The sequence below is a fragment of the Bradyrhizobium tropiciagri genome, assembly GCF_018130545.1.
In the GTDB taxonomy this organism is placed as follows: domain Bacteria; phylum Pseudomonadota; class Alphaproteobacteria; order Rhizobiales; family Xanthobacteraceae; genus Bradyrhizobium; species Bradyrhizobium tropiciagri_A.
On record NZ_JAFCKF010000001.1, the window covers coordinates 1121760 to 1177928 of the forward strand.

The 56169-nt window shown below is 64.9% G+C and carries 53 protein-coding genes and 1 tRNA gene (1 of these 54 cut by a window edge); 27 read left to right on the forward strand and 27 right to left on the reverse strand.

The genetic code is table 11. From position 1 onward, the window contains the following. Positions 1-208 precede the first annotated feature (208 nt). A complete protein-coding gene (locus tag JQ616_RS05460) occupies positions 209-436 on the forward strand; it encodes a hypothetical protein (protein WP_212012794.1) in 228 nt (75 codons plus the stop codon). Between the two features lie 27 nt (positions 437-463). Here the strand turns inward: JQ616_RS05460 and JQ616_RS05465 are convergent, their stop codons facing one another. From JQ616_RS05465 to JQ616_RS05475, 3 genes are all read right to left on the reverse strand, one after another. Continuing rightward, entirely contained in the window at positions 464-2872 is a 2409-nt protein-coding gene (locus JQ616_RS05465) for a bifunctional diguanylate cyclase/phosphodiesterase (RefSeq protein WP_212012796.1), read from the reverse strand. A gap of 317 nt (positions 2873-3189) precedes the next feature. Next, the gene (locus tag JQ616_RS05470; protein ID WP_212012798.1) at positions 3190-4146 is read right to left on the reverse strand and encodes an amino acid ABC transporter substrate-binding protein; all 957 of its coding nucleotides are present in this window, start codon (positions 4144-4146) and stop codon (positions 3190-3192) included. A gap of 12 nt (positions 4147-4158) precedes the next feature. Beyond that, complete coding sequence (locus JQ616_RS05475) at positions 4159-5448, reverse strand: dicarboxylate/amino acid:cation symporter (RefSeq protein ID WP_212012800.1); 1290 nt, start codon at positions 5446-5448, stop codon at positions 4159-4161. Positions 5449-5662: 214 nt separating this feature from the next. Here JQ616_RS05475 and JQ616_RS05480 point away from each other — a divergent pair, with 214 nt between their 5' ends. Beyond that, complete coding sequence (locus JQ616_RS05480) at positions 5663-6664, forward strand: NADP-dependent oxidoreductase (RefSeq protein WP_212012801.1); 1002 nt, start codon at positions 5663-5665, stop codon at positions 6662-6664. Positions 6665-6810: 146 nt separating this feature from the next. On the opposite strand, the gene JQ616_RS05485 is transcribed toward JQ616_RS05480, so the two are convergent. Continuing rightward, entirely contained in the window at positions 6811-9981 is a 3171-nt protein-coding gene (locus JQ616_RS05485; RefSeq protein WP_212012802.1) for an efflux RND transporter permease subunit, read from the reverse strand. Positions 9982-9991: 10 nt separating this feature from the next. Then, positions 9992-11149 carry an efflux RND transporter periplasmic adaptor subunit gene (locus JQ616_RS05490; RefSeq protein WP_349629966.1) on the reverse strand — a complete coding sequence of 386 codons (1158 nt, stop codon included), beginning with the start codon at positions 11147-11149 and terminating at the stop codon, positions 9992-9994. Positions 11150-11397: 248 nt separating this feature from the next. Here JQ616_RS05490 and JQ616_RS05495 point away from each other — a divergent pair, with 248 nt between their 5' ends. From JQ616_RS05495 to JQ616_RS05515, 5 genes are all read left to right on the forward strand, one after another. Further along, positions 11398-12177 (forward strand): cysteine rich repeat-containing protein, encoded by a 780-nt coding sequence (locus JQ616_RS05495; RefSeq protein WP_212012803.1) that lies wholly within the window; start codon positions 11398-11400, stop codon positions 12175-12177. A gap of 39 nt (positions 12178-12216) precedes the next feature. Further along, the gene (locus JQ616_RS05500; protein WP_212012804.1) at positions 12217-12438 is read left to right on the forward strand and encodes a cysteine rich repeat-containing protein; all 222 of its coding nucleotides are present in this window, start codon (positions 12217-12219) and stop codon (positions 12436-12438) included. Between the two features lie 109 nt (positions 12439-12547). Continuing rightward, positions 12548-12760 (forward strand): hypothetical protein, encoded by a 213-nt coding sequence (locus JQ616_RS05505; protein ID WP_212012805.1) that lies wholly within the window; start codon positions 12548-12550, stop codon positions 12758-12760. A gap of 113 nt (positions 12761-12873) precedes the next feature. Continuing rightward, the gene (locus tag JQ616_RS05510; protein WP_212012806.1) at positions 12874-14004 is read left to right on the forward strand and encodes an FAD-dependent monooxygenase; all 1131 of its coding nucleotides are present in this window, start codon (positions 12874-12876) and stop codon (positions 14002-14004) included. Next, entirely contained in the window at positions 14001-15611 is a 1611-nt protein-coding gene (locus JQ616_RS05515) for a benzoate-CoA ligase family protein (RefSeq protein ID WP_249136403.1), read from the forward strand. The genes JQ616_RS05510 and JQ616_RS05515 overlap by 4 nt, the downstream gene beginning before the upstream one ends. Positions 15612-15800: 189 nt before the next feature. Here the strand turns inward: JQ616_RS05515 and JQ616_RS05520 are convergent, their stop codons facing one another. The 3 genes from JQ616_RS05520 to maiA are packed head-to-tail and all read right to left on the reverse strand — an operon-like array spanning position 15801 to position 18119. Continuing rightward, positions 15801-16985: a 3-hydroxybenzoate 6-monooxygenase gene (locus tag JQ616_RS05520; protein ID WP_212012808.1), complete on the reverse strand. Its 1185-nt coding sequence runs from the start codon at positions 16983-16985 to the stop codon at positions 15801-15803. Further along, a complete protein-coding gene (locus JQ616_RS05525; RefSeq protein WP_212012810.1) occupies positions 16985-17497 on the reverse strand; it encodes a MarR family winged helix-turn-helix transcriptional regulator in 513 nt (170 codons plus the stop codon). The genes JQ616_RS05520 and JQ616_RS05525 overlap by 1 nt, the downstream gene beginning before the upstream one ends. After that, positions 17487-18119 (reverse strand): maleylacetoacetate isomerase, encoded by a 633-nt coding sequence (gene maiA / locus JQ616_RS05530; RefSeq protein WP_212012812.1) that lies wholly within the window; start codon positions 18117-18119, stop codon positions 17487-17489. The genes JQ616_RS05525 and maiA overlap by 11 nt, the downstream gene beginning before the upstream one ends. Before the next feature lie 114 nt (positions 18120-18233). Between maiA and gtdA the strand changes: the two genes are divergently transcribed. After that, on the forward strand, positions 18234-19274 hold the full coding sequence (gene gtdA / locus JQ616_RS05535) for a gentisate 1,2-dioxygenase (RefSeq protein WP_212012814.1): 1041 nt from the start codon (positions 18234-18236) through the stop codon (positions 19272-19274). Between the two features lie 147 nt (positions 19275-19421). On the opposite strand, the gene JQ616_RS05540 is transcribed toward gtdA, so the two are convergent. The 4 genes from JQ616_RS05540 to JQ616_RS05555 form a co-directional block, all read right to left on the reverse strand. Continuing rightward, positions 19422-20249, reverse strand: a complete 828-nt coding sequence (locus JQ616_RS05540) for an ABC transporter permease (RefSeq protein WP_212012816.1) — start codon at positions 20247-20249, stop codon at positions 19422-19424. Continuing rightward, positions 20242-21015, reverse strand: coding sequence for an ABC transporter ATP-binding protein (locus JQ616_RS05545; RefSeq protein WP_212012818.1), 774 nt, complete (start codon positions 21013-21015; stop codon positions 20242-20244). Before JQ616_RS05545 ends, JQ616_RS05540 begins: the two co-directional genes overlap by 8 nt. Positions 21016-21174: 159 nt before the next feature. After that, entirely contained in the window at positions 21175-22179 is a 1005-nt protein-coding gene (locus JQ616_RS05550; RefSeq protein WP_212012820.1) for an ABC transporter substrate-binding protein, read from the reverse strand. 12 nt (positions 22180-22191) lie between these two features. Next, positions 22192-23553, reverse strand: a complete 1362-nt coding sequence (locus JQ616_RS05555; RefSeq protein ID WP_212012822.1) for an FAD-dependent oxidoreductase — start codon at positions 23551-23553, stop codon at positions 22192-22194. Positions 23554-23662: 109 nt separating this feature from the next. Between JQ616_RS05555 and JQ616_RS05560 the strand changes: the two genes are divergently transcribed. The 3 genes from JQ616_RS05560 (at position 23663) to JQ616_RS05570 (ending at position 25334) form a co-directional block, all read left to right on the forward strand. Next, complete coding sequence (locus JQ616_RS05560) at positions 23663-24547, forward strand: LysR family transcriptional regulator (protein WP_212012824.1); 885 nt, start codon at positions 23663-23665, stop codon at positions 24545-24547. A 74-nt stretch (positions 24548-24621) separates the two neighbouring features. Then, positions 24622-24873, forward strand: coding sequence for a hypothetical protein (locus JQ616_RS05565; protein ID WP_212012826.1), 252 nt, complete (start codon positions 24622-24624; stop codon positions 24871-24873). Between the two features lie 122 nt (positions 24874-24995). Next, positions 24996-25334 (forward strand): hypothetical protein, encoded by a 339-nt coding sequence (locus JQ616_RS05570; RefSeq protein WP_212012827.1) that lies wholly within the window; start codon positions 24996-24998, stop codon positions 25332-25334. A gap of 35 nt (positions 25335-25369) precedes the next feature. On the opposite strand, the gene JQ616_RS05575 is transcribed toward JQ616_RS05570, so the two are convergent. After that, positions 25370-26170 carry an enoyl-CoA hydratase-related protein gene (locus tag JQ616_RS05575; protein WP_212012828.1) on the reverse strand — a complete coding sequence of 267 codons (801 nt, stop codon included), beginning with the start codon at positions 26168-26170 and terminating at the stop codon, positions 25370-25372. 167 nt (positions 26171-26337) lie between these two features. Between JQ616_RS05575 and JQ616_RS05580 the strand changes: the two genes are divergently transcribed. Both JQ616_RS05580 and JQ616_RS05585 read left to right on the forward strand, forming a co-directional pair. Next, positions 26338-27312, forward strand: coding sequence for a ketopantoate reductase family protein (locus JQ616_RS05580; RefSeq protein WP_212012829.1), 975 nt, complete (start codon positions 26338-26340; stop codon positions 27310-27312). A 40-nt stretch (positions 27313-27352) separates the two neighbouring features. Beyond that, positions 27353-28132, forward strand: coding sequence for an SDR family oxidoreductase (locus JQ616_RS05585; protein WP_212012830.1), 780 nt, complete (start codon positions 27353-27355; stop codon positions 28130-28132). 23 nt (positions 28133-28155) lie between these two features. On the opposite strand, the gene JQ616_RS05590 is transcribed toward JQ616_RS05585, so the two are convergent. Further along, positions 28156-28836, reverse strand: coding sequence for an alpha/beta hydrolase family protein (locus tag JQ616_RS05590; RefSeq protein WP_212012831.1), 681 nt, complete (start codon positions 28834-28836; stop codon positions 28156-28158). 260 nt (positions 28837-29096) lie between these two features. Here JQ616_RS05590 and JQ616_RS05595 point away from each other — a divergent pair, with 260 nt between their 5' ends. Beyond that, the gene (locus JQ616_RS05595; protein WP_212012832.1) at positions 29097-30935 is read left to right on the forward strand and encodes a di-heme-cytochrome C peroxidase; all 1839 of its coding nucleotides are present in this window, start codon (positions 29097-29099) and stop codon (positions 30933-30935) included. Between the two features lie 44 nt (positions 30936-30979). Here the strand turns inward: JQ616_RS05595 and JQ616_RS05600 are convergent, their stop codons facing one another. Beyond that, positions 30980-32530 (reverse strand): aspartate ammonia-lyase, encoded by a 1551-nt coding sequence (locus JQ616_RS05600; RefSeq protein WP_212012834.1) that lies wholly within the window; start codon positions 32528-32530, stop codon positions 30980-30982. Then, positions 32511-32699 carry a hypothetical protein gene (locus JQ616_RS05605; protein ID WP_212012836.1) on the reverse strand — a complete coding sequence of 63 codons (189 nt, stop codon included), beginning with the start codon at positions 32697-32699 and terminating at the stop codon, positions 32511-32513. Before JQ616_RS05605 ends, JQ616_RS05600 begins: the two co-directional genes overlap by 20 nt. 139 nt (positions 32700-32838) lie before the next feature. Here JQ616_RS05605 and JQ616_RS05610 point away from each other — a divergent pair, with 139 nt between their 5' ends. Then, on the forward strand, positions 32839-33552 hold the full coding sequence (locus JQ616_RS05610) for a hypothetical protein (RefSeq protein WP_349629961.1): 714 nt from the start codon (positions 32839-32841) through the stop codon (positions 33550-33552). 246 nt (positions 33553-33798) lie between these two features. Here the strand turns inward: JQ616_RS05610 and JQ616_RS05615 are convergent, their stop codons facing one another. From JQ616_RS05615 to JQ616_RS05625, 3 genes are all read right to left on the reverse strand, one after another. Further along, positions 33799-34635, reverse strand: a complete 837-nt coding sequence (locus JQ616_RS05615; RefSeq protein WP_212012841.1) for a tetratricopeptide repeat protein — start codon at positions 34633-34635, stop codon at positions 33799-33801. A 139-nt stretch (positions 34636-34774) separates the two neighbouring features. Continuing rightward, positions 34775-34851: transfer RNA gene (locus JQ616_RS05620), tRNA-Arg, on the reverse strand. A 116-nt stretch (positions 34852-34967) separates the two neighbouring features. After that, positions 34968-36473 carry a flavin-containing monooxygenase gene (locus tag JQ616_RS05625; RefSeq protein ID WP_212012842.1) on the reverse strand — a complete coding sequence of 502 codons (1506 nt, stop codon included), beginning with the start codon at positions 36471-36473 and terminating at the stop codon, positions 34968-34970. A gap of 85 nt (positions 36474-36558) precedes the next feature. On the opposite strand from JQ616_RS05625, the gene JQ616_RS05630 reads away from it, so the two are divergent. The 3 genes from JQ616_RS05630 (at position 36559) to JQ616_RS05640 (ending at position 39361) form a co-directional block, all read left to right on the forward strand. Then, positions 36559-37209, forward strand: a complete 651-nt coding sequence (locus tag JQ616_RS05630) for a TetR/AcrR family transcriptional regulator (protein WP_212012843.1) — start codon at positions 36559-36561, stop codon at positions 37207-37209. A gap of 230 nt (positions 37210-37439) precedes the next feature. Next, on the forward strand, positions 37440-38510 hold the full coding sequence (locus tag JQ616_RS05635) for a helix-turn-helix transcriptional regulator (RefSeq protein WP_212012844.1): 1071 nt from the start codon (positions 37440-37442) through the stop codon (positions 38508-38510). A 215-nt stretch (positions 38511-38725) separates the two neighbouring features. Beyond that, the gene (locus JQ616_RS05640; protein ID WP_249136530.1) at positions 38726-39361 is read left to right on the forward strand and encodes a hypothetical protein; all 636 of its coding nucleotides are present in this window, start codon (positions 38726-38728) and stop codon (positions 39359-39361) included. A gap of 21 nt (positions 39362-39382) precedes the next feature. Here the strand turns inward: JQ616_RS05640 and JQ616_RS05645 are convergent, their stop codons facing one another. Genes JQ616_RS05645 through JQ616_RS05655 form a run of 3 tightly spaced genes read right to left on the reverse strand, consistent with a single transcriptional unit; the run spans position 39383 to position 41093 of the window. Further along, complete coding sequence (locus JQ616_RS05645; RefSeq protein ID WP_212012846.1) at positions 39383-39805, reverse strand: CAP domain-containing protein; 423 nt, start codon at positions 39803-39805, stop codon at positions 39383-39385. A gap of 21 nt (positions 39806-39826) precedes the next feature. Then, positions 39827-40096 (reverse strand): hypothetical protein, encoded by a 270-nt coding sequence (locus JQ616_RS05650; protein WP_249136407.1) that lies wholly within the window; start codon positions 40094-40096, stop codon positions 39827-39829. Next, complete coding sequence (locus JQ616_RS05655) at positions 40071-41093, reverse strand: 2-dehydropantoate 2-reductase (RefSeq protein WP_212012848.1); 1023 nt, start codon at positions 41091-41093, stop codon at positions 40071-40073. The genes JQ616_RS05650 and JQ616_RS05655 overlap by 26 nt, the downstream gene beginning before the upstream one ends. A gap of 162 nt (positions 41094-41255) precedes the next feature. Here JQ616_RS05655 and JQ616_RS05660 point away from each other — a divergent pair, with 162 nt between their 5' ends. Together JQ616_RS05660 and JQ616_RS05665 are read left to right on the forward strand one after the other, a co-directional pair. Continuing rightward, complete coding sequence (locus JQ616_RS05660; RefSeq protein WP_212012850.1) at positions 41256-41858, forward strand: YidB family protein; 603 nt, start codon at positions 41256-41258, stop codon at positions 41856-41858. A 36-nt stretch (positions 41859-41894) separates the two neighbouring features. Beyond that, positions 41895-42164: a GlsB/YeaQ/YmgE family stress response membrane protein gene (locus JQ616_RS05665; protein WP_212012852.1), complete on the forward strand. Its 270-nt coding sequence runs from the start codon at positions 41895-41897 to the stop codon at positions 42162-42164. Positions 42165-42240: 76 nt separating this feature from the next. On the opposite strand, the gene JQ616_RS05670 is transcribed toward JQ616_RS05665, so the two are convergent. Together JQ616_RS05670 and JQ616_RS05675 are read right to left on the reverse strand one after the other, a co-directional pair. Beyond that, a complete protein-coding gene (locus tag JQ616_RS05670; protein WP_163159390.1) occupies positions 42241-43023 on the reverse strand; it encodes an SDR family NAD(P)-dependent oxidoreductase in 783 nt (260 codons plus the stop codon). An 84-nt stretch (positions 43024-43107) separates the two neighbouring features. Further along, on the reverse strand, positions 43108-43869 hold the full coding sequence (locus tag JQ616_RS05675; protein WP_212012854.1) for an N-acyl homoserine lactonase family protein: 762 nt from the start codon (positions 43867-43869) through the stop codon (positions 43108-43110). 193 nt (positions 43870-44062) lie between these two features. Between JQ616_RS05675 and JQ616_RS05680 the strand changes: the two genes are divergently transcribed. The 7 genes from JQ616_RS05680 (at position 44063) to JQ616_RS05710 (ending at position 52260) form a co-directional block, all read left to right on the forward strand. Beyond that, positions 44063-45691, forward strand: a complete 1629-nt coding sequence (locus JQ616_RS05680) for an AMP-binding protein (RefSeq protein ID WP_249136408.1) — start codon at positions 44063-44065, stop codon at positions 45689-45691. A 15-nt stretch (positions 45692-45706) separates the two neighbouring features. After that, a complete protein-coding gene (locus JQ616_RS05685) occupies positions 45707-46921 on the forward strand; it encodes an ABC transporter substrate-binding protein (protein ID WP_212012855.1) in 1215 nt (404 codons plus the stop codon). Between the two features lie 44 nt (positions 46922-46965). Further along, positions 46966-48099: an NADH:flavin oxidoreductase/NADH oxidase gene (locus tag JQ616_RS05690; RefSeq protein ID WP_212012856.1), complete on the forward strand. Its 1134-nt coding sequence runs from the start codon at positions 46966-46968 to the stop codon at positions 48097-48099. Positions 48100-48101: 2 nt separating this feature from the next. After that, a complete protein-coding gene (locus JQ616_RS05695; protein WP_212012857.1) occupies positions 48102-48953 on the forward strand; it encodes an IclR family transcriptional regulator in 852 nt (283 codons plus the stop codon). A 230-nt stretch (positions 48954-49183) separates the two neighbouring features. Continuing rightward, positions 49184-50251: an acyl-CoA dehydrogenase family protein gene (locus JQ616_RS05700; protein WP_212012858.1), complete on the forward strand. Its 1068-nt coding sequence runs from the start codon at positions 49184-49186 to the stop codon at positions 50249-50251. Between the two features lie 30 nt (positions 50252-50281). Continuing rightward, the gene (locus JQ616_RS05705) at positions 50282-51442 is read left to right on the forward strand and encodes an acyl-CoA dehydrogenase family protein (protein WP_018269158.1); all 1161 of its coding nucleotides are present in this window, start codon (positions 50282-50284) and stop codon (positions 51440-51442) included. Between the two features lie 17 nt (positions 51443-51459). Then, complete coding sequence (locus tag JQ616_RS05710; protein ID WP_024582673.1) at positions 51460-52260, forward strand: enoyl-CoA hydratase/isomerase family protein; 801 nt, start codon at positions 51460-51462, stop codon at positions 52258-52260. 161 nt (positions 52261-52421) lie between these two features. Here the strand turns inward: JQ616_RS05710 and JQ616_RS05715 are convergent, their stop codons facing one another. From JQ616_RS05715 to JQ616_RS05725, 3 genes are all read right to left on the reverse strand, one after another. Further along, positions 52422-54536 (reverse strand): acetate--CoA ligase family protein, encoded by a 2115-nt coding sequence (locus JQ616_RS05715; RefSeq protein ID WP_212012859.1) that lies wholly within the window; start codon positions 54534-54536, stop codon positions 52422-52424. Positions 54537-54764: 228 nt separating this feature from the next. Beyond that, a complete protein-coding gene (locus tag JQ616_RS05720; RefSeq protein WP_212013156.1) occupies positions 54765-55520 on the reverse strand; it encodes a VOC family protein in 756 nt (251 codons plus the stop codon). Between the two features lie 15 nt (positions 55521-55535). Next, positions 55536-56169, reverse strand: partial view of an enoyl-CoA hydratase gene (locus tag JQ616_RS05725; protein ID WP_212012860.1) — the 3' portion only. It continues 161 nt past the right edge of the window; 634 of the gene's 795 nt are visible here — the last part of the coding sequence; the start codon falls outside the window, past its right edge; its stop codon occupies positions 55536-55538.

Genomic DNA, 56169 nt, shown 5'->3' on the forward strand with positions numbered 1-56169 from the left:
GGGGCTGTTGTCGGGCGCGCGATCTTCCAGGTCATGGTTGTGCTCGCGGCGGTCGGCATCGTTGCCCTCGCCTGCATGGCGGTGCAAGGCAGCTAGCACCGACGCGACGCTGCGTGAGTGTTCCCCGTCATTTTGATCCATTGCGCGGCTTGCTCATCCCGCGCCCAAGGGAGTACGATCTACGCATTAATCGATCCGGATCCAGATTATGCGCAAAATTCTTTTGAGTGTCCTCGCCGCCGCGGCGTTCGCCGCCGCCTTCAATCCTCCGGCCGCCCACGCCGTGTTCTGGCGCGGCGTCACGGCCCCGACCAATATCGATATCCACGGCTACCCGATCATCAAGGAGCCGCCTCCGAGCACATGCCAATTGATCCATGTGAATGGATATTGGGTCCGGCAGTGCCTGGATGTGTCGCGTCGCTATTGGCGATGAACGACGCTGCGACCGCGTGCGCCGTCGTCAGGCGATCCGCGCCAGCGCCGGAGCGCTGTCCTGATCCGCCGCCGGCGCGACGTCGCCGCGATGGGTGAGCCCGCGGAAGGTCTCGATCCTGGCCGGCGCGCCAAGCAGGTAACCCTGCATTTCGTCGCAGAGTTCGTCGCGCAGGAACTGCAATTCTTCGTTCGACTCGACGCCTTCCGCGAGCACCGGCAGGCCGAGCCCCCGTCCGATGCCGAGCACGGCGCGCACGATCGTGGCGGCCTGCTCGTTGGTATCGACCGATTTGATGAACGAGCCGTCGATCTTGATCTTGTCGAACGGAAACGCACGCAGATTCGATAGCGACGAATAGCCGGTCCCGAAATCGTCCATGGCGATGCGCACGCCGAATCCCTTGACCCGCCGCAGCGTCGCCAGCGCGCGGTTGAAATCGCGAACCAGCGCCGTCTCGGTGATTTCAATTTCGAGCCGGCGTGGCGAAAGCCCGGTCTCCAGCAGTATCTTGTGCACGTCCTGCACGAAATTGCTGTTGTAGAGCTGCACGCCGGAGACGTTGACGGCAACCGTCAGCGGATGCGTCCAGTTCGCCGCCTCCCGGCACGCCGTCCTCATCACCCAGTCGCCGATCTCCAGGATGGAGCCGGACTCCTCGGCGATCGGGATGAAGACCGCCGGCGAGATGTCGCCGCGCGTCGGATGCTTCCAGCGCAGCAGCGCCTCGAAGCCGGTCACGGCGCCGGTGCGAATGTCCTTTTGCGGCTGGTAGACCAGCCGCAACTCATCACGACCGATCGCGTGGCGCAGATCGTGCTCGATCATGCGCCGCTCGCGGACATCGGAGCCCATCTTCGCCTCGAAGAAGCGATAGGTGGAGCGGCCTTCGGTCTTGGCGCGATAAAGCGCGGTGTCGGCGTGGACCAGCAAGGCCTCGCGTTCCGAGGCGTCATCGGGACAGATCGCGATGCCGATGCTGCTCGAAATGCTCTCCACTTCCGGCATGATATCCTTGCGGCGCAAGGCATCGAGGATGGCTTCGGCCAGATGGCTCACCGCGGAGGGACTGGCCTGCGGCACCAGGATGGCGAATTCGTCACCGCCCAGCCGGGCCATCATGTGCCGCTCGCCGAGCACCGCGGTCACGCGCGACGCCACCGCTTGCAGCACCTTGTCGCCCGCGGCATGACCGAACAGGTCGTTGACCTCCTTGAATCGGTCGAGGTCGAGGCAGAGCACCGCGAGCTTCTCGCTCTTGGCGAGCGCGATTCCGACTTCCTGATCCATCCGCGCGTTGAAGTGACTGCGATTTGGCAACGACGTCAGCGCATCATGGTGCGCCAGGTAACGAATATGCCGCTCCGCCTCGCGGCGCGCCCGCAGATCGCGAACGGCAATGACGTGATGCGGCCGCCCGGCAAAATCGAGCGATCGCATGATCAGCTCGACCGGGATCGTCGAACCGTCGGTGTGATGCAAATTGGTCTCGATCGGCTTGTGCGGATCGGCGACGATCCTGGCGAGCGCGATCCGGTCGGGAAAGCAGGTTGCGAGCCGGCAACCGACGAGTTGCTCGGAGGCGGCGCCCGCCAGATGCACGAAGCTGTCATTGACGGTCACGATCAGGTCGCCGTCACAGACCAGCAGCCCCTCGACGGCGCCGTTGGCAAGGCCGCGCATGCGATCGGCCTCGATCTCCATCCGACGCCGTTCGCGCAGATCGAGCGCGCTGCCGGTCAGCGCGAGCAGGATGATGACGAAGCTCGCGACGCCGACGGCACCGGCAAGCCATTCGGCCGGGAGCGCCGAGCGCGACACATGGATCGTCGGGTCGGGAATGATCGATACCGCGCCCATCGCCGTGAAGTGGTGGCTGCAGATCGCGAGCGTCAGCAGCAGGGCGCCCACAGCCTTCCACTTTTCAGACCGGTCATGGAGACCGGCGGGCAATGCGGCGGCGCCGATCACCGCACCGATCACAATCGAGGCGGCGACGAGCGTTCGATCCCAGAGGATGATTCCGGCGATCTCGAAGGCGGCCATGCCGGTGTAATGCATCGCTGCGATGCCACCGGCGACGATTGCGCCGCCCAGCGCCGGTCCGAACCGCCAACTCGGCCGCATCGCAACTGCCAGTCCCACGCCGGTGAGCACGATGGCCGCGACCAGCGAGAGGAAGGTCAGCTTGATGTTGTAGCCGCTCGGAATTCCGGGCGCGAAGGCCAGCATTGCGATGAAGTGCGTGGCCCAGATGCCAAAGCCGGTGGACACGGCCGACACCACCAGCCAGACGCCACGCATTTGACCGACCGAACTGCGCGCATGACGCAGCAGGTTGATGGCTGCATAGGACGCGAGGCTACAGACGACGGCGGCCAGCCCGACGAGCCACAGATCGTGCTCGGTCGCGATGCAATTGTAGACCTTGAACATCCGATCACTACCGCAATTTTATGGACCCATAACGGGCCGTTATGGCCCACGATAGGCGGCAGCGTGTTAGGAGTGGTAAATCCCCGTAAAAGACCGGGGTTTGGTGCTTAACATGGTAAATAATCGCCGACGGACCTGACGGTCGCAGCCCCGCGGCGGCGGCGTCCAGGGCGGCGGTCCGTTCGTCTCGAGCAAGGGCGTCGCCTGCGCCGGCACCCGAAAACCAGCGATCAACCAACCATCCATGTTCGGGGGCGGCGCCGCGGCCATCGTCCTGGCCGAGACCAGGACGGTGGCGATGAGGATTAGCGCCAAGGTTAGTTCGATCCGCCCGGCGAATCGTCGAGCGCCTTGAAGGCATCTTCGAGCTGCGGTGACAGCGCGACGTTGAGCTTCTCGCCGGTCGGCAGGCGGGCGACGAACCACTTGTTGTAGAGCGGGATGATGTCGCGGTTCGAGGCGAGCTTGCGGAAGGCGCGCTCGACCACGTCCTTCATCTGCGGCTCGCCCTTGCGGTACATGATGCCGTAGGGATCGTAGGACAGATAGTCGCCGATGACACGGAATTTGTCCTGCGACTTGTGCCGCGCGATCAGGCCATAGAGCAGGATGTCGTCGGTCGCGAACGCATCCGCCTTGCCGTCCACCAGCATCTGGTAGGACTGCTCATGGTCGCCTGCGGTGACGATGTTGAGGCCGAGCTGTTGCTTGGCGTCGACATTGTGCATCGCCTGCTCGTTGGTGGTGCCCTTGGTCACCACCACCGTCTTGCCCTTCAAATCGGCGACCTGGTTGACGCCTGAGGCTTTCGGCACCATCAGCTTGGTGCCGGCCACGAACATCAGCGGCGAGAACGCGACCTGCTTGCCGCGCTCCGCATTCGCCGTGGTCGACCCGCATTCGAGATCGATCTTCTTGTCGACGACCGCCGGGATGCGGTCGTCGGAGGTGACCTTGACGTAGTCGATCTTGAGATTGGCGTCGTCGACCTCGACCCCGATCTCATCGACGATCGCATCGCACAGCTCGAGGCTGTAGCCGATCGGCCGGTTGGAGTGATCGAGGAACGAGAACGGCGGCGAACTCTCGCGATAGCCGATCCGCACCGTGTGCGTGGCCTTGATGTTGGCGAGCGTGGGGCTGAGCCCCTCGCCCGCCGGCTGTGCGGACACCGCACCAGTGAGCAGGCTTGCCGCCAGCAGACATGCTGACAGCAGACATGTCGAGGCGTGGGGCCCCTCAGCCCGTATCAGCCTCCAGCGGGCGCGATGCATGCATCCCTCCCGTCAATGGCCGGCCATCACGGCACCGGGCACCGCATCCTGCGGCACCGCGTCGTCGGGCCCGAGCTCGTGCTCGGCCTTCAGCTCGCCCTCCCACTTCGCGACCACCGCGGTCGCCAGCGAGTTGCCGATCACGTTGGTGGCGCTGCGACCCATGTCGAGGAAGGTGTCGATCCCCATGATCATCAGCAGCCCGGCCTCGGGAATGCCGAACTGGCCGAGCGTCGAGGCGATCACGACGAGGGAGGCGCGCGGCACGCCGGCGACGCCCTTCGAGGTGATCATCAAGGTCGCCAGCATCGCGAACTGCGTGCCGAGCGACATCTCGATATGGTAGGTCTGCGCGATGAAGATGCTCGCGAAGGTGCAGTACATCATCGTGCCGTCGAGATTGAAGGAATAGCCGAGCGGCAGCACGAAGGCCGAGATCCGCGAGGAGGCGCCGAACCTGTTCAGCCCCTCCAGCGTCTTCGGGTAGGCCGCCTCCGAGGAGGCGGTCGAGAACGCGATCATCAAGGGCTCGCGGATCAGCCGCAGCAGATGACTGTAGCGCGGCCCGATCACGATGAAGCCGACCATCACCAGGATGCCCCACAGGATCAGCAGCGACAGGTAGAAGCCGCCCATGAACACGATCAGCTTCCAGAGCACGCCGAGGCCGTTCTTCGAGACGGTTGCCATGATGGCGGCCCACACCGCGATCGGCGCGAACAACATCACGTAACCGGTGACCTTGAGCATGATGTGCGCGAGGTCGTCGATCAGGCTCATGATCGGCTTGGCCCGCTCAGGCATCGCGCCGAGCGCCACCGCGAAGAACACCGCGAACACCACGATCTGCAGGATTTCGTTCTGCGCCATCGCATCCGCGATCGAGGTCGGGATCAGATGGGTCAGGAATTTCTCGATCGAGAAGGCCGAGACCGGCAGGCCGGTGGACTGCGCCTTGTCGGGGAGCGTGCCGGGGAAGTTGGCGCCGGGCTGCAGCAGATTGACCATCACGAGGCCGAGCAGCAGCGAGACGAAGGAGGCGGAGACGAACCAGCCCATGGTCTTGGCGAAGATGCGCCCGAGCTTGGCGCCCGAGCCCATATGGGCAATGCCGCCGACCAGGGTGGCGAACACCAGTGGCGCGATGATCATCTTGATCAGGCGCAGGAACAGCATCGCGATCAGGTTGACATCTGCTGCGATCTCGGCACGGCTATCAGGCAGATAGTTGAAGACCAGCGTCCCCATCGCGATGCCAAGGACCATCGCAATCAGGATGTACTGCGTAAACCTGTTCGACATTCTCTTACCCCCGTAAGTTCCCGGCGAAGGGTAAGTGTGGCAGATTTACGCAGCTACGCAACACGCTTCGCGTCCCGCGGGACTTTGCCGAAACGTTCCCGTTGTGGAATGCCAGCGCGCAGACTAGCGTTCATGCAGCGCACAATCTGTGCAATGAACTGCGCACGCGGCAGCCAACTGCATTCGAAACGACCAACGCGAGGGGGAGACTTCCATGAACGACACCGTCAATCGCCAGATCCTGCTTGTTGAAAAGCCGACCGGCAAGCTTGGCCCCGAGCATTTCCGCCTGACCAAGGGCACGGTGCCCGCGCCGAAGGACGGCGAGGCGCTGGTGCGGACGCGCTACATCTCGCTCGACGCGGCGAACCGCGCCTGGATGCACGGCGCCACCTACCGCGCTGCGGTGGAGGCCAACACCGTGATGGCCGGCGGCAGCATCGCAGAGGTGGTGTCGTCGAATGACCCCAGCCTGAAGCCGGGCGACATCGTGTTCGGCGACACCGGGTGGCAGGACTATGCCGCGGTTCCTGCCAAGCATCTGACCAAGATGCCGAAGCTCGAGCCGATGACGCATCTGCTCAGCGTCTACGGCATCGCGGGGCTGACCGCCTATTTCGGCCTGCTGCATGTCGGCAAGCCCAAAGAGGGTGAGACCGTGGTGGTGTCGGCCGCTGCCGGCTCGGTCGGCTCGATCGTCGGCCAGATCGCCAAGATCAAGGGCTGCCGCGTCGTCGGCATCGCCGGCGGCAAGGACAAGTGCCACTGGCTGACCTCAGAGCTCGGCTTCGATGCCGCGGTCGACTACAAGGATGGCGCCACCTACAAGGCGCTGCGCGCAGCGGCACCGAAGGGCATCGACGTCTATTTCGACAATGTCGGCGGCGACATCCTGGAAGCCTGCCTGGCGCAGATGAACAACCGCGGCCGCATCGCCTGCTGCGGCGCCATCTCGCAATATGACGGCGTGCCCTCCGCGCACGGCCCGCGCGGCGTGCCCGGCCTGATCGTGGTGAAGCGGCTCGTCATGCAGGGCTTCATCGTGATGGACTATATGGACCAGAGCCAGGCGGCCCTCGCCGACCTGCAATCCTGGGTCTCCTCCGGCAAGCTCAAGGTGCAGGAGGACGTCATCGCCGGTATCGAGAACACGCCACAGGCGCTGATCGGCCTGCTCGCCGGCGAGAACCGCGGCAAGCGCATGGTGAAGGTGTAGCGGCAAGCACGGCGCCATCCCCGTCATCCTGAGGAGCGCGTAGCGCGTCTCGAAGGATGCACGGCCCGGCTGGTGGCCGTCGACCCTTCGAGACGGCCGCTTCGCGGCCTCCTCAGGGTGACGGGGATAGATATTGGTGCGCGGACTTAATGCACCGTGCCCGGCGCCTCCGCTGCCGGCTGCGGCGCCGCGGTCTTGCCCTTCTTCGCCTTGCGCCAGTTCTCGAAGCTTTGCACCACGACGAAGAACGCCGGCACGAACAGCACCGCGAGGCAGGTCGAGGCGATCATGCCTGAAAACACGGTGATGCCGATCGACTTGCGGGCGTTGGCGCCGGCGCCGGTCGCCAGCACCAGCGGCAGCACGCCGAGGATGAAGGCAAAGGACGTCATCAGGATCGGCCGGAATCTCGCACGCGCGGCGTCGATCGCCGACTCCAGCACCGGCTTGCCGTCGCGGACGTGATGCTCCAGCGCGACCTCGACGATCAGGATCGCGTTCTTGGCCGACAGCGCGATCAGCAGGATGGTGCCGATCTGGGTGTAGAGGTTGTTCTCGATGCGCAGACTCAGTAGCACCAGCGTCGGACCGAGCAACGATAGCGGCACCGCCAGGATCACCGAGATCGGCGCGTACCAGCTCTCATATTGCCCGGCGAGCACGAGGTAGACCAGGAGCAGCGCCAGCGCGAACACATAGTAGATCTGGCCGCCGACTTCCTTCTCCTGGTACGACATCGCCGTCCACTCGAAGCCCGAGCCCGGCGGCAGCGTCTTGGCCGCGGTCTCCTCCATCAGTGTCATCGACTGACCGGACGAGTAGCCCTGCGCCGGCAGGCCGATGACGGAAGCGGACGGATAGAGGTTGTACAGGCTGATCAGCGACGGGCCGACCGACGGCGTGATTTTGGCCACGGTGCCGAGCGGGATCATGTCTCCGTTGCTGTTGCGCACCATCATGTTTTCGATGTCGCGCAGCGACAAGCGATACTGTGCCTCAGCCTGGGTGTAGACCTGGAAGGTGCGGCCGAACTTGGTGAACTGGTTGACGTAGCTCGCGCCAACATAGGACGACAGCGCGGCGAAGATCTGGTCGGGGGTGACGTGCAGGGTCTGCGTCTTGATCCGATCGACCTCGACATCGAATTGCGGCACCGTCGAGCGGAACGACGACTGCACCCGCTGCAGCGCGCTCTGGGTCTGGGCGTTGGCCACGATCGCCCCGGTAATCGCCTGCAGCTTACCGTAGTCGGCATTGCCGTCGCGCAGCTCGACCTGCATGGCAAAGCCGGCGGCATTGCCGATGCCCTGGATCGGCGGCGGCGGGATCACCAGGATGCGCGCCTCCGGGATCACGGCGAGCTTGTCGTTGAGCCCGTAGACCAGCGAACGTAGATCCTCGCCCGGCCCGCGCGCGCTCCAGTCCTTCAGGATCAGGTAGGCCACACCGGCATTGGCGAGGCTCGAGGAGTTGTCGAGCGCCGAGATGCCGGCGATCGAGACCACCTGGTCGACACCCGGCGTCTTGCCGGCGATCTTGGTGACCTCGTCGAGCACGTGCTGGGTGCGATCAAGCGCTGCGCCATCGGGCAGCTGCACCGCGGCGAGCAGATAGCCCTGGTCCTCGATCGGGATGAAGCCGGTCGGCACCCGCGACAGGCCGTAGCCGGCGAGCCCAATGATGACGAGCGCAATGGCGACCGAGGTCTTGGCGTGCCCGGCGATGCCGCCGACCACGCGCGTATAGCCGCGCTCCAGCCGGTCATAGACCGCGTTGAAGCCGCGATAGAAGAAGTTGCGTTGTTCGGGCGGCGCCGGGGGACGCAGCCACAGCGCGCATTGCGTCGGCTTCAGGGTCGCGGCATTGACCGCGCTGAGCAGCGCGGTCGCGGCGATCACTAGCGCGAATTGGGCGTACATCCGCCCGGTGAGTCCAGGCAGGAAGGCCGCCGGCAGAAACACCGAGATCAGCACCAGCGTGATGCCGACGATCGGCGCGAACAATTCGTCCATCGCCTTGATCGCGGCATCGTGACCGTTCATGCCGCGCTCGATATTATGCGCCGCGCCCTCGACCACCACGATGGCGTCGTCGACCACGATGCCGATCGCGAGCACGATCGCAAACAGCGTCGAGAGGTTGATGGTGAAGCCGAGGGCCGCCATGCCGGCGAACGCGCCGATGATCGTGACCGGCACCGTGGTCGCCGGTACCAGCATCGCCCGCCAGTCCTGCAGGAACACCAGGATCACGACCAGCACCAGCAGGCCGGCCTCGATCAGCGTCTTGTAGACCTCCTCGATCGAGGCATTGACGAATTTGGTGGTGTCGAACGGCGTGTCGTATCTGATGTCCTGCGGAAACTGCTTGGCCAGCTCCGTCATCTTCTTCTCGACGGCCTTCTCGACCTGCAGCGCGTTGGCGCCCGGCGACTGGAACACGCCGATGCCGGTTGCCGGCTTCTGGTTCAGCGAGAAGATTTGGCTGTAGGTCTGGGCGCCGAGCTCGACCCAGCCGACGTCGCGGACCCGGGTGACATCGCCGACAGTGCCTGATTTGACGACGATGTCCTCGAACTGGCTCTTGTCGTCGAGTCGGCCGTTGACGTTCAGCGTGTACTGGAACGCCTGCCCGGCCGGCGTCGGCGGCGCGCCGACCTGGCCGGCGGTGACCTGCTGGCTCTGCTGCTGGATCGCCTGGATGACGTCTTGCGGCACCAGCCCGCGCGCCTGCAGCTTGTTCGGATCGAGCCAGACCCGCATCGAATACTGCCCGGCGCCGAACACCGTGACGTTGCCGACGCCTGGCAGGCGCGACAGCTCGTCGCGGATGTTGATGGTGGCGTAGTTCGACAGGAACAGGCTGTCATAGGTCTTGTTCGGCGAGGTCAGCGTCACGAACAGCAGGATCGAGGTCGATTTCTTCTGCACCGTGACGCCCTGGTTCTGCACCGCGGACGGCAGTTGCGCCAGCGCAGAGGAGACCCGGTTCTGCACCAGCACCTGCGCGAAGTTGAGATCGGTGCCGATCTTGAAGGTCACCGTCAGCGTATAGGTGCCGTCGGCGCCGCTGTAGGACTGCATGTACAGCATGTCCTCGACGCCGTTGACCTGCTGCTCGATCGGCAGCGCCACGGTGTCGACCACCGTCTTGGCCGAGGCGCCGGGATAGCGCGTCGTTACCTGCACCGTCGGAGGTACCACGTCGGGATACTGCGCGACCGCGAGATTATACAGCGCCACGCCGCCGATCAGGATCATCAGGATCGCGATGACGTTGGAAAGGACCGGGCGCTCGATGAAGAATTTCGAGATCATGGCGCGCCCCTCATTTGGCCGGTGCCGGCGTCGCGTCGCCCTTCTGCATCTGCGGATCGACCTTCTGCCCGGGGATCGCACGCAACAATCCGGCAGTCACGACGCGGTCATCGGCCTTCAGTCCGCTCTCGATGACGCGCAGCCCCTCGTCGAGCTGACCGGTCGTCACCTTGCGCTGCTCGACCACATTGTCGGCATTGACGACCAGGACGTAGCGGCCGCTCTGGTCACTGCCGATCGCAACGTCGGGCACCAACAGCGCGTTGTCCTGCTTGGTGAAGGGCACACGAACGCGAACGTAGAAGCCGGGCAGCAGCACGCGATCGGGATTGGGTATCAAGCCACGAACCGCCAGTGTTCCGGTCGACTGGTTGAGCGTCGGAGACGCGTAATCGAGATTGCCTTTGTGCGGATAGCCGGTCTCGGTCTGCAGGCCGACCTCGACTGGCAATGACTTGAGATCGTTCGCGGTCATGCCGCGCCTGCGGGCCTCGTCCCGCACCCGCTGCACGTCCGCTTCGTTGACGTTGAAGTTCACGTAGATCGGGTCGAGCTGCACGATGGTGGCAAGCTGGGTGGGCGACGCCACGCCGACCAGTTCGCCGATCGAGACCAGATGGTTGCTGACGATGCCATCGAACGGCGCCGCCACGTTGGTGTAGCCGTAATTAACCACGGCAATCTTGGTGTTAACCTGGGCCTGCTGCAGATTGGATTGGGCGTTGTCCCGCGTCGAGGTCGAGGTTTCCAGCGTCGCTTGCGAGACCGCCTGGCGCTGCACCAGATCCTGCTGCCGCTTGAAATCGGACTCGGCCTGCTTCACCGTCGCCTGCGCGCCGACCTCGGCGGCCTGCGCCTGTTCGAGCTTCAGCTTGTAGGTCTCCGGCTCGATCGTGAACAGGGTGGTCCCCTGCTTCACGAAGGAGCCATCCTGATAATTGATCGACTGCAGGAAGCCCTGCACGCGCGCGACCAGATCAACGGTCTTGATCGGTGCGGTGTTGCCAGTGGCATCCAGATAACGTGTGATGGCGCGCTGCACCGGCGGCGCAACTTCGACCTTGGGCGGCGGCGGTGCAACAAAACTATTTTGCTCGCAGGCACTTAAACTGACAAAGGCGGATATGATGAACGCGATGCGCGTGAGCGGCGCATTTCGCAGCCGCACAAAATTGCTCTGACTGAAATGTGCCGATGCGCGCGCATGCCTCATTTCCGAGCCTCGATTCAAATGGCTTAATTCAAAGACGTCGTGGCGAGCAAAAAATCCGCCTGCGTGATCCATAGCAACAATCTGCTTGCAGCGGAACTCGAAAGCGAAAATGATGTCGCTCGCGAAGGTTGTTAGAGCAAGATTTTTCAGAACGTCGTTCAGTTGAGCCGGAAAGCTTCGGCGCAACGAGAGGATTTATTCAGATGAACAATGCGTTGACACGAGCAACGAAGCTTTCCGCATGGCTTGGGCTTGCGGCATTCATCAGCACTGCGCCGGCACTGTCGCAGGCGCCGAGCCAGGCGCAACGCGACGCCATCAAGTCGCAATGCCGCAACGACTACATCGCACATTGCTCCAGCGTTCCGCCGGGCGGCGAAGCCTCACTGCAATGCCTGCAGAAGAACATGGCAAGCCTTGCGCCGGGCTGCGCCAGCGCGGTGAAGGCGGTGGAAGCACCGGCCGCCGCGCCTGCGGCAGCCAAGACCGACGCGGCACCCGCCGCAACGGCGGCCAAGCCCGCCGCAGAGGCCGCGGCACCAAAGGCCGCTGGGGCGCCGTCCAGCGCGCAGGTCTCAGCGATCCGCAGCGCATGCCGCTCCGACTATCCCAAGGTCTGTGCGGGCGTGCCGACCGGCGGCGCACCGGCGCTGCAATGCCTGGAGAAGAACAAGGGCAAGCTGTCGCCGGCCTGCGAGAAGGCCGTGGCGGCTGCCGGCGGCGGCGCCGCGCCGGAGGCAGGCGCTGCGGCGACCGCTGCACCGGCCGCCGCGCCAGCGGCTGCGCCCGCCGCGATCATGCTGCGGCCGCTGCGCCCCCGCGAAGAGCTGTTCGTGCTGCGCTCGGCCTGCGGCGCGGACGTCCGCTCGATCTGCGGCGGCGTCCAGCCCGGCGGCGGGCGGATCGTGCAATGCCTGGCAACGAATGCCGGCTCGCTCTCGCCGGCGTGCCGCGAGGTACTGGCGCCGTTCGCGGCGCGGTAATGCCGTTGTCACGCGACTGACCAAAAAAGGAAGCAAAAAATGCTGCGTATCGTCCTGACCGCCGCGCTGCTGTGCGGCTCGACTGCCGTCTACGCCCAGGAGCTGACCAACGCACAGCGCGACGCCTGCATGGGCGACTACCAGAAGTTCTGCAAGAGCGTGACGCCCGGCGGCGGGCGCATCATCGCCTGTCTCGCCAAGGAGAGCGACAAGCTGACGCCGGCCTGCAAGAAGGTGCTGGCGGAAGCGGAAAAGAAATAGCCGCGCTGACGGCGAGACGACATGTGCCCGGCCGATGGCCGGGCGCGGAGCCCCAGCACCTTGTTGTCACCCACAGGCCAACCAACCTCACTCCGGGAGAGGGAATAACATGCGTTCATTATTGCTGATCGCTGCGGCCCTGCTGTCCTTTGCCGCGACCATGACCTTTGAGTCCTCCGACGCCAACGCCGTCGTCTGCGGGCGCGGCCCCTATCGCGCCGGATGCGCCGGCTATCGCGGCGCAGTCGTCGTCCGCAGGCCGCCCGTCGTCGCCTGCCGCTGGATATGGGTCGACGGCGTCAAGGTCCGCCGCTGCTACTGAGCTTTTCGGCCCCGCGCGGATAATCGCCGCGCATTTTCCCTCTGGCGTTCCCGCCAGAGGGAGACTAGTCTGGACCCAAATTGTAAGTACACTGTCAATCTGGGAGGCAGACGTTGCGGATCGCCGTGATTGGCGGAGGGCCCGGCGGGCTCTATTTCGCCTATCTCTGGAAGAAGCGTCATCCTGACGCCGAGATCGACCTGTTCGAGCAGAACGCGGCCGGAGCCACATGGGGCTTCGGCGTGGTGTTCTCCGAGCAGGCGTTGGACTTCCTGCGCGCCGACGACCCCGAGACGGTCGACGCCATCACCCCGAAGATGGAGAGCTGGAAGAACATTACCCTCAACCTGCGCGGCGAGAGCGTCGAGATCGACGGCGTCGGGTTCTCCTCGATCGGCCGGCTCAAGCTGCTGACGATCCTGCAGGAGCGCGTGCGCAGCACGGGCATCACGCCGCGCTTCGACACCGTCGTGCAATCCGTCGACGAACTCAAGGGCTACGACCTGATCGTCGCAGCCGACGGGCTGAACTCGATGGTCCGCCGCGGCTTCGAGACCGCATTCGGCGCGTCGGTCTCACATTCTTCCAACAAATTTGCCTGGTACGGCACCACAAAGCCCTTCGCAACGCTGTCGCAGACCTTTGTGGCGACCGAGCGCGGCAGCTTCAATGCCCATCACTATCGCTATGCGAAGGACATGAGCACCTTCCTGGTCGAGTGCGACGCGGTGACTTGGGACGCTTACGGCTTCGCCGACAAGACGATCGAGCAATCGCAGGCGATCTGCGAAGACGTCTTCGCTGCGACGCTGGACGGCCACCGGCTGATCTCGAACAAATCGGTGTGGCGCAATTTTCCGTGGATCTGGAACGAGCGCTGGTCGCACGGCAACATGGTGCTGATCGGCGACGCGCTGCATTCGGCGCATTTCTCGATCGGCTCGGGCACGCGGCTCGCGATCGAGGATGCGATCGCACTGACCAAGGCGCTGGAGAGCGAGAACGGCATCGCCCCTGCCCTTGCCCGCTACGAGAGCGAGCGCAAGCCGATCGTGAAGAAGCTCGTCACCGCGGCGCGCACCAGCGCCGACTGGTACGAGCATTTCCCCGCGCATATGCAGCGCGACCTGATGGATTTCGCCTACAGCTACATCACCCGCTCCGGCCGGATCGACGACGCGCGGCTGCGCGCGATGTCGCCGGCCTTCATGGCCCGTTACGAAGCCGCAAAGGGACAATCATGACCGGGATCGCCGACCAGGTTCCGCAGGACAATCCCGGTGCGCGCGAGATCGGCTTTACGATCCCCGAGCGTTACAATGCGAGCCGGATCCTGTTCGACAATCTCGGCAACGGTAATGCCGAACGCCTGGCGCTGACCGGCCCGGCCGGTACGCGGACCTACCGCAAGCTCTGCGCTGACGCGGCGCGCTGGGGCCATGCCTTGCTGTCGCTCGGACTGAAACGCGGCGACCGCGTGCTGCTGTTCCTCGACGACACGCCGGCCTATCCGGCGGCGTTCTTCGGCGCGGTGCGGGCCGGTTTCGTGCCGCTGCTCATCAACACCCTGACCACGCCGGAGCTGCTGCAATTCTACCTGTCCGATGCCGGCGCGCAGGTCGCGGTCACCGATGCGGAGTTCTGCTCGCGCTTCAATACGGAAGCCTGCAAGGATACGCCGCTGCGCACGCTGGTCGTGGTCAACGGCGCCACAGGTGATCACGCGGTGGCCGAGACGCGCAATGCCGGCGAATGGCTGCGGGGCTTCCCAACTGAGCTCGACGCGGCCGACACAAACCGCAACGAGATGGCGTTCTGGATGTATTCGTCAGGCTCGACCGGGCGTCCCAAGGGCATCGTGCATCTGCAGCACGACATGGCCTATAGCGAGCAGGCCTTTGCCCGTAGCGTGCTGCAGCTCAAGCCCGGCGACATCTGCTTCTCGGTGCCGAAAATCTTCTTCGCATACGGCTTCGGCAATTCGATCACGTTTCCGTTCTCGGTCGGCGCCGCGACGCTGCTGCTGCCGGGCCAGCCGAAGCCGGCCGCGATCTTTGCGGCGATCGGGCAGTATCGCCCGACCGTTTTCTTCGGCCTGCCGACGCTCTACATCTCACTGACCAAGGCCGAAGGCGCGGACGCCGCCGATTTCTCCTCGCTGCGGATGGCGGTCTCGGCCGCCGAGGTGCTGTCGGCCGAGGTCTTCAATGGCTGGAAGCAGCTGACCGGGCTCGAGATCATCGAAGGCCTCGGCTCGACCGAGGTGCTGCACGTTTATCTCAGCAACCGCGCGGAGCGGAAGAAGCTCGGCGCCGCGGGCCTGCGCGTGCCCGGCTATGAGGTCATGCTGCGCGACAGCGACGGCCGCGAGGTCGGCGACAATGAGGAAGGCATTTTGTGGGTGCGCGGCGATTCCGCGACGCCGCTATACTGGAATCGGCCGGACAAGACCGCCGAGACCGTGCGCGAGGACGGCTGGATCTACACCGGCGACCGCTTCATGCGCGACAGCGACGGCTTCCACTTCTTCCGCGGCCGCGCCGACGACCTGATCAAGATCTCCGGCCAGTGGGTCTACCCGCTGGAGGTCGAACTCTGCCTCGCCGATCACCCCGATGTCCGCGAATGCGCCGTCTACGCCGCCGAGCTGCCGGACCGACGCATGACGCTGCGGGCGGTGGTGGTGATGAACAAGGCCGGCTTCGACAGCGATGAGGCGACGCGGCGGCTACAGGATTACGTCAAGACGAAGCTGCTGCCGTACAAATATCCGCGCGAGGTAAAATTCATCGACGAGCTGCCGAAGACCGGCACGGGGAAGATCGACCGGCAGGCGGTGATGCGGATGTGAGTGGTGCATGCGCCTGCGCGACGCAGTCGCCTCACATTCAGTGTCGTCCCTGCGAAAGCAGGGACCCATAACCACAAATGTTTGTGACGCGAAGGCTGGGACCCCAGCTCGCCTTAACAACAACCATTCGTGGTTATGGGTCCCGGATCGCGCTTCGCTTGTCCGGGACGACGAGCAGTTTTGCGGCAGCTAACCGCCCAGCCCCGTTCCACCATACAGCCACGCAATGTCATCGCACCACTCGGTCTGCGACTTCGCGCTCATGATCGCGTTGCGGATGCGGGCATGATCGCCGGCCGGATGGTAAACGTGCTCGCCGATCGCGCGGGACATCAGCTGCACCCGCGCGGTACGCGGAAAGCGTTGCGCGCGATAGGCGTCGAGCGCCGCCACATGATCATCATGATTGGCCAGCATGTGCGACAGGCAGACCGCATCCTCCATCGCCTGGCAGGCACCTTGCGCAAAATACTGCAACATCGGATGCGCGGCGTCGCCGAGCAGCACGACGCGGCCGTCGATCCAGCGCTCGGTCGGATCGCGGTCGCACAACACCCAGAGCTTCCAGTTGGTGCCGTGGCGAATGATGTTCTGCGCCCGCTCATGGACGTGGGTAAAGCCCTTCATCACCTCGGCTTCGGAGACCGGCTTGCCGGCGACCGGCTCCGGCGCGTCGTTGTGATAGGTGACGACGAGGTTGAACACCTTCCAGCCCGACAGCGGATAATGCACGATGTGGCATTTCGGGCCGGCCCATAGCGTGGCTGCGTTCCAGCGCAGATCCTCCGGCATCTGCTCGGTCGGGATGACAGAGCGATAGGTGGTGTGGCCGGAGACGCGCGGCGGGCCGTCTGCCGTCACCTGCTTGCGGATATTCGACCACAACCCGTCCGCGCCGATCAGGAGGCGCCCGGTGATGCGCTCGCCACTGGCGAGTTTTGCAGTGACGGACGAGCCATCCTGCTCGTAGCCGGCCACCTCGCTGCTCACGCGCAGCTCGATCAGTTCATGACTCTGGCAGGCGCGCAGGAACACGCCGTGCAGGTCACCGCGATGCACCACCGCATAGGGATTGCCGAACCGGGCGCGGAAGGCGTCGCCGAGGTCGATATGGGTGATTTCGTCGGCGGTCAGCGCATCCATCAGCCGCAGCTGATCGATATAGACGGCCATGTTGCGCGCGGCCTCGCCGACGCCGAGATAGTCGAAGGCATGAAACGCGTTCGGCCCGAGCTGGATGCCGGCGCCGATCTCGCCGAGCGCGGACGCCTTCTCCAGCAGGATGGAGCGGATGCCTTTCTGCGCGAGGCCCAACGCAACGGCGAGACCGCCGATGCCGCCGCCCGCGATGAGGACCGGTCTCGTCTCCGCCATCAGCCCGACCTCCCGAGATGTTCGAGCGCATCCTCGGCGCGCAGCGGCACGCGCGACGCTTCGTTGTTGAGGTCGACAAGTTGGGTCAAGAGCGAGAGCAGCGTCTTGCGATCGGCCGGCTTCAGCGGTTGCAGCATCCGCGCCTGCGCCTTGTCGACCGCGGGCATGATCTCGTTCAGCACACTGGCTCCTGCCTTGGTGAGGTAGAGCAGCTTGACGCGCTTGTCCTCCGGCGACGGCTTGCGGGCGATGAACTCCTTGGCCTGCAACCGCTCGATCACGTTGCCGAGCGTGGAACGGTCGAACGCGATCACCGCCGAGAGCCTCGTGGCATCGATGCCGGGATGGGTCGAGATCGTGACCAGCGCGGCGTATTGCACCGGCGTCAGGTCGAACGCCCTGCACTCCTCGATGAACAGCGCGACCGCGATCTGCTGCATCCGCCGGAACAGGTAGCCGGGCGCGGTGTAGACCGCGTCCATGGTGACGGGCGTTGGCTTGCTACTCGGCATCGGGCTGCTTGTCCGGGGCGGCATCGGCGAACGCCTTGACTTGCTTTGCCGCGGCCTCCGCCTTGATCAGGCGCGGATAGGCCGACACATCGACACCGAAGCGCCGCGCATTGGCGAGCTGCGGCACCAGGCAGAGATCGGCCAGCGTCGGCTGGTCGCCGAAGCAGAACGGCCCCGCCTCATCGGCAATCAGCGTCTCGCAGGCGGACAGGCCTTCGCGATTGGCCCAGGCCGCCCATTCCGTCACCTGCGCCTCGGGCAGGCCGAGCTGGCGCAGCCGCGCCAGCACCTTTAGATTCTGCACCGGGTGGGTGTCGCAGGCGATCGCCTGCGCGAAAGCACGCACCTTGGCGCGGCGCAGCGGGTCCTTCGGCAACAGCGGCGGATTGGGATTGGTCTCGTCAAGCCATTCGATGATCGCGAGCGACTGGGTGAGGATCGCGCCGGCGTCGCTCTCCAGCGTCGGCACCAGCCCCTGCGGATTGATCGCCAGATAGGCCGGCGCGCATTGCTCGCCCTTGCGCAGATGATGCGGCAGGTGCTCGGAGGTGAGCCCCTTCAGATTGAGGGCGATCCGGACCCGGTAGGACGCGCTGCTCCGGAAATAGCCATGCAGCTTCATCGGAACCTCCCTTGCATTCTTGCATTTCGTTATCGGCTTGGTTCATTGACGCTAGCCATATTGTCAGTATACTGTCAATTAAATTGAACCGACAAGAATGATGGGAGGCTTGCCATGGAAGCCGTGCAGAAGACCCCGGAGCGCGAGGCGTTCTACAAAAAGATCGACGGTCAAAATCTCTCCGCGCTGTGGAACGTGTTGGGAGACCTGGTCACGCCGGAGCCGCGCAGCGCCTGCCGTCCGCATCTGTGGAAGTTCGACCAGATCCGCGACTACATGAACGAGGCCGGCAAGCTGATCACGGCCAAGGAAGCCGAACGCCGCGTGCTGGTGCTGGAAAATCCCGGCCTGCGCGGGCAGTCCAGGATCACGACCTCGCTGTTTGCCGGCGTGCAGATGGTGGTGCCCGGCGACGTCGCGCCCGCCCATCGCCACACCCAGTCGGCGCTACGCTTCGTGCTCGAGGGCAAGGGCGCCTATACCGCCGTCGACGGCGAGCGCACCGCGATGGCGCCGGGTGATTTCGTCATCACACCATCGATGACCTGGCACGATCATTCCAACGAGACCAGCGAGCCGATGTTCTGGCTCGACGGGCTCGACATCCCGATGGTGCAGTTCTTCGACTGCTCGTTCGCGGAAGGCGCCAAGGAAGACCAGCAGAAGATCTCGAGGCCCGCCGGCGACAGCTTTGCGCGCTACGGCCGCAACCTGTTGCCGATCGACCAGAAGCGGTCGTCCAAAACCTCGCCGATCTTCAACTACCCCTATGAGCACACCCGCGAGACGCTGGAAAAAGCCCGGGCCCGTGACGAGTGGGACGCCTGCCACGGCCTCAAGCTGAAATTCTCCAATCCCGAGACCGGCGACTTTGCGATGCCGACCATCGGCACCTTCATCCAGTTGCTGCCGAAAGGCTTCAAGACCGCGCGCTATCGCGCAACCGACGCCACCGTGTTCGCCGCGATCGAGGGCAAGGGCCGCACCCGGGTCGGCGACCAGACCTTCGAGTGGGGACCGCGCGATCTGTTCGTGGTGCCGAGCTGGCACTGGGTCACCCACGAGGCCGACACCGACTCCGTGCTGTTCTCGTTCTCTGACCGTCCGGTGCAGCAGAAGCTGGATCTGTTCCGCGAGGATCGCGGCAACGCGTAGCCCCGTCGTCCCGGCGAAGGCCGGGACCCATACGCCGCGGCCTCAGGAAAGGGCACGCGGCGAGGCATTCATCCTACTAGCACCAGCGGTGGTTATGGGTCCCGGCCTTCGCCGGGACGACAGCGGAAGTCGCTAACAGCGCGGCCCTCACCGCCAGTGCAGCAACCGCACTTCCAGCAAATTGATCAGCTTCCCGACCACAAGCCCAAACAGCGACAGGATCACGACGCCGGCGAGCAGCTGATCGGTTTGCATCAGATTGCCGGCCTGCAGCACGAAGGCGCCGATGCCGTATTGCGCGCCGATCATCTCGGCGCTGACGACGAGCAACAGCGCAACTGATGCAGTGATGCGGAAGCCGGCGAGGATCGAGGGCAGCGCGCCCGGCCAGATCACGCGGCGCACGATGGCGTGGAACGGCACGTTGAAGCTCTGCGCCATCCGGATCAGGTTGCGGGGCACCGCATCGACGCCGCTATAGACCGAGATCGCGGTCGAGAAGAACACGCCGAGCGCAATGGTCGCGATCTTCGGCTCTTCGCCGATCCCGAGCCACAGGATGAGCAGCGGCAGCAGCGCGATCTTCGGAATCGGGAACAGCGCCGAGATGAAGGTGATGCCGACGCCGCGCGCCATGGTCGACAGCCCGATCGCGAAGCCGACAACGACGCCGGCGGCGGTGCCGATGATCCAGCCGGTGCCGATCCGCATGATCGACCACGAAAGGTGCTGCCATATTGCGCCCGACATCGCGAGCTTGGTGATCGCGACCGCGATCGCCGACGGAGCCGGCAGGAACAGCGGATTGACCCATCCTGCGCTGCCGGCCAGCTGCCAGACCGCGATGACCAGCGCGAGCGCGATCCAGCCGGCGGAGCGGCTGTCGCCCGGCGTGAAGCCGGCGCCGCGAAACGCGACCGGCCGGGTCGCTTCCGTGGATCGGTCCTTGGTTTCCGGCGGCGCGCGATCAAGCATGCTGGACCTCACGCTCGGCATCGATCGCCTCTTTGCGGATCAGCGACCACAGCTCACCTTGTAGTGCGGCCATCGGCCCGCGTGCTTCCACGGTACCGCGCTCGGCGCGGGTCATCGGAATGGTCACGATTTCCCTGATGCGGCCGGGGCGGCGCGACAGCACCACCACGCGATCGGCGAGCCGCACGGCTTCCTCGAGATTATGCGTGACATAGACCGCGCCCATCGTGCCGTCGGCCAGCAGGCCGACGAAATCCTCCATCAGGAGTTCGCGGGTCTGCGAATCCAGCGCCGACAGCGGCTCGTCCATCAGCAGGATCGCCGGGCGAACCGCGAGCGCGCGCGCGATGCCGACACGCTGGCGCATGCCGCCGGACAGCTGCTTGGGATAGGCGGTGCGAAAATCCGTCAAGCCGGTGCGGCGCAGCGCATCATCGATCACGGCGCGGCGCTCGCCGGCGCCAAGCGCCGTGTGGAGCAACGGAAACGCCACGTTCTCCTCGACCGTATTCCACGGCAGCAAGGCAAAATCCTGGAACACGAAGGTCAGCGGATTAAGACTGCCGGCCGGCTGTGCGCCGCGCAGCTCGGCGGCGCCCTTGCTCGGCCGCAGCAAGCCACCGAGGATCGACAGCAGCGTGCTCTTGCCGCAACCGGACGGCCCGACGATCGCGACGATCTCGCCGGCGCGGACCGTGAAGGAGACACCGTCGAGCACGTCGAGGGCGCCGAAGCGATGGCTGATATGGTCGGCGATCAGGTCCATCTAAGACTTACTCCGTACCTAACCGGTCATCCTGAGGAGCGCGAAGCGCGTCTCGAAGGATGCACGGCCGGGATGCAGCGCGGCCGTCGACCCTTCGAGACGCGCGCAAGAGCGCGCTCCTCAGGGTGACGGTGATAGAGTTGTGCGCGCGGCTCATCATCAATCCGCCTTCACATAATCCTTGGCGATGATCGCATCGGCATCAAAACCCTTGTCGACAAAACCCTGCCCCTGCAGCCATTTGATCTGGTTGTCGAGGTTCTTCACGTCGAGCTTGCCGTCGGGATCGATATAGGCGCAATTGCCGACCACCTTCTCGACCGGAAGATTGGTGTATTTGGCGATGATCTCGAGCAGCGGTTTTGTCTTGTCGTTGATCGGCGCCACGCCGTCCTTGATCGCGGTGAGGATCACGTCGTGATATTCGTGGTCGGCGCGACTGAGCGCGGTAAGCAGCCGCTTCACCAGCTCTGCGTTGGTCAGCGTCTTCGGCGACGCGAAGATGGCCCCTAACTGCCACGGCGTCTCGTCACCGACCCAGCCCAAAAGTTTCGCACCGTTGGCGTCCATCAGCGTCCGCGCGGTCGAGACCGGCAGCAGCGCGGCGTCGACGGTCTCGCCCTTCAGCGCCGCGGCGGCGTTCGACAGCGACTGCAGCGGCACCACCTTCACATCGGACAGCTTGAAGCCGTATTTGTCGGCGAGCAGGCCGAGCGAATAATGAAAGCTGGAGCCGATTTGGGTCACCGCGACGCGCTTGCCGGCGAGATCCTTCGGCGTCTTGAGGCCGGCAGCATAGGCGTTGTTGCTGGCGAAATAGCCGATCAGGGGATAGCCGGCCTTCTCGCGGCTCATGCCTCCGATTACCTTCAGCGTGCCCTTGCCGGCGAGATTGTAGAGCCCCGCGGTGACCGCGGTGACGCCGAAATCGACGTCGCCGGATGCGGTCGCGACCGCGATCGGCTGTGCCGCATCGAAGAACTTCAGCTCGACATCGAGGCCGGCGTCGCGGAAGTAGCCCTTGTCCTGCGCGATGAAGACCGGCGCCGAGGACGACAGCCGCAACACGCCGATCTTCGCCTTCAGCAGATCATCGGCCCGCGCGATGCCGCTCGCGGCCCACACCAGCAAACCCGCGAGTGCGAGCCGCGCCCAACTCTTCATTGCCGTCTCCACCTACAACCCCTCGGGCACGGCCTGATCGCGGCCGATGAACGCGCCCTGCTTGCCAAGCTGTTGTTGCAACTTTTCGACGGAAATGTCGCGCGGAATCGTATTGCCCGAAAGTGCCAGCGCCGCCGCGGTTCCCGCCGCCTCGCCCATCACAAAACAGGCGCCGGAGACGCGCGCCGCCGATTGTCCCTCATGGGTCATCGAGGCACAGCGCCCGGCGACCAGCAGATTGTCGACGCCCTCAGGCACCAGCATGCGATACGGCAATTCGTTATATCCGCGGCTTTCCGGGATCGGCGGAAATTCGAAGGTGACATCGCCCGGCACGTGCTTTTCCATCGGCCAGCCATTGACGCCGATCGAATCCTCGAACGAGGCGCAGCCCAGCACGTCCTCGCCTGACAGCAAGTAGCCGCCGATCACGCGCCGCGTCTCGCGGATGCCGAGCTGCGGCGGCAGGTCGACGATGTAGGAATTTTCAAAGCCCGGCACCGTGCGCAGGAACTTGAACGCCTCGACCGCCTGGCGACGGCCCTCGATCTCGCCGCGCGTCATGTCGTCGGGATCGATGCCGGAAATCGCGCCGCCATCGCTCCGCGTCACCTGGGTGAAATTCACCCGCCATTCGATCTGCGATTTCTGCGGCCGCACGATCGCGGACTTGCGAGGGAATTTATAGGTGCCGGCGGCCTCGGCCTGCGCCATCCGCTCCGGAATCGTCCGCCACGCGTCGCCGGCCTTCGCCGGATCGATGCCGTTGAGGCGGAACATCATCGAGGGGTAGAGCATGCCGCCGGCGTTATCGCCGACTTCATGGGGCGCGCCGGCCCACACCGCGAGGTCGCCGTCGCCTGAGCAATCGATGAAGATGCCACCGCGCACGGCCTGACGCCCGGCCTTGGTTTCCACCATCAGCGCCCGGATGTGTGCGCCGTCCATCACGACGCCGGCGCCGAGCGCGTGGAACAGGATGTCGACCTTGTGATGCGCCAGCAGATCGTCCGCCGCGATCTTGTAGGCCGCGGTGTCGTAGGCCTGCGCGAGGATTTTGCCGAGGATCAGATGCGGCGCATTCAGCCCGCCGAGCCGGTCGATCCGCGCCAGCAGGTCGGAGGCGATGCCCTGCACCACGCGGTGCATCTCGCCGAAGATATTGGCGTGCAGGCCGCAAAAATTCGTCACCCCCGCCGCGGTGCCCATGCCGCCGAGAAATCCGTAACGCTCGATCAAGAGGGTTCGCCGTCCGGCACGTGCCGCGCCGACGGCTGCCGCGATGCCGGCAGGTCCGCCGCCGAGCACCACCACATCATATTCGCCATAGAGGGGGACCTGCCGCGCAGGTTCTTCGATCGTGCTCGCTCGCATCATTTCCGCCCTGAACAAGTTGATTGGGCCAACTATGAATTGATGCGGATTGCAGTACAATCCACCAAATTATGTGATCAGCTTTCACGAATCGAGAAAGGTCCCGGAGATGGATACGCTGGTCAATCTCGAAGCCTTCCTCGCCACCGCCGACGCCGGCGGCTTCTCCGCCGCGGCCCGCAAGCTCAACGTCGCGACCTCGGTCGTCGCCAAGCGCGTCACCCAGCTCGAGGAGCGGATCGGCACCGCGCTGTTTCACCGCTCGACGCGCCAGTTGCGGCTGACCGAGGCCGGGCAGCAATATGTGCATCGCGCCCGCGGCGTCGTTGCCGATGTCGGCGACCTCCTGTCGCGGATGGGGGAGAAGCAGCGCGACCTCTCCGATCATCTGCGCGTCAAGGCGCCGACCTCGCTGACGGTGGCGCGGCTCGCCGATGCCTTCACGATCTTCCAGAAGCAGAACTCGAGCGTGAAGCTCGAGATCGTGATGATCGACCGCCCGGTCGATCCGGTGACCGAAGGCTTCGACATCGCGATCGGCGCCTTCCCGCATTCGTTCGGCGGCGTCGTCGACGAGCCGCTGTGCCGGTTGCCGCGGCTGTTGTGCGCCTCGCCGGCTTACCTGAAGAAGCACGGCACACCGAAGCATCCACGCGACCTGGTCGATCATCGTTGCCTCAGTTTTCTGCCGACCGGACCGGAATGGCCGTTCGAGGGACCGCGCGGCCGCATCAACATCCAGGTCCGCCCGATCCTCTCGTCGAACGAGGGCCGCGTGCTGACGCAAAGCGCAATCGCCGGCAACGGCATCGCACTGCTGTCGCATTATCTGGTCGCGGACGCGCTGCGCAAGGGCACGCTGCAGCCGGTGCTATCAGAGTTTCCGATCCCGGAACTGTGGGTGAAGGCCGCCGTTCCCGAACGCCGCATCGACGCCGCCGCAGTGCAGGCCTTGCTGAAGACGTTGAAAAAGTCGCTTTCGCAATCGCTGTGACATGCCGGCAGTCTTGCCTCGCAGGGGCGGACCTGAGACAAGGGCGCGAAAGGATCACCCGCTTGAAACTCCTGATGTCCGCGTCGATTGGCCTCATCATCGTTGCGACGCCCGCGGCGGCGATCGAGACCTGCCGCTTCATCGAGGCCAAGCCGGAGCGCGAGGCCTGCTACCATCGTCAAGAGCAGGAGCTGGCGGCCAAGCGCAAGCCGGAGCCGCCGATCACACAGTCGAGCGAATCGAGGACCTTCGACTCGCTGCAGCAGATGCGCCGCGACGACGAGGAGGTCTATCGCAGCATGCGCGGCATCTGCCGCGGCTGCTGAGTGAACGGTGCCTTGGCGGCGAAGACGTCAGCGACCGACCGGATCGCGAGAATTGCACCGCCTTCATTAACGCTTTCTGGTGGCGATCTTGGATATGACTTCGCAATCGCTCGATTTGACCCATGAAGATCGTATCGCTTCTCCATAGCCTCGCCGCTATCTGGTACGGCCTAGCCTTGCTATCGGCCGTTCCGGCAATCATTGTTGGAGCAGTGATCGGTTGGACCTTACAACGCTGGTACATCTGCCTGATCGTGAGCGCACTCGCCGCCTTTGGCTTTATGTATGCCTTCGACGCTTCCCGTCCGATTCGTCCTAATCATCCGTTGAGCCTGATCGAATTGGCCGGATTGTCCGCGGCGACAGCGTTCCCCATCATGCTGATCGCAACATCGGTCGGCTATTTTGTCGTCCGACGGCTGTCACAGTGGCGCAGGAAGCGTCGGGCGCCCTCAACCTAGCATGCAGAGCGAATGAGCGGCTTGTCCGCCGCAGCCTACGCCATGCCGCCACCCCATCGCCCTGCGCGCTTCTCGGCAAAGGACGCAAGCCCTTCGGCCGCTTCCGCGGTCTGCCGCTTGGCCGAGTGGAGATGGACGAGGCGCTTGTAGGCTGCATCGTCGACAGCCATGCCGCCGAACGAGCTCTCCATCGCCAGCTTCTTGGTCTCGGCCATCGCATCCGGCGCATTGCCGAGCAGCTGCTCGACGACCTTGGCACCGGCGCTGTCGAGAGCGGCCAGCGGCACCACTTCATGCACGAGACCGATCCGGCGGGCATCCTCGGCGCCGAACCGTTCGCCGGTCAGCGCGTAGCGGCGCACCTGGCGCACGCCAATCGCGTCGCAGAGCTGCGGGATGATGATCGCGGCCGTCAGGCCCCAGCGCACCTCGGTGATCGAGAACAGCGCATTGTCGGCCGCGATCACGATATCGCAGGCCGCAATCACGCCGGTGCCGCCGCCGAAGCAGCCGCCCTGCACCAGCGCGACCGTCGGCACCGGCAGCGTGTTGAGGCGCTGCACCGCTTCGAAGGTGGCGCGCGACGCCACTTCGTTCTCGTCGGATGATTTCGGCCGCACGCCGTTGATCCATTTCAGGTCGGCGCCGGCCTGGAAATGCTTGCCGTTGCCGTTGAGCACGACGACACGCACCGGCTTGGTCGAGAGATCGTCGATCGCGGCCAGCACGCCCGCGATCAGCGCACCGTCATAGGCATTGTTGACCTCGGGCCTGTTCAGCGTGACCGTCGCGACCCCGCGCGCATCGAGGCTCCACAGGACTGGGCTGGCCGACATGACGTTCTCCCTCGTTCGGCATTGATCTTGTCCGGCACTATGGCGACAGGCGATGGCTTGATCCATCACTTTCAAGCGCGCGCGGCCGCGCCGCATGCATGGCGGGTTGCGCAATGACCCGCGCTTGTGGAAACTGATGCGGAACGTTGCAAGGACCAGTTCCACTGATGCGCATTTGTATTTTCGGCGCGGGCGCCGTCGGCAGCCACTTCGCGGTCCGGCTGGCGCGCGCCGGCCACGATGTCTCCTGCGTGATGCGCGGGCCGCATCTCGACGCGGTCGAGGCCAACGGGCTGACGCTGAGGGTCGGCGACAGCAGCGTCACCGTCAGCGTGAAGGCTTCGGCCGATCCCGCCGGGCTGGGGCCGCAGGACGTCGTCATCAGCACGCTGAAGGCGACCGGCATTGGCGCACTCGCGACCGGGCTGCCGCCGCTGCTTCAGCGCGACACGATGGTCGTGTTCGCGCAAAACGGCATTCCCTGGTGGTACGGTCTCGGCCTGCCGCCGCAGCATCCCGCGATCCCCGATCTCGGCTTCCTCGATCCCGGCGGACGGCTGCGCGGCGCTGTCCCGCAGGAGCGGATCATCGGCGGCGTGATCTTTTCCTCCAATGAGGTGATCGCGCCCGGCGTGGTGGCGAACCTGTCGCCGGACCGCAACCGCCTCTTGATCGGCGAATGCGACGATCGTCAGAGCGAGTGCATCGCCAGGCTGCGCGCGGCGCTCAACGACGCCGCGATCGAATCGCCTGAGGTCAAACAGATCCGCGAGACGATCTGGTCGAAACTGCTGACTAACATGTCGATGTCGGTGCTCTGCCTGTTGACCGGGCTGACCGCACGCGGCGTCCGCGACGATCCTGACATGCAGGACGTGATCCCGCGCCTGCTCGAGGAGGCCAATGCGGTGGCGACGCACTACATTCCCGAGGTCAAGCGCGTCAGTCGAAGCGGGCCGGCACCGGACCACAAGCCGTCGATCCTGCAAGATTACGAACTTGGCCGCGCGATGGAGATCGACGTCCTGGTGCGCGCACCGGCGGCGTTTGCGCGCGCAGCCGGCCTTCCGACCCCGATGCTCGACCTGATGGCCGCGCTCGCGATCCAGAAGGCGCGTGACAAGGGACTGTACCAGGGCTGACAATCCGCCCCGCCACGATAACAAGCAGGGATATCGAACCATGCACGTCAAGGACAAGGTCTGCGTCGTCACCGGCGGCGCCAGCGGAATCGGTGAAGCGGTCGCACGGGCCTATGCGGAGGCCGGCGCGCGCGGCGTCGTGGTCGCCGATCTCAAGACCTCGCGCGACCGGCTCGCCAGCGTCGCCGGCGACATCGACGGCCTCGCGGTCACCGCCGATGTCGGGCTCGAAGAGGACATCAAGGCGCTGATCGCTGCGGCCGAGGACAAATACGGCCCGGTCGACGTGTTCTTCTCCAACGCCGGGCTGTCGCGCAAGGGACAGGAAGCGGCCTCCGATGCCGATTGGGATGTGAGCTGGCGCGTGCATGTGATGAGCCACGTGTTCGCGGCGCGCGCGCTCGTGCCCGGCATGCTGGCGCGCGGCTCCGGCTATCTCATCAACACCGCGTCGGCCGCGGGGCTGTTGGCCTCGCTGAACTCGATGCCTTACGGCGTCACCAAGAACGCTGCGATCGCGCTCGCCGAACATCTCGCCATCCAATATGGCGATCGCGGCATCCGCGTTTCCGTGCTCTGTCCGCAGTCGGTGCAGACCGGCATGACGACGCCGGGCCCGAGCGCGGCGCGGGTCGACGGCGTGCTGCAGCCGGGCGAGGTCGCGCGCATGGTGATCGAGGCGATGGCCGAGGAACGCTTCCTGATTCTCTCGCATCCGCAGGTGCAGGACTACATGCAGCGCAAGGCCGCCAATCGCGACCGCTGGCTGTCCGGCATGCGCCGCCTGCGCGATCGCATCTATGGCGGTGCTCCAACTTGACCTAACGCATCCGGGCTACAGCCTCACGAATGCTCCGCGACCCAGCTCGCGAAGGCATCGAGCACCTCGGCCATCACCTCGCGGTCGGTGCGGCCGGAGCGCTTGAGGACGTGGAAGGAGTGATCTGCCTCCTTGACCAGATGCAGTGTCGCACGGCTACCCAGCCCCTTCACCACGGGCTGGAGCAGGTCGAGCTCGGCCAGCGCGTCGCGGGTGCCTTGCAGGAACAGCAAGGGAATCTTGACCTCGGCAAGATGCTTGGCTCGCTCGTTCGACGGCTTGCCGGCGGGATGCAGCGGGAAGCCGAGGAACACCAGCCCGCGCACGCCTTCGAGCGGCGCTTTGGCCTGCGCCTGCGAGGTCATGCGTCCACCGAACGACTTGCCGCCGGCGAACAGCGGCAGTTCGCCGCAACGCCGCCCGGCTTCGGCCACCGCAGCCCGCACCGTCGCCTGCGCGACGGCGGGCGGATCGGGCCGCTTGCTGGCCTTCTCCATGTAGGGAAACTGATAGCGCAGCGTCGCGATGCCGCGCTCCGCCAGGCCCTCCGCGATCATGGCCATCGACGCATGCGTCATGCCGGCCCCGGCGCCATGCGCAAACACGTAGGCCGCGCGTGCCTGCGCCGGGCGCAGCAGCAGCGCGGACACCGTGCTGTCGTCCGCGACGGCGATCGAGAGCGGCTGTGCACCTGACGCGTTCAAGATGACATCTCGAAGAATTGTTGCTCCGGGCATTTCTAGCCGCAGGCCTCGATGCGCGCAAATGTCGCCACCGTCGCGACGCCGCAAGTGAACTGGCTCACAGCCGATCAACATTTCTTTGGCAACATTTCCGTTGGTAGACCAAGCGTCGCTACTGTAGGATGGTACGCAGCGCACTACACGCTTAGCGCGAACCTGTTTCGGCGAATTTTAATATCTCATCCATATCACGCGCGGGTACCGCGAATCGGGGGACGGGCATGCCTCGCAAGACGATCTTTTTCATCGGACTGTTGATTGTCGCCGGCCTCCTCTACTTCAAGGATGATATCGAGACGGCGGCGAGCGGCTTCCACGTCAAGGTCGTCGACTACCAGCCGCCGGCAAAGACGGTGTGGCTCGACCAGAATGTCACCGCCGCACGGCTGCGCTGGTTCTATCACGCCGACCAGGGCACGCGGACCTTCGGTATCCCCCTGAAATGGTTCACGGCGCTGGAGCAGCCGACGGTATGGCCGCCGTTCAGCGCGGCACCGCGGCTCAGCGAGACCAATTATCTCGGCCGCTTCGGCTTCATTGCCGACACCGTGATTCCAGGCAACCCGGATGCGCTGCCGATCGGCTTCGCGCCGAGCTCTCCGATGGCCGATGCCAACGGCGCACCCTGGCGCAACCCGCACACAAAGGAAGATATGCTCGGGGTCGGGCTGACCTGCGCCGCCTGCCACACCGGAAGTTTCAGCTATCGCGGCACCGAGATCGTGATCGACGGCGGACCGGCCAACACCAATCTGTTCGAATTCCAGAAGAGCGTCGGCCTGTCGTTGCTGCTGACCCGGTTCTGGCCGGGCCGCTTTGCGCGCTTTGCCGACGAGATCCTCGGCAAGGAGGCCAGCGTCGACGAACGCATGGCGTTGCGTGGCCAGCTCGATCTCGTACTGAAGCAATATGCCAACATCAACGCCCTGGAGACCAAGGTCGCCGCCAACAGCGTCGAGGAAGGCTACGCACGGCTCGACGCGCTGAACCGGATCGGCAACCAGGTGTTCTCGATCGACCTGAACAATCCGAACAACTATGCCTCGCATTCGGCACCGGTGCATTTCCCGCGGATCTGGAACGCGCCGTGGTTCAGCTGGGTGCAATATGACGGCTCGATCATGCAGCCGATGGTCCGCAATGCCGGCGAGGCGCTCGGCGTCAGCGCCGAGCTCAATCTGCTCGATGAGTCCAAGGGCCTGTTCAAATCGAGCGCGCAGATCGAGACGCTGTACGAGATGGAGCAGATGATCGCCGGCAAGGACGAGCCGAGCAAGACGAAGGGCTTTGACGGCCTGGCATCGCCGAAATGGCCGGAGAACATCCTGGGGCAGATCAACATGCCTCTCGCGATAGAGGGCGGCAAACTCTACAAGAAGCATTGTGAGGGCTGTCACGGCCCGGCGATCAACAGCAAGGCGCTGCCGCAGGACGAAGCCTACGCATTGTTCGAGGACGACAAACGCTGGATCAAGAACGACGCCGGCAAGCGGATTCTGAACGTCGAGTTGATTCCGATCAGCCATATCGGCACCGACAGTGCACAGGCCGAAGGCCTCAGGAGCCGCACGGTCGAGACCCCCGCCAATCTGAAGATCAAGAGCGGCAGCTTCGGGCCGGCGCTCGGCGAACTGGTCGAGAAGACGGTCGACTACTGGTACGACCAGAACAACACCCCGCCGGAAGATCGCAAGCGCATCAACGGCTACCGGCCGAACGAGATCCAGGCGCCGCTCGCCTACAAGGTCCGGCCGCTCAACGGCATCTGGGCGACCCCGCCCTATCTGCACAACGGATCGGTCCCGACCATCTACGCGCTGCTGTCGCCGGTGAAGGAGCGTCCCCCGATCGTCTATCTCGGCAGCCGAGAGTATGACCCGAAGAACCTCGGCTACGTCTCGGACGGCAAGATCAAGAACGTCTTCGCGCTCGACACCTCAAAGCGCGGCAACAGCAATACCGGACACGAATTCTCGAACGAGAAGGGCACCGGTGTAATCGGACCGAAGCTCGAGGAAGACGAGCGCCGCGCCCTGATCGAATTCATCAAGACGCTCTGACATCGGTTGGCAGCCAGACCTCCCCGCTTGCGGTGGAGGTCCGGTTATTCCTTCGGCGTGCTCAGCTTCGGCACCGGCTGCCGGCGTGCAGGGCGGGTCATCGCTTCCAGCTCGAGCAGCTGGTTGAGCTGCTCCTCGGTCAGAAGCTTCTCCTCCAGCACGATGTCGGCCACCGAGCGGTTCTCCTTCAGCGCGCGGCGCGCCACGCGCGATGAGGCCTCATAGCCGAGCGCCGGCGCCAGCGCCGTGATCAGGCCGATCGAGCCCTGCACCAGGCTGCGGCAACGCTCGCGATCGGCCTCGATGCCGTCGACGCAGCGCTTGGTCAGCGTATCGATCGCCGCCGTCAGCATGCGCAGCGAACTCAACACGCAATAGCCGATGGTCGGCTCGAACGCATTGAGCTGCAATTGGCCGCCTTCGGCGCACATCGTCACTGTGAGGTCGTGCCCGATCACCAGGAAGGCGACCTGGTTGACCACCTCGGGAATCACAGGATTGACCTTGCCGGGCATGATCGACGAGCCGGCCTGCACCGCCGGCAGGCGGATTTCGCCGATGCCGGTGCGCGGCCCCGACGACAGCAGCCGCAGGTCGTTGCAGATCTTCGACACCTTCACCGCGACGCGCTTCAGCACGCCCGAGAACAGCACGAAGGCTCCGAGGTCGGAGGTCGCCTCGATCAGGTTCGAGGCCAGCACCATTGGCTGACCCGACAGCCGCGACAATTCCTCGACCGCAAGCGCGGCATAGCGCGGATCGGCATTGATGCCGGTGCCGATCGCAGTCGCCCCGAGATTGACCTCGCGGAACAGGCTGGATATCTCGTTCAGCCGCGCGACGTCTTCCTTCACGGTGGCGTGGAAGGCGTCGAACTCCTGGCCGAGGGTCATCGGAACCGCATCCTGCAGCTGGGTGCGGCCCATCTTCAGGACGTCGGCAAACTCCACCGCCTTGCCCTTGAAGGCATAGGCGAGATCGTCGAGCGCGCGCACCAGCGGCTGGGTGGCGAAGATCACCGCGAGCCGCAATGCGGTCGGATAGGCATCGTTGGTCGACTGCGCCATGTTGACGTCGTCGTTCGGATGCAGCGTGTGATAATCGCCGGGCTTCTTGCCCATCAGCTTGAGCGCGACGTTGGCGATCACCTCGTTGGCATTCATGTTGGTCGAAGTGCCGGCGCCGCCCTGGATCGCGTCGACGACGAAGGACTCGGCATAGACCTTGTCGGTCGCGACCCGGGTGCATGCCTTGTCGATCGCATCGGCCTTTTCCGGCGCGAGATAGCCGAGGCGCTTGTTGGCGCGCGCGGCCGCCTGCTTCACCAGCGCCAGCGCGCGGACGAATTCCGGGAAGTGGCCGACCGGTACGCCCGTGATCGGAAAATTCATAACCGCGCGCTTGGTGTGGATGCCCCACAGCGCGTTGGCCGGCACATCGTCCTCGCCGAGCAGATCGTGCTCGGTGCGCGACTGCGCCTGCTCGATCGGCACGGTACGGACGGTCGCGATCGCAAGCTCGCTGACGCCGCCGCTGTCGCCGGAAGGTGGCGCAGTGCCTGCGGTGGTGGCGGTTTCAACCTTCGATTCGGCCATCGATCCCTCCGTTACCTGCTGCAACCATGTCGTCAGCGACGCCAGCCATGATGCGCCCGACCGGCATCGAAAGCCAATGCCTGTCGGCAAAGTCTTGCACACCGGCGAACCGAACGAGGCGAAAAAGCAGCGCCGAGCCGGCGGTCGAGCGCCTTGCCTTATCTGTCATGATAACAACAGCTTATAGCTCGATGCCGCGGTTCACCCGGCGACGGCTGCGGCTGCTTTCTCCACCCCGTCATCGCGTGCTAGATCAACATCAACTGGCGCACATGCGCTGCGACATCGAACGAACCAAGGGCCAAGCCGTGTCCAACAACAACGAAGCGATAGCCATCAAATTCCGTTGCCCGGCGGAGCTCGAGGGCAAGATTCCGCCGCCGGTGCCGGCGTCATTGGGTCTTCCCGGATGGCTCAAGGCGATGCCGACGCAGGCCTTCAACACGATGAGCAATCGCGAAGAGGATACCGTCAAGCGCTGCCCGCCATTCGTCGATGCGATGACATCAGGTTTCCTGATGCCGCTGGTCTGCGACCTCAAGGTCGAGAACGGCGAGATCACTTGGGACAACGATCTTCCGTCCGGAGGCGCACTGGAATTCCCGCGCTCGCCGGTCGGATTCCACGACGAAAGCCAGGTGATCGGCTCGCCGCTGTTCGAGGCTGACCGCCTCCTCATCAAGTTCGTCAACCTGTGGACCATCGAGGCGCCGCCGGGCTACTCGCTGTACTTCACCCATCCGGTCAATCGGTTCGACCTGCCGTTCACCACGCTGACCGGCATGGTCGACTGCGACCTGTTTCACGACAGCTGGGTTCATTTCCCGGCGCACTGGCACGACACCAAGTTCAGCGGCGTCCTGCCCAAGGGCACGCCGGTTGCGCAATGCTTCCCGGTGAAGCGCGAAAACTGGGTCGCGCAGACCTCGGCGATGACGCCGGATGAAACGTCGCGTGCCCAGGAACTGTCCAACAGGATGGCCCGCGAGCCCGGCGTCTATCGCCGCCAGTTTCGGAGCTAGGCGCGCGCGAGACGGCGTTGCGAGGCGATGGCGGGTGTTGGTGGAGACCAGACTCTATCCACTCGTCGTCCCGGCGAAAGCCGGGACCCATACGCCGCAGCGGACCTTGTTGAAGGGACTCGTCGTCCCAGCGTCGCAAGACAACTGGCAGTCGTGGTTATGGGTCCCGGCCTTCGCCGGGACGACGGCGAGTTTTGGGGCGCGGCCGGTGATCATGAACTAGCGTTCTCGCGCAGTTCGACCCGCCTAGCTCAGAAACTTCGCAAACCCGCTGCGACGGAAGAAGAAGCGGCCATGCGATGACATGATCAGCGCGGCCGTGGTGCGGCCGATCATTTGCGGCCGGCCGCGCATCGCCAGACGCAGATTGGCTTCGCCGGCGTCGCGGTCGCCCATTTCCAGAAGACTGGCGGAAAAGCTGAGACGCGTCAGCGGGTCGTCAGGGCGCTGCGCCACCACCTGACGGTAGAGATCCGCCGCCGCGGCATATTCGCCGTCGAGCAGCAACACACGCGCGAGCGCGGCCAGAACGTCGGGATGTCCCGGCGCCGCCGCGCGCAACTTCTCCAGCATCGCGCGCGCGCGGCCGCGCTCATTGCGCTGAGGCAAGAGTTGCGCGAGCAAGAGCTGGAATTCGAGGCTCCCGGGCGCCAGAGCCAGCGCGCTCTCAAGCACGGCAACCGCCTCGTCGATGCGGCCGGCTGCGTGCAATTGCCCGGCCAGCGCCTGAAATGCGGGCAGATACGGTGGCCGCCGCGCGGTGGTTCGCCGCAACAGATCGATCGCCTCGCTCTGGCGACCGACGCCGCCGAGCGCCGCGCCGAGCAGGGTTTCGAGGCCGGGATCCTCGACGCGGCGCGTGGCGCGCTCGAGTGGCGCGATCGCCTCCTCGTTGCGGTTCTGGATCATCAGCGCCCGGGCCAGGATCGAGGCCGCGCCGACGTCGTTGCGGTTTGCCTTCAAGACCTCCGCCGCCAGCCGCTCGGCTTCGACGATCTGTCCCATCTGCAATGCGACGATGGCGCGTTGCAGGACCGGGGACGGGCTGGGCCCGCGATGGGAAGGAGGCGGAGGTTTCGGCATGCGGTCCGTCACGAGAACATTGTCTCAGCCGTTATCACCGCCGCCGACCGAGCGTCCAGCGAAACTCGCCAACGCACCCGCCGGAACCTGGCCTCGTGGGAAATGGCGGTATTCGCAGGGCCTATTGCGATCAGCAGATTGGCGATCCCGGGAAGACTCGAACTTCCGACCTACGGTTTAGGAAACCGTCGCTCTATCCGGCTGAGCTACGGGACCGCGAACCCGCGACGAAGCATGCGGGGTGCCATCCCATAGCAGAGGCGACGCCTGATCGCCAGCCCGCGCCACATTGGGCGCACGCCATGTTGCTCGGAGTTTCGGTGCTTCGCGCGCTACGCCACCTGCCGGGCCGTGTTCGAGGCAGTCTTCGCCGCACTCGCCCGCTGCGCCGGCAGAAACTCGATCGCCTCGTCCTTCAGTGAGCCGAAGCGCAGCGTCATGATGTCGAGCGCATAGTTCTGGTAGAGCCGCCACGGCCGGCGCGAGCCCTGTTTGGGGAACCTGGCCGCCGCACGCTGGATATAGCCCGACGAGAAATCCACCCAGGGCAGTTCGGTGACATCAGGAGCGTTCCGCCGCGGCGTGACTTGGGCGTAGCCGTTCGTCTTCATGTGGTTGAGCACGCGGCAGACATATTCGCAGGTCAGGTCGCATTTCAGCGTCCAGGACGCATTGGTATAGCCGAAGGCGGCGGCGAGGTTCGGCACGCCGGAATACATCAGCCCCTTGTAGTTCATGGTCTGCGACAGATCGACCGGCGCGCCGTCGACCTTGATCTCGAGCCCGCCGAGCACCTGCAGATCGAGGCCGGTCGCGGTCACCACGACGTCGGCGTCGAGCACATTGCCGCTCTTGAGCTTGATGCCCCCACGCGTGAAGGTCTCGATCTGGTCGGTAACGACAGACGAGGCGCCACTGCGCAAGGATTGAAAGAGATCCCCGTTCGGCACCAGACAGAGCCGCTGGTCCCATGGATTGTAGCGCGGCGTGAAATGGGTGGCGACGTCGTAGTCGGGGCCGAGCGCGTGGCGCACGCCGCCCAGGATCAGCTTCTTCACCCGTTCCGGATCGCGCTTGCAGAGCCGGTAGAAATACATGCCGAACAGCACGTTCTTCCAGCGGGTGAGACCGTATGCGAGTTTTGCGGGCAGCCGCGCCCGCAGCCAGTTGGCAACCTTGTCCTCGTCGGGCCGCGCCACGACATAGGTCGGCGAGCGCTGCAGCATCGTGACGTGGGCGGCGGTCTTGGCCATTTCCGGCACCAGCGTCACCGCGGTCGCGCCGCTGCCGATCACCACCACTTTCTTGCCGGCGTAGTCGATGTCTTCGGTCCATTTCTGCGGATGGACGACGCGGCCGGCGAAATCGGCGATGCCGGCGAAGTCGGGCGTGTAGCCGTGCTCGTATTTGTAGTAGCCGCTGCACATGAACAGGAAGCTGCAGGTGAAGCGCTCGATCGTCTTCTCCGGCCCGCGCTCGACCTCGACCGTCCATTGCGAATCCGCCGACGACCAGTCGGCGCGCACGACGCGATGGTTGAAGCGGATGTTCTTGTCGATGCCATAGACGCGCGCGGTCTCGCGCACATAGTTCAGGATCGAGGGACCGTCGGCAATCGCCTTCGGCTCGGTCCACGGCCGGAACGAATAGCCGAGCGTGTACATGTCGGAGTCGGAGCGGATGCCGGGATAACGGAACAGATCCCAGGTGCCGCCGATGCAATCGCGGCCTTCAAGAATGGCGTAGCTGCGGTCCGGGCAGTTGGCCTGCAAATGATAGCCGGCGCCGATGCCCGACAACCCCGCGCCCACGATCAACACGTCGAAATGAGCGGACATGCCCTGATCCTCCGGTGACAGTATTGACAATCTGTATTGTCAGATACCTTGACATCTGACAATGGCTCGTGTCAATACACTTTCCATGGCAAGCAGCCCGAAAGCCCGCCTCTATGGCGGTATGGACGCCGAGGAACGCCGCGCCGAGCGACGGCTGAAGCTGATCGATGCGGCGATCGAGGTCTATGGCGAGGTCGGTTATCGCGGCGCGACCGTGAAGGCGATCTGCGAGGCGGCGGAACTGACCGAGCGCTATTTCTACGAATCCTTCGCCAACAGCGAGGCGTTGCTGATCGCGGCCTACAACCATGTCGTCGGCCACCTCCATGACGAAATGACGGCTGCCGCCGCGACAGGCGGCAACGATCCTGAGGCAAGGCTACGCGCTGCGCTGACGCTGTATTTCACGCGGCTGAAGCAGCACCCGAAGCCCGCGCGGGTCTTCCTGCTGGAGATATCCGGCATCAGTCCGGCGGTCGATGCCGTCAAGCTCGACGCCTTGCGCGTCTTCAGCGACATCCTGGTACCACCGGCACGCGACCTGAAAGGCGGCGACAAAGCCGCCACGGCCACGCTGCTTTCGATCGGCATGGTCGGTGCCGTGATCTCGATCGCGCTGCGCTGGGTGTCGAAGCAATACCCGCAACCGGTCGAGGACGTCGTCGCAATCGCGGCCAGCTTCTGCCGCGTGGCACTGGCCGAGGCCGATCGCCGCCAGGATTTGCGATCAACCTAGACGCCGGGTCGCGCGGGCGGCCAATCCGCCGATTTTCGATCATGTTTCGCCAGAGTTTGTTAGTCCGCCCTGTCGGCATGTGATCGATTTCACTTGCATGTCGGTCGGCCCGGGTTTTCTTATGCCCGGTACCGGGCGGAAGCAGGAGCGACCTGTTTCGCCTTACGAAACAACCGAACTCTGCATAGGGCGGAGCTGAACCTTTGGTCGACCTGCACAGGCTTGACGATGTGACCGCGCGCCTTGGCGACGTGGTGCTCGATCCGACGACCTGGCCGTCCTTCATGGACGAGGTCTGCGCTGCCGTTGGCGCGACCGGGGCTGCGATGCTTCAGAGCGACATCCGCACCGAAGACATTCCGCGCACGGAATCGATCACCGACTATTTCACCAAGACCTACTTCCCCAATAATCTGCATTTGTCCGACATCCGTGCGGCACGCGGCGTACCGCTGATCCTCTCCGGCACCAACGTCATCACCGACGCGGACCTGTTCGCGTCCGAGACCGACATGTTGCGCGATCCGCTCTACGCTTCGCTAGGCGAGTTCGGATTGAAATGGTTTGCCGCCATCGGCTTCCGCTCCGGCCCGGCGTTGTGGGGACTGACCATCCAGCGCACGCCGAAGGAAGGCATGTTCGACGCAGACGAGGTCAAGGCGCTCTCGCGGGTGTCTGCACGGCTGACCGAAGCGGCGACGCTCTCCGCCGTCGTCGGCCGTTCCGCATTGTCCGGCATCACCAGTGCGCTCGACCTGATCCAGATCGCCGCGATTGCCGTCGGCCGCTTCGGCGTCATCATCGGCATGAACGGCCAGGCGGAAGCTTGCCTCGGCCATGACCTTGCGATCCGCAACAACCGCCTCACCCTGCTCGACCGGCAGGCCAATGCCGATCTGACCAGGCTGATCGATCAGCTGGCCCACAGCTCGGACCTGCATCCGCTGCCGTCGTCGCCGATCGTGGTGCGCAGGATCGACAAGCGGCCGATCGTGATCCAGATGCAGCCGGTGCCTCCCGCCGCGCGCTCGCCGTTCCTGGGCGCGCGCGCCATCCTCCTGATCCGCGATCTCGAAGGCAGCCCCGCGTTCGACCAGGCGCTGCTGGCGGCGACGTTCGAGCTGACGCCGGCACAGGCGCGGCTCGCGACGCGGCTCGCGCGCGGCGATTCAGTCGAAGCGGCTGCGCAGGAAGCCGGCATTGCCCTTGCCACCGCGCGCAATCAGCTCAAGACCATCTTCCAGAAGACGGGCACGCATCGGCAGGCGGAACTGGTCGCATTGCTGCACCGGGTGAAGTGAACGATTCAAGTCGAATTGTTTTGATGTTCCGTGCGGCTTCGGATCGGAATTCTTTAGTTATTCCAATACCGCGCGACTGTGTTCCATCAGACACAGCGGCTTGCACGGCAGTCCACAGGCGCGCAAAATCGTCGGGTTCCCGGGGTGACAAGCGTCACCAAAATGGCGACAATCTGCTTACTCTGTGTCGTTCGGATTTGGTTGCAATGTCCGTGATGCCATCACGATCATCGACGTTGGCTGTTGCCGTTTTCGTTGCTGCCTGCGCGCTGGCGACGACGAGCGCGCACGCGCAATGGTGGCGCAGCGCTCCGAAGGATTTCGAGGATTGCGCCGACCTCGCCGAGAAGGCCAAGACCAAGGAAGACAAGACCGCGCAACTTGCCGATTGCAACGCCAAGTTTGCCGGACGCCGCAAGCCAGGCGGCGGCTACACCTATTACGATTTCATGCAGGACCGCAGCTTCGACATCGCCGGCCCCAATCCGACGCCGGACGAGCAGAAGAAGATCGACCAGGAATATACCGGCTATCTCGAGAAGGAGCGCCGCTCGAGCATCGTCGCGGCGTTCAACGCCAAACAGCTGGAGCGGCAGGAAAAGCAGCAACCGCCGATTCAGCAGGCATCACTGCAGAGCGAGCCTGCGAAAGTCCCCGTGCCGGTCGCAAGACCGACCAAGCCGCGGGTCGCTGCCGTCCCGCTTCCGGAGGCGCGGCCGCGGACACGCGGTTGCGTGAAGGGCACGTTCTCCTGCGATTGGCCGCGGCTCTCCGACGGGCTGAACGATCTCAAGAAGCTGTTCACGCCGGCGTCGCCGTCGCCGCCGACCAAGCTCGCCAAGCGCAACTGACGTCATAGCGTCAGGACAGCATCAGTCGGTTATCACCATCGCCCAGAACCTGCGGTACGGCGACTTCGGATTGTCGACGAAGGCGACGCCGACGCGCTTGGCGCCCGGCATCAGCAGATTCTCGCGATGGCCCGGCGAGTTCTCCCACTGCTTCAGCATCTCGGCGAAGGCGATGAAGCCGGCACCGATATTCTCGGCGGCGCGTTGCTTCTTGAGCGGCGCGATGCGCGTAAAGAAGCTGCCGCCCGCGGAATGGCTGACCGAGCCGGTCGCAGACATCGCCTGCGCCTGCTTCAGCGCCATCGCATTCAGTTTCGCGTCAAGCGTCACCGCGGGCATGCGGTTGGCGCGCCGGTACGCACTGATCGAACCGGCATAGTCGGCGGCGCTGGCCGTCGTGGTGATGCCGAGCACGAAGATGAGCACGAGAACGAGCGGCTTCATTTGAGTCTTCTCTCCAGTGGATCAGCGCGCGCGATCGCGCCTGTGGTGTCGGTGCACGACCGGCTTGTGCACAGGCATGGCTGATCGGCTCGCTGCCGCGGCGGCCGCGCGCTGCTCCCGCAACCGCGCATCATAGCCCGGCGATGGCGTGACGGTGGGCGGCGCCGCGTGAGCCGGGCCGCAGCCCAGCGCAACGAGCGTGAGCAACATGATGCAAGATCGTTTCATGATGTCACCTCCTTGGTTGTTCAAATTCGGCGGACGATCATCGGCGCCCTTGGTCATCGCCATCGCGAATCTGCTCCGGCGTCAGCCCCGGCGATCCCTTGCCGTCGGCCTCCGCCTTCCGGATCAGCGCGATGATCCGGCGCGACAATGGCGCCTGAAGGCCGCGGCGATCCGCGATCGCAACAATCACGCCCTGCAGGTAGTCGATCTCGGTGCGACGACCGCGCTGCAGATCTTCCCACATCGAGGAGCGTGCTTCGGGATCGATCTTCATGGTGCGGCCGAGCAGCATGTCGAACAGCGCGTCCGGCAGCCGCAACAATGTCGGCATCCAGCTCGACGGCAACGGCGTCGGCGACACCGGCGCGATGCCTTCGGCGCGCACCGCGGCCAGGCCTTCGGCCATCTGATCGGCAAACAATTGTCGCCAGCCGCGTAGCGCGAGCTGTTGCCGCAGCGGAATGTTGGACAGCGCATTGAGCGCGTTGTTGAGATTGACGATCAGCTTGCCCCACTGCACGCCATCGATGTTGGCCGTGGCGTTGATCGCAAGGCCAGGTGCCGAGAGCCGTGCCGCGGTGCCGGAATCATCCTGCGCGATCACGATGTCGCCGGAGGTCGAACGATGAAAGCGGCCGTCGCCGAGCGCCACCACGTTGAACGGCACCATGCCGCCGAGCACCTTGCGGCCCGGCAGGCGGTCACGCAGCAGCGGCACATTGCCGACGCCATTTTGCAGGCTGACCACCGCGGCGTCCGTGGGTGCGTGGCGCGCGATCAATTCCGCGATCTCGCCGGTGTCGGCACTCTTCACCGTCACCAGCACGGTCTGGACGTCGCGCAGGATCGACGGATCGTCGGACAGAATGAGCCGGTCGGCGGATACCATCCGTTCCGAGCCGTCGAAGCTGCTGAGCCGCAAGCCGTTGCCCGTGATCTCCTGGATCAGCCGCGGCCGCGCCAGCAGCGCGACGCGGCGACCGGACGCAGCCAGCATACCGCCAACGAAGCAGCCAATGCTTCCGGCGCCTGCAATCCCGATTGGCCGATCCGCGTTCATCTGGCTAAACGTCCATTCATCAAGGCTCGACAGCAGACGTCGTTAGCAGACCTGGGGTTGCCTGCCTATTCGATGTGCCGCGGCCCGGGTGGCGCGCCTTGTAACCGTCATGGGCCGAAGCTATGTTTCCCGCTCGGGGCACGGTTGCGGCAGGAGACGATCATGGGTTTACTCGACGTACTCAACGGCATGCAGAACGGCCCCCGCGGTCCGAGCGCGCCAAGCACATCATCCGACAGCTCGAGCGGCGGCGGAATGTCGCCGATGACGATGGCCATCCTGGCGCTGCTGGCCTGGAAGGCGGTCAAGCATTTCTCCGGCGGGCAACCGGGCGCCAGCGCCCCTGAGCCGACGCCGGCACAGGCGCCACAGCTCCCCGGCAACGTCACCGCGGGCCTGCCCGGCGGCGCAGGCGGTGGCGGGCTTGGCGATCTTCTCAAGGGCGGCCTTGGCGGACTTCTCGCCGGCGGCGCAGCCGGCAGCGTGCTCAGCGGCGGCCTCGGTGATCTGCTCAATCAATTGCAGCAGAAGGGCCATGGCGACGCGGCCAATTCCTGGGTCGGCAACGGGCCGAACAAGCAGATCGCACCCGGCGATCTCGCCAACGCGCTCGGCGCTGACCAGATCGACTCGCTGGCGTCGCAGAGCGGGATGTCGCGCGACCAATTGTTGCAGGGCCTGAGTCAGTATCTGCCCGACGCGATCAATCATCTGACGCCGGACGGCCGGCTGCCGAGCGGCGACGAGCTGCACGGCAGGATCTAACCGCAACGCTTATTCGATCGCAGGAGGACGACAGACATGATCCGGGTCATCATCATCGGCTTTATCGCGGGGATCGTCGCGCGATTCCTGTCGCCGGGGCCGAATAATCCAAGCGGCTTCATTCTCACCACCGTGCTCGGCATCGCCGGCGCGTTTCTCGCGACCTTCATCGGTCAGGCGATCGGCCATTACGGTCCCGAACAGGGCGCGGGTTTCATCACCGCCACGATCGGCGCGCTGGTGGTGTTGTTCATCTGGAATCGGCTGGTCGCGGCACGCGTGATCCCGGATATCGGAAACAAATAGAGTCAGCGGCGGCGCGGCTTCAAAATCAAAATGCCCGGGCCTGGCCCGGGCATTTTCGTTTCTGCAATCGCTCGGATCACTGAATCAGATGCATGCCGGCGTCCATGCGGACGAACTCGCCGGTCATGTTGCTCGACGCCGGGCTGGCCAGGAAGCAGACCAGGTTGGCGATATCTTCGGCGGTCGAGGCGACCTTCAGCGGCACCCGCGCCACCACGGCATCACGCACCTGCTTGGCGCCGTCCGCGCCACGGCCCTTGGTGAACCAGGGCGTATCGATATAGCCCGGACACACTGTGTTGACGCGGATCAACGGCGCCAGCGCGCGCGCCAGCGACTGCGTCATGGTGTTGAGCGCGCCCTTGCTCGCGGCATAGGCGACCGACGAACCGCCGCCGGAAATGCCGGCGACCGATGAGACGTTGACCACCGCCGAGGGACGGCCGGATGCCTTTGCGCCGGCTTCGAGCAGCGCACGCGCCGCACGGACCATCTGGAACGGACCGATGGTGTTGACGGCATAGATGCGCTGGAAGTCTTCCGCGGTCAGGCCGTCGAGATCGTGATGCGGCACATGCTTGGTGGTGCCGGCATTGTTGACCAGCACGTCGAGGCGGCCCCAGCCCTGCGCAGCGGCGGCGATCTTCTTGCAATCCTCATCGCGCGAGACGTCGCCCTGCACCACCAGCACCTCGGCGCCCTGCTTGCGGCAGGCTTCCGCGGTCGCTTCGGCTTCCGCCTTGCTGTTGGAATAGTTGATGATGAGGCGCGCGCCCTGCGTGGCGAGGATTTGCGCGGTGGCGGCGCCGAGTCCCGATGCCGACCCCGTCACGATCGCGCACAAACCATCCTTGGACATCTGCATTTTCCTTGTTGTTGTGAGCCAGATGATCTCCGGCGGTGGCATACCATATCGCGCGGCACGGCATCTGCAAACCGCGCCTCACGTATACGCGTTCGGCCCCTTTTGCAGGCCGGCCCACTGCGCCTCGTCATGGCCGCAGATGATCTTGACGCCCGACGCCTCGAGCTTGGCGATCTCGTCGAGTGATCTCAGGAATTGATCGACGTCCAAACTATTCTTGGGCGAGACCCGCTGATCGAGATTGGCGCGCACGCTGAGCGAGTCGGACGCCAGCAGGTATTCGCCGCTCTTGTCGAGCTTGACCAGCGCGCCGGTCGTTCCCTTCGAATGTCCCGGCAGCGGCACCAGCGTCAGTCTGCCGTCGCCGAACACATCCATCTGCTGATCGAAGATCTCCGTCTTCAGCCCATGATCCCAATCCGCCTTGATGTATCCGCGATCGAACGCGTTATCGGCATTCGCGGCCTCGATCTCGAGCGCGTGGACGAAGATCGTCGCCTTCTTGAAGAAGGCGTTACAGCCGCAATGATCGGTGTGCAGGTGAGAGCAGATCACCACGTCGATATCATCAGGACCAAGACCGACGGCCTTCAGGCTCGTCAGCACGTGATCGTCCGCCGGCATGATCGGGCGCATGTATTTGGCGAGCGTGCCGAGCCGCCCTTCAGGGTCGGTCGCCACATCGGGATGGCATCCGGTGTCGAACAGCACATTGCCCTGCGTATGCCGCAACAGCACGCACGACACCGGAAGGTCGATCGTCTCTCCGCGCGGCGCATCGGGCAGATAGGTCCGCTTCGACATCTGCAGACGGCCGCCCGACAACATATGCATCTTCATCTCGTTACCTCCCGTTTTGACTTCAAACTACATATGAGTTTTTTGGAAACTCATAATAGATTTGACAGCACATTAATCGCCCTTATAGCTTCCGCGCAACGCCGCAATCGCGGCAACGCGCTCAACGAAGCAGCACGCGCAGACCGGCACCGTCGACGCCGACCTGCGGCCGTCAGGGGAAACATTCGCGACGATGTACACCGTGTTCAACGTGTTCGCTGCGACCGCAGATGCCGCGGCGTTCAAACCCTTTCTCTGCATTCCTGCGCGTCCCGACCGCGGATACTTTCCCGATGGCGTCGAACTGTCCTATGGCGACATTGCGCGGCAGGTCTGCGCGTTGCGCGACCGGTACCGCGCATCCGGCTTCGGCCATGGACATCGCGCCTGCCTGCTGCTGGAGAACCGGCCTGATTTCATCGTGCATTGGCTGGCGCTCAACAGCCTCGGGGTCTCGATCGTTCCGATCAACCCGGCGTATCGCGCGGCGGAAATCGAATATCTCATTGCGCATGCCGAGCCCGACCTGATCGTCACGCTGCATGAGCAGAAGGAATTGCAGAAGGCGCTGACCGGCGATGTTCCGCTGCTCACCGTCTCCGGTAACGACCTCGGCACGAGCGTGGAGAAGATCCCGCCCGCGCAGCGGCCGCCGCCGCGCGCCGGCGAACCGGGGAGCGAGACCGAGGCCGCGCTGCTCTATACGTCGGGCACGACGGCGCGGCCGAAGGGATGCATCCTGACCAACGAATACGTGGTCTCGACCGGCCGCTGGTACGTCAGCCACGGCGGCGAGGCGACGTATCATATGGGAACGGAGCGCCTCTACAGCCCGCTGCCGCTGTTCCACATGGCCGGCCTGACGCTGACCCCGATCGCGATGATGCTGACCGGCGGCTGCCTGATCCTCCCCGAACGCTTCAACGCGAAATTGGCCTGGCGCGACATCGTCTCCTGCCGCGCCAACGTGCTGCATTATCTCGGCGTGATCGTCGCGGCTTTGCTCGCGCAGCCGGAGACGTCGGACGAGAAGGCCCACGCGCTGCGCTTCTCGATGGGCGTCGGCGCCAATCCCGAGCAGCGCGCACGCGCCCGCGACCGCTTCGGCATCCCCTTTGTCGAGGGCTGGGGCATGACGGAAACCGGACGCAGCCCCTTCAACACCGTCGAGCCGCGTCACCTGGAGACCAACACGATCGGCCGCAGTGTACCCGGGCTCGAAATGACGATCCTCGATGCCGACGACCATGCGCTGCCGCCGGGCGCAGTCGGCGAACTCTGCGTGCGCCATTCAGAAGCCACGCCGCGGCGCGGCTTCTTCTCCGGCTATCTGAAAGACCCGGAGGCCACCGAAGAGGCCTGGCGCGGCGGCTGGTTTCATACCGGCGACAGCGCCTGGCAGCACGCAGACGGCGCGTTCGTGTTCGTCGACCGGCTCAAGCACCTGGTCCGGCGCGCCGGCGAGAACATCTCGGCGGCGGAGGTCGAGGCCGTGCTGACGACGTCACCGCTGGTCAAGCAGGCGGCGGTAGTCGCCGCGCGCGATCCGATACGCGACGAGGAAGTCGCGGCTTTCATCGTGATCAACGACGGCACGGACGCATCACGCGAGCTCGCGCAGGACATCTTCCGTTTCTGCCGCGAACGTCTGGCGCCGTTCAAGCTGCCGGCATGGATCGCCTTCGTGGCCGAGCTGCCGCTGACCTCGACCAACAAGATCCAGAAGCACGTGCTGCTCGGCGCGGACCGCGACCCGCAGTCGCATCCGGGCATGATCGACCTGCGACAAGACAAGACCAACGCCATAAGGCAATCGAGCTAGAGGAAACGAACGACAATGAGATCGACATACGGATGGATCGCCGCGAGCGCTGCAATCCTCTCAGTCGCCTTCGCCACCCCATCCCACGCACAAATCTCCGACGACATGGTCAAGATCGGGGTGCTGACCGATCAGGCCGGCCTGTATGCCGACGCCGCCGGCCCCGGTGCGGTCGAAGCGGTCCGGATGGCGATCGCGGATTTCGGCGGCAAGGTGCTGGGCAAGCCGATCACGATGGTCGATGCCGACCATCAGAACAAGGCCGACATCGGCGCCGGCATCGCGCGGCGCTGGTATGAGCAGGAGAATGTCGATGTCATCGTCGACTTCGCCAATTCCGCGGTCGCCTTCGCCGTGCTCGAGCTCACCAAGCAGAAGAACAAGGCGATGCTGGTGTCGTCGGCCGGCTCCTCCGATCTGACCGGAAAGGGCTGCTCGCCGAATTCGGTGCAGTGGACCTACAACACCTACGCGCTCGCCAACAGCACGGTTCGGGCGCTGGCGAAATCGGGCGCCAAGAGCTGGTACTTCGTCACGGTCGACTACGCCTTTGGCCACGCCTTGCGCAACGACGCCGCCAAGACGGTGGAGAAGGTCGGCGGCACGATCGCGGGCGAAGTGCGCCACCCGCTCAACAGCATGGATTTCTCGTCCTATCTGCTGCAGGCCCAGAGCTCGAACGCGGACGTGATCGCCTTCGCCAATACCGGCGGCGACCTCGCCAACTCGATCCGGCAGGCGCAGGAATTCGGCATGGCGCAGAAGCAGAAGCTCGCCGCCTTCCTGATGCAGACCAGCGACATCCACGCCATCGGCTTGCAGGCCGCGCAGGGACTACAGCTTGCGACCGCGTTCTATTGGGATCTCGACGACAAGACCCGTGACTTCGCCGCGCGCTTCATGGCCAGGACCAAGAAGCGGCCGACCATGGTGCAGGCCGGGCTCTACTCCGCAGTCATGAACTATCTCAAGGCGATCGAGAAGTCCGGTACCGACGACGGCCCCAAGGTGATCGCGCAGATGAAGAACATGCCGATCGACGACTTCTTCGCCCGCAATGCATTCCTGCGCGAGGACGGCCAGCTGATCCACGACATGTATCTGGTGCAGGTGAAATCGCCGGCGGAATCCAAGGGCGCCTGGGACTACGAGAAGCTGGTTCAGGTCATCCCGGGCAAGGAAGCCTTCGCGACATCAGAGGAGAGCGCCTGCCCGCTGCTCAAGAAATGATTGCTCTCGCGAATTCACAAACCACAAGCAAGTCTGGACATCACATGACCGAACTGCCGCTGCTGTTTACCCCGCTGCGACTGCGCGATCTCGAACTGAAGAACCGGATCATGGTCTCGCCGATGGCGACCTATTCGGCGCGTGAGGGGCGCGCCACCGATTGGCATACCGCTCATATCGGCAAGCTCGCCGCCGGCGGTGCCGCTCTGGTGTTCGTCGAGCAGAGCTCGGTGAACACGCAGGGGCGCATCACCCATGGCTGCCTCGGCATCTGGGACGATGCGCATATCGCAGACCATGCCGCCCTCGCCGCACTGATCCACGGCTTCAACGCCAAGGCCGCGATCCAGATCGCCCATGGCGGCCGCAAGGGCTCCTCACAGCGACCATGGGAAGGCGGCAATCCGCTCGGCGATGCCGACATCAAGGCGCGCGGCGAAGGCCCGTGGCCGATCGCGGCGTCGAGCGGCATTCCGTTCGACGACGGTTGGCCCGCGCCGCAGATGATGACGTCAGAGCAGATCGACGTCCTGGTCGACGACTACCGCCAGGCGTTTCGCCGCGCCCGGGCCGCCGGCTACGACGTCATCGAGCTGCACTGCGCGCACGGCTATCTGATGCATTCGTTCCTGTCGCCACTCGCCAACAACCGCAACGACGAGTACGGCGGATCACGCGAGAACCGCATGCGCCTGCCGCTGCGGATCGCCGCGATCATGCGCGAGGAATGGCCCGCTCATCTGCCGGCTTTCGTCCGCATCTCCTCGGTCGACGGCGTCGACATCGGCTGGTCAATCGAGGACTCCATTGCCTTTGCGGCCGAGCTGAAGGCGATCGGGATCGACATGGTGGACTGCTCGTCGGGCGGCATGAAGTTGCCGCGCGGCAATTCGCTGGTGTCGCGCACCCCGGGCTTCCAGGTGCCGTTCGCCGAGCGGATCCAGAAGGAAGCCGGCATCCCGACGGTAGCGGTCGGGCTGATCCGCGAACCGGACTATGCCGAAGCCATTTTGCGGGACGGCAAGGCGACGCTTATTGCAGTCGGCCGCGAACTGCTGTGGAATCCCAACTGGCCTGCGCAGACCGCGCTTGCGCTCGGCTGCGATCCCGAGTGGACCAGCTGGCCGGAGCAATATGGCTGGTGGCTGAAGCGGCGGGTGGCGCAGCAGGGACGATAAGGATGCCGGTGGCGAAGAAGGATGCAGCGAAGGCCGACCCAGCCGCCGGCCCGCGGTCCTTTGGCGGCCGCGATTTTCCCGGCGATACCTCGCGCGACCTGCCGAAGATGGACAATGCCGTCAAGTCAGCGCGGCGCGTGTTCGATGTGCTCGAATTCTTCGAGGAGCACCAGCGCGCCGCTTCGGCCATCGAGGTCGCAGCCGCGTTGAAGTTTCCGCAGTCCAGCACCTCGGCGCTGATGCGGACGATGACGGCGTTCGGCTATCTGCACTACGACACCAGCCGCCGCACCTATATCCCGACCCCGCGGATCTCGATGCTGGGACACTGGCTGAGCCCGGCGCTGTTCACGAAGGGGCGCCTGGTCAATTTGATGGAGGAGCTCTCCGCGCGAACCGGCGAGACCATCATGCTCGCGGTGCGTAACGGGCTCAGCGCGCAGTATGTCCATATCATCCAGGCCAAGCTGCCGATGCGGCTCTATGTCAAGGCCGGCACGCTGCGGCCGCTGGCGCGATCCGCATCGGGTTACGCGCTGCTGTCGGCCTATCCGGACAAGGAGGTCCGCCGCCTGGTGCGCCTGATCAACGCCAACGAGCCGCGGCCGGATCGGCAGGTCGACATCAAGGCCCTCATGCCGGAGCTGAAGAAGGTTCGTACCAAGGGGCATGCCTTCTCGCTCGGCCTGGTCACGCCCGGCGCGGGCGCCGTTGCCATGAACCTGCCGCCGATTGCGGAATCGAACGAGCCGCTGGTGCTGTGCGTGGCCGGACTGAACGACGCGCTGGTCACCCAGGAGACCGAATTCGCCGACATGATGCGGAAGGCGATCGAGTTTCATCTGGCGGACTGAACTAATGTCACCGGCCGATTTCCTGCCGCGCGTGGCATACAAACCGAGGCCTTCGAAAGTTCACTATGCGGAATTCATGCGCCACGTCCGGCTTCATGCCGTCCGCGCAAGTGGCCCTGCGGGCAGCGCTTGTCACGGCTATGGCTTTTCCGCATCATTGAGCGCAAGACAACATCGCAAGCACGGCGCGGCCGAACGGCCAGCCCAAGCCAATCAACACGAGGAACGCTGTGGCGGAGAGTGAAAACATCGTCGCCGAGACCGCGGAAAAGATTTTCGCCGATCTCGCGGATGCCCAAACCATCAATCACGACAAGCAGGGCGCGTGGAAGGCGCCGCTGTGGCAGGCGCTGACCGAAGCCGGCCTGCCCCTCTCGTGGGTGCCCGACGATCTCGGCGGTTCCGGCGCCAGTCTCGCCGAAGGTTTCAGCGTCCTCAACGTCGCCGGGCGGCACGCCATCGCTGTTCCGCTGGCCGAAACAATGCTGGCCGGCTGGCTGCTGACGCAGGGCAAGATCGCATCTCCCGAAGGCGAGATGACGGTTGTCCCTGCGAGCCCGAAGGATCGCATCACGCTCAACGCCGACGGCTCGCTCTCCGGCCGCGCCCGCGGCGTGCCGTTCGCGAAGGACGCAAAGCATTTCGCCGTGCTCGCGAGCGGCAATGGTGGAGTGTCGATTGCGCTGGTCGACGCCGCGAAGTGCCGGATCGAGTCCAGCACCGGCCTCGGCGGCGATCACAACGACACCGTCGCGCTCGACAAGGTGCAACCGGTCACGACCAAGCCGGCGCCGAAGAGCTTCGACCAGACCACGGTGATGCTGGTGGGCGGCGTGGTGCGCAGCCTGCAGATCGCGGGCGCGCTGGAAGCGATGCTCGACATCTCCGTGCGCTATTCCAACGAGCGCGTCGCCTTCGAGAAGAAGATATCCAAATTCCAGGCGGTGCAGCACAACCTCGCCCGCCTTGCCGGCGAGTCCGCCGCGGCGCTCGCCGCTGCGACCTCGGCGGCGGATACCATCGCCAGCGCGACCTCGCTCGACACTGACGCGGTGTTCCTGGAAGCAGCGGCGGCGAAGATCCGCTGCTCGGAAGCAGCCGAAAAGGGCAGCGGCATCGCGCATCAGGTGCATGGCGCGATCGGCTTCACCATCGAGCACATCCTGCACCGCTACTCGCTGCGCGCATTGGCGTGGCGCGACGATTTCGGCTCGGAGAGCTACTGGGCGGTCGAGCTCGGCAAGCTCGTCGCCGAGCGTGGCGCCGATGATTTGTGGCCGCTGGTGGCTTCGCGCTGAGATCAGGCAGAAAGATTAGGACTGGACATCATGACTGCAGCCCTTCGTTTCGATCCGATCCGCCTGCCGGAAAAATGCGAGCAGCTCCGCAAGGAAGTTCGCGCCTTCCTCGCCGAGGAAATCGCCGCCGGCACCTTCGATCCCCACGCGCCCAACCGTGAAGACAATGACGCGCCGGAATTCTCCCGCCGCGTCGGCGCCAAGGGCTGGCTCGGCATGACCTGGCCGAAGAAGTATGGCGGCCAGGAACGCTCGTTCCTCGAACGCTACGTCGTCACCGAAGAGATGCGGGTGGCCAACGCGCCGACCCGGCGCTTCTTCGTCGCCGACCGCCAGAGCGGGCCGGTGCTGCTGAAATATGCGCCCGAACACATCAAGATGGATATCCTGCCGCGCATCTGCCGCGGCGAGGTCTGCTTCGCGATCGGCATGAGCGAGCCGAACTCCGGCTCCGATCTGTTCGCGGCGAAGACCCGCGCCACCAAGACCGACGGCGGCTATCTGATCAACGGCACCAAGATCTGGACCTCGTCGGCGCATATCGCCGACTACATGATCGCGATCTTCCGCACCTCACCGCCGACCAAGGAAAACCGCCGCCACGGCCTGACCCAGTTCCTGGTCAAGATGAAGCAGCCGGGCATCCAGGTGAATCCGATCGGCCAGATCACCGGCCAGTTCGAGTTCAACGAGGTGGTGTTCACCGACTACTTCGTGCCCGACGACCATGTGCTGGGTGAGGTCGACGGCGCCTGGAAGCAGGCGACATCCGAGCTCGCCTATGAACGTTCCGGTCCCGAGCGCTTCCTCGAGACCTATTACGTACTCACCGAGCTGGTGCGCGCGGTCGGCAAGAACCCGGACACCCGCAGCGCCGAAGGCATCGGCCGGCTGGTGGCACAGGTCCACACCATGCGCCGCATGTCGGTGTCGGTCGCAGGCATGTTGCAGGCCGGCAAGGAGCCGGTGGTGGAGGCCTCGATCGTCAAGGACATCGGCACGGTGTGGGAGCAGCAGCTTCCGCATCGGGTGCGCGATCTCGCGGCGTTCGTCGAGGAGACCGCGACCAACCGCGAGACGCTGGAAAAGCAACTCGATTTCGCCATCAAGACCGCGCCCAAACTGACGATCCAGGGCGGCACCACCGAGGTGCTGCGCGGCATCATCGCCCGCGGTTTGGGCTTGCGTTAATTCAACGAGGACAGATCATGACCAAGTATACTGATATCGGCGTCGAGACCCATGGCCATGTCGGCCTGATCGAAATCCGCAAGCCGCCGCTGAACTTCTTCGACGTCGCACTGATCAACCAGATCGCCGACGCGCTGGAGGAGTTCGACAACAACATCGAGATCCGCGCCTCGGTGCTCGCCGCCCAGGGCAAGGCGTTCTGCGCCGGCGCCAATTTCGGCGACCCGGCCCGCCAGGAGCAGGAAGAGCGCGCCAAGAGCGATCCGGCCTCCAACCTGCCGATCAACCATCTCTACGTTCAGGCGGTGCGCATCTTCCGCAACAAGAAGCCGATCGTCGCGGCGATCCATGGCGCCGCGATCGGCGGCGGTCTCGGCCTCGCGGTCTCGGCCGACTTCCGCGTCGCATGCCCCGAGGCGCGCTTCGCCGCGAATTTCACCAAGCTTGGCTTCCATCCGGGCTTCGGCCTCACGACGACGCTGCCGGAACTGATCGGCAAGAACAATGCCGAGCTGATGTTCTACACCAGCCGCCGCGTCACCGGCGAAGAGGCCTATCGCTGGGGCCTCGCCAATGTGCTGGTGCCGCAGGACCAGGTCCGGGCTGAGGCGATGAAGCTCGCGCAGGAGATCGCCGAATGCTCGCCGCTCGGCCTGGTCTCGACCCGCGCCACCATGCGCGCCGGCCTCGCCGACCGCGTGCTCGCCGCGACCAACCATGAGCTGGAAGAGCAGACCAAGCTGCGCGCGACCGAAGACTTCAAGGAAGGTGTCAAGGCGACAGCTGAGCGCCGCGTCGCCAACTTCAAGGGGCGGTGAGCCGCGAGCGCCGCTCTCCCATCGCGTCGTCCCGGCGAAAGCCGGGACCCATACGCCGCGGCCAGCGGAAAGGGCACAAGCGGCGTTAACTTGCTTCTCCAACCACACTCGGTGGTTATGGGTCCCGGCCTTCGCCGGGACGACGGTGAGGAGATAGCTCGCTATCTCCTCGGTACCACCAGCGCATCGACGATCGTCACGCCCTGCCCCTCCGGATGCACCAGCACCGGATTGACCTCGATCTCGGCGATCTCGCCTGCATGCTGCGCCGCCAGCACTGAAATCTGCGAAATCAACCGCGCGAGCGCTGCGACATCCGCCTTTGGCGCGCCACGGAAGCCGTGCAGCAGCGGCGCGGCCTTGAGCGTCTCCAGCATCCCGGTCGCCTCGGCCGGGCTGACCGGCGCCGGGCGATAGACCACGTCCTTGAACAGCTCGGTGGTGATGCCGCCGAGCCCCACCATCACCATCGGCCCGAAGGTTGCGTCCGTCATGGTGCCGACGATGATTTCGACGCCCTTCCTGGCCATCGGCCCGACCAGCACGCCCTGGATCGCCGCATCCGGCCGCTGCCTCTGTACGCTCTCCAGCATGTCGCGATAGGCCGTAAACGCCGCGCCCTTGGCGGCGATGTTGACGCGGACGCCCCCGACCTCGCTCTTGTGCGCAATCGCGGGCGACTGGATCTTCATGACCAGCGGAAATCCGGTGCGCTCGATCGCGGCGTCGAGGCCATCGCGATCGGTCACCAGCACCTCGTCGGGCAGCGCGATGCCGGCCGTGCGCAGCAGCGACTTGCTGTCATATTCAGACAGCGTCTTCGACGCGAGATGCGCAGACAGATCGTGCGCCGTCGAGGCAGATGCCGCCATCTCAGGCGCCGGCTTGAAGGCCGCATAATCCGCCAGCCGCCGCATCGCAACTCCGACATGGGTCAACCCCGAGAGCACGACGACACCTGATTTCGCTAGCTCCTGCCGCGCGAAGTGCGACGGCAGCGTGTAGGAATAGAACACCACCGGCTTGTTCTGCGCCGAGAGCACCGGCTTCAGCTCGGCTTCCTTGAACGGCATCCGCGTTTCGCTCGACAGCGATAGCACGACCAGCGTCGCATCGACCTCATCGGAGGCATCGAACAGCTCGATGCTCTTCTGCAAGCCGCCGGAGGAGACGCCTTGCGCTGTCACGTCGACCGGATTGCCCGCCGCGCCGTAAGACGGCATCCATTGCTTGATCCGGCTCTGGATATCAGCCGACAGCTCCGGCACACGCAGGCCCTGCATCGAGACGGTATCGGCGCCCCAAATGCCGGCGCCGCCGGACACCGTCAGCACCGCGACGCGATCGCCCTTCGGCAGCGGACTGGTGGTCAACACGGCAGCAATCGTCACCGCCTCGTCGAGATCGTTGGAGACGATGAAGCCGTATTTCGCGAACACCGCGTCATAGGCCGCGGACCAGCCCGCCATGCTCGCGGTGTGCGAGGCCGCCGCGCGTTCGCCGGCGCCGGAGCGGCCCACCTTGGTGACGATCACGGGCTTCCTGAGCTCTGCCGCGCGCTTCGCCGCCGCCAGGAACTTTTCGACGTCGCGGATGCCCTCGATGAAAAGCAGGATCACGTCGGTCGAGGCATCCTGCACCATGTAGTCGAGGAACTCACCGGCACCGAGATCGCTCTCATTGCCGGCGCTGACGACATAGCTGAGGGCAACACCGAGCGCCTTGGCGCGATGATAGATCGCAAAGCCGATACCGCCGCTCTGCGCGACGATGCCGATCCGCCGTTGGCTTGCGACCAGCGCGGGCGCATTCGGCTTGACGTCGACGGTCGGGCTGAAGGTCGCGGCGACCTTCTGCACCTGGCTGTAAAACCCTTCGGCGTTCGGGCCGGAGATCCGCATCCCGCTCCGCTTCGCCAGCGCCACGATCGCATCTTGCATCGCTGCGCTGTCGCCGCCCTCCTCGGCAAAGCCGGAGGAGATGATGACCGCGTTCTTGACGCGGGCGGCCGCGCACTGCTCCAGCGCCGGCAGCACAGCACGCGCGGGAATCACGATGACGGCAAGATCGATCGGCGCATCGATGTCGGTGATCGACTTGAAGCATGTCAAGCCGTCGATCTCGTCATAGTTCGGATTGATCGGATAGAGCCCGCCCGGATAGCCGTTCTTGCGCAGCATCGCCAGCAGCCGCCCGGGAATCTTCTCGTGATCGCGCGAGGCGCCGATCAGCGCGATGCTCTTTGGGGCGAAGAAGGAATCGAGCGGATGCGGCATGGGGGCGTTCCGGTTGTTATTGTTGTGAGCCACGATATTGAATCGCCGCCGCGAGCTCAATCGCTCATCCCGCAAGCACCAGTCGTTCCCCGTCATCCTGAGGTGCGAGCCTTGCGGCGCAATTGCGCCGCTGGGCGAGCCTCGAAGGATGAACGGCCACCAGCCGGGCCGTGCATCCTTCGAGACGCGCTGCGCGCTCCTCAGGATGACGGTAAGAAGATCGGAACGTCACGCGATCAGCTTGAACGTCACGCCGCAGAGCAGGAACTCATCCCCCGCTACCGCGCAGCCCCTGGCTTTCGCGGCACCCAGCACCCTGGCCTTGTCGGCGACCTTGAACGTCAAGCCGCTCATGATCTCGCCGGCACCCTTGACGAAGCGGAAGGTCGCATTCGGCAGCTTCACCACGGCGCCGTCAGCGGGAACGCCGACGATCCTGCCCCAATGCGCCGCCAGTGCCTGCGGCTCGGGGCTCTGCATCTCGACCTCGGTCAACGCCAAAGTCGTGTCCTTGCGGATCGACTTCTGCCAGTCCGGCCCAGCCGGCGGATACGGCCCGAGCACATCGTCGCTACCATCGGTGTGGTTGAACTCGATGAACGCGGCGCGGCAGTCGCGCGGGTGCAGTTGCACGCCGTGATACGGCGCGTGGGTGATCACGTTCGCCGTGCGCACGCCCATCGCATTGGCCTTGGCGCCGCGCGCATCGGGATCCTCGCAGCAGAAGATCGCCATGTAGCCGCCGCGGCGGCCGGTCTTCTCGATGAAGCGGCCGGCCGCCGTGCCCGGTCCCGGCTGGAACGGCGCGACCACTTCGAGAAGGATCGTATCGACCGGCAGCAGCGCGTTCTCGAGCCCGTATTTGGCCACGTTGCCGTCGCGGTAACAGACGTTGAGGCCCATGATCGCGGAGATGTCCGCGATCACGGGCGCGAGCTGCGGCGCCACCAGGCAGATCTGCCGCAACCGCATGTACTCGGCCATGTGATTGGTCACGGCTTACTGACCCTGGAAGGTGGGCTTGCGCTTCTCGACGAAGGCCTTCGCCGCTTCCTTGTGGTCGGTGGTCTCGCCGGCGCGGGTGTGGTGGATCGCCTCGCCGTCGAAGCAGGCCTCCAGCGTCATGGTCTCGGCATTGTTGATGTTGCGCTTGATGTAGCCGAGCGCCACCGACGGGCCCTGCGCCAGCGAGCGTGCGAGCTCCAGCGCCTCGGCCTCGATGTCGGCATCGGGGACCACCTTGGAGACCATGCCGAGATTATAGGCCTCCTGTGCCGACAGCACCGGCGACATCATGTAGAGCTCGCGCGCTTTGGCGCTGCCGAGCATCTTGGTGAGGAAATAGGTGCCGCCGTAGTCGCCGGAGAAGCCGACCTTGGCAAAGGCGGTGGTGATCTTGCAGGAGGCGCTGGCAACACGGAGGTCGCAGGACAGCGCGATCGAGAGCCCTGCGCCGGCCGCGGCACCATCGAGCTGCGCCACCACTGGCTTCGGCATCGTATGCAGGATGCGCGAGACCTCCATGCCGCGGCGCAGATTGGCCATCTTGGCTTCGAACGGCAGCGGCGCGCGGCCTGCCGCCATCGATTTGACGTCACCGCCGACGCAGAAGGTGCCGCCGGCGCCGCGGATC

Excerpts from the sequence above, each read along its gene's own strand:
- JQ616_RS05605 (WP_212012836.1), bottom strand. The coding sequence starts at position 32,699 with ATGACAGATAAGGCAAGGCGCTCGACCGCCGGCTCGGCGCTGCTTTTT.
- JQ616_RS05625 (WP_212012842.1), bottom strand. The coding sequence starts at position 36,473 with ATGTCCGCTCATTTCGACGTGTTGATCGTGGGCGCGGGGTTGTCGGGC.
- JQ616_RS05475 (WP_212012800.1), bottom strand. The coding sequence starts at position 5,448 with ATGTCGAACAGGTTTACGCAGTACATCCTGATTGCGATGGTCCTTGGC.
- JQ616_RS05650 (WP_249136407.1), bottom strand. The coding sequence starts at position 40,096 with ATGGCGATGACCAAGGGCGCCGATGATCGTCCGCCGAATTTGAACAAC.
- JQ616_RS05570 (WP_212012827.1), top strand. The coding sequence starts at position 24,996 with ATGAAGATCGTATCGCTTCTCCATAGCCTCGCCGCTATCTGGTACGGC.
- JQ616_RS05525 (WP_212012810.1), bottom strand. The coding sequence starts at position 17,497 with ATGCCGAGTAGCAAGCCAACGCCCGTCACCATGGACGCGGTCTACACC.
- JQ616_RS05545 (WP_212012818.1), bottom strand. The coding sequence starts at position 21,015 with ATGGACCTGATCGCCGACCATATCAGCCATCGCTTCGGCGCCCTCGAC.
- JQ616_RS05670 (WP_163159390.1), bottom strand. The coding sequence starts at position 43,023 with ATGTCCAAGGATGGTTTGTGCGCGATCGTGACGGGGTCGGCATCGGGA.
- JQ616_RS05645 (WP_212012846.1), bottom strand. The coding sequence starts at position 39,805 with ATGAAGCCGCTCGTTCTCGTGCTCATCTTCGTGCTCGGCATCACCACG.
- JQ616_RS05555 (WP_212012822.1), bottom strand. The coding sequence starts at position 23,553 with ATGCGAGCGAGCACGATCGAAGAACCTGCGCGGCAGGTCCCCCTCTAT.
- JQ616_RS05520 (WP_212012808.1), bottom strand. The coding sequence starts at position 16,985 with ATGGCGGAGACGAGACCGGTCCTCATCGCGGGCGGCGGCATCGGCGGT.
- JQ616_RS05480 (WP_212012801.1), top strand. The coding sequence starts at position 5,663 with ATGAACGACACCGTCAATCGCCAGATCCTGCTTGTTGAAAAGCCGACC.
- JQ616_RS05710 (WP_024582673.1), top strand. The coding sequence starts at position 51,460 with ATGACCAAGTATACTGATATCGGCGTCGAGACCCATGGCCATGTCGGC.
- JQ616_RS05580 (WP_212012829.1), top strand. The coding sequence starts at position 26,338 with ATGCGCATTTGTATTTTCGGCGCGGGCGCCGTCGGCAGCCACTTCGCG.
- JQ616_RS05460 (WP_212012794.1), top strand. The coding sequence starts at position 209 with ATGCGCAAAATTCTTTTGAGTGTCCTCGCCGCCGCGGCGTTCGCCGCC.
- JQ616_RS05515 (WP_249136403.1), top strand. The coding sequence starts at position 14,001 with ATGACCGGGATCGCCGACCAGGTTCCGCAGGACAATCCCGGTGCGCGC.
- JQ616_RS05660 (WP_212012850.1), top strand. The coding sequence starts at position 41,256 with ATGGGTTTACTCGACGTACTCAACGGCATGCAGAACGGCCCCCGCGGT.
- JQ616_RS05680 (WP_249136408.1), top strand. The coding sequence starts at position 44,063 with ATGTACACCGTGTTCAACGTGTTCGCTGCGACCGCAGATGCCGCGGCG.
- JQ616_RS05665 (WP_212012852.1), top strand. The coding sequence starts at position 41,895 with ATGATCCGGGTCATCATCATCGGCTTTATCGCGGGGATCGTCGCGCGA.
- JQ616_RS05550 (WP_212012820.1), bottom strand. The coding sequence starts at position 22,179 with ATGAAGAGTTGGGCGCGGCTCGCACTCGCGGGTTTGCTGGTGTGGGCC.
- JQ616_RS05505 (WP_212012805.1), top strand. The coding sequence starts at position 12,548 with ATGCGTTCATTATTGCTGATCGCTGCGGCCCTGCTGTCCTTTGCCGCG.
- JQ616_RS05705 (WP_018269158.1), top strand. The coding sequence starts at position 50,282 with ATGACTGCAGCCCTTCGTTTCGATCCGATCCGCCTGCCGGAAAAATGC.
- JQ616_RS05495 (WP_212012803.1), top strand. The coding sequence starts at position 11,398 with ATGAACAATGCGTTGACACGAGCAACGAAGCTTTCCGCATGGCTTGGG.
- JQ616_RS05640 (WP_249136530.1), top strand. The coding sequence starts at position 38,726 with ATGCCATCACGATCATCGACGTTGGCTGTTGCCGTTTTCGTTGCTGCC.
- JQ616_RS05615 (WP_212012841.1), bottom strand. The coding sequence starts at position 34,635 with ATGCCGAAACCTCCGCCTCCTTCCCATCGCGGGCCCAGCCCGTCCCCG.
- JQ616_RS05595 (WP_212012832.1), top strand. The coding sequence starts at position 29,097 with ATGCCTCGCAAGACGATCTTTTTCATCGGACTGTTGATTGTCGCCGGC.
- JQ616_RS05675 (WP_212012854.1), bottom strand. The coding sequence starts at position 43,869 with ATGAAGATGCATATGTTGTCGGGCGGCCGTCTGCAGATGTCGAAGCGG.
- JQ616_RS05715 (WP_212012859.1), bottom strand. The coding sequence starts at position 54,536 with ATGCCGCATCCGCTCGATTCCTTCTTCGCCCCAAAGAGCATCGCGCTG.
- JQ616_RS05575 (WP_212012828.1), bottom strand. The coding sequence starts at position 26,170 with ATGTCGGCCAGCCCAGTCCTGTGGAGCCTCGATGCGCGCGGGGTCGCG.
- JQ616_RS05540 (WP_212012816.1), bottom strand. The coding sequence starts at position 20,249 with ATGCTTGATCGCGCGCCGCCGGAAACCAAGGACCGATCCACGGAAGCG.
- maiA (WP_212012812.1), bottom strand. The coding sequence starts at position 18,119 with ATGAAGCTGCATGGCTATTTCCGGAGCAGCGCGTCCTACCGGGTCCGG.
- JQ616_RS05695 (WP_212012857.1), top strand. The coding sequence starts at position 48,102 with ATGCCGGTGGCGAAGAAGGATGCAGCGAAGGCCGACCCAGCCGCCGGC.
- JQ616_RS05690 (WP_212012856.1), top strand. The coding sequence starts at position 46,966 with ATGACCGAACTGCCGCTGCTGTTTACCCCGCTGCGACTGCGCGATCTC.
- JQ616_RS05685 (WP_212012855.1), top strand. The coding sequence starts at position 45,707 with ATGAGATCGACATACGGATGGATCGCCGCGAGCGCTGCAATCCTCTCA.
- JQ616_RS05560 (WP_212012824.1), top strand. The coding sequence starts at position 23,663 with ATGGATACGCTGGTCAATCTCGAAGCCTTCCTCGCCACCGCCGACGCC.
- JQ616_RS05485 (WP_212012802.1), bottom strand. The coding sequence starts at position 9,981 with ATGATCTCGAAATTCTTCATCGAGCGCCCGGTCCTTTCCAACGTCATC.
- JQ616_RS05585 (WP_212012830.1), top strand. The coding sequence starts at position 27,353 with ATGCACGTCAAGGACAAGGTCTGCGTCGTCACCGGCGGCGCCAGCGGA.
- JQ616_RS05500 (WP_212012804.1), top strand. The coding sequence starts at position 12,217 with ATGCTGCGTATCGTCCTGACCGCCGCGCTGCTGTGCGGCTCGACTGCC.
- JQ616_RS05470 (WP_212012798.1), bottom strand. The coding sequence starts at position 4,146 with ATGCATCGCGCCCGCTGGAGGCTGATACGGGCTGAGGGGCCCCACGCC.
- JQ616_RS05630 (WP_212012843.1), top strand. The coding sequence starts at position 36,559 with ATGGCAAGCAGCCCGAAAGCCCGCCTCTATGGCGGTATGGACGCCGAG.
- JQ616_RS05565 (WP_212012826.1), top strand. The coding sequence starts at position 24,622 with ATGTCCGCGTCGATTGGCCTCATCATCGTTGCGACGCCCGCGGCGGCG.
- gtdA (WP_212012814.1), top strand. The coding sequence starts at position 18,234 with ATGGAAGCCGTGCAGAAGACCCCGGAGCGCGAGGCGTTCTACAAAAAG.
- JQ616_RS05720 (WP_212013156.1), bottom strand. The coding sequence starts at position 55,520 with ATGGCCGAGTACATGCGGTTGCGGCAGATCTGCCTGGTGGCGCCGCAG.
- JQ616_RS05655 (WP_212012848.1), bottom strand. The coding sequence starts at position 41,093 with ATGAACGCGGATCGGCCAATCGGGATTGCAGGCGCCGGAAGCATTGGC.
- JQ616_RS05600 (WP_212012834.1), bottom strand. The coding sequence starts at position 32,530 with ATGGCCGAATCGAAGGTTGAAACCGCCACCACCGCAGGCACTGCGCCA.
- JQ616_RS05465 (WP_212012796.1), bottom strand. The coding sequence starts at position 2,872 with ATGTTCAAGGTCTACAATTGCATCGCGACCGAGCACGATCTGTGGCTC.